General features: G+C 73.3%; 48 protein-coding genes and 1 pseudogene (1 of these 49 cut by a window edge). 18 read left to right on the forward strand and 31 right to left on the reverse strand.

The annotated features are described in order from the left end of the window. Positions 1-93 precede the first annotated feature (93 nt). Together ACZ49B_RS10875 and ACZ49B_RS10880 are read left to right on the forward strand one after the other, a co-directional pair. A complete protein-coding gene (locus tag ACZ49B_RS10875) occupies positions 94-558 on the forward strand; it encodes a hypothetical protein (RefSeq protein ID WP_468303192.1) in 465 nt (154 codons plus the stop codon). A 457-nt stretch (positions 559-1,015) separates the two neighbouring features. Further along, entirely contained in the window at positions 1,016-1,513 is a 498-nt protein-coding gene (locus ACZ49B_RS10880; protein WP_468303419.1) for a GNAT family N-acetyltransferase, read from the forward strand. Positions 1,514-1,591: 78 nt separating this feature from the next. Here ACZ49B_RS10880 and ACZ49B_RS10885 read toward each other — a convergent pair whose 3' ends face one another. Beyond that, entirely contained in the window at positions 1,592-2,572 is a 981-nt protein-coding gene (locus ACZ49B_RS10885; protein ID WP_468303195.1) for a helix-turn-helix transcriptional regulator, read from the reverse strand. 109 nt (positions 2,573-2,681) lie between these two features. Between ACZ49B_RS10885 and ACZ49B_RS10890 the strand changes: the two genes are divergently transcribed. Then, positions 2,682-3,098: a DUF3224 domain-containing protein gene (locus tag ACZ49B_RS10890; RefSeq protein ID WP_468303198.1), complete on the forward strand. Its 417-nt coding sequence runs from the start codon at positions 2,682-2,684 to the stop codon at positions 3,096-3,098. Positions 3,099-3,295: 197 nt separating this feature from the next. Here the strand turns inward: ACZ49B_RS10890 and ACZ49B_RS10895 are convergent, their stop codons facing one another. Continuing rightward, on the reverse strand, positions 3,296-6,028 hold the full coding sequence (locus ACZ49B_RS10895; RefSeq protein WP_468303201.1) for a DNRLRE domain-containing protein: 2,733 nt from the start codon (positions 6,026-6,028) through the stop codon (positions 3,296-3,298). A 173-nt stretch (positions 6,029-6,201) separates the two neighbouring features. On the opposite strand from ACZ49B_RS10895, the gene ACZ49B_RS10900 reads away from it, so the two are divergent. After that, positions 6,202-6,885, forward strand: coding sequence for an HAD family hydrolase (locus ACZ49B_RS10900; RefSeq protein WP_468303204.1), 684 nt, complete (start codon positions 6,202-6,204; stop codon positions 6,883-6,885). Between the two features lie 52 nt (positions 6,886-6,937). Here the strand turns inward: ACZ49B_RS10900 and ACZ49B_RS10905 are convergent, their stop codons facing one another. Beyond that, positions 6,938-8,848, reverse strand: a complete 1,911-nt coding sequence (locus ACZ49B_RS10905; protein ID WP_468303207.1) for a glycoside hydrolase family 5 protein — start codon at positions 8,846-8,848, stop codon at positions 6,938-6,940. Positions 8,849-9,122: 274 nt separating this feature from the next. Between ACZ49B_RS10905 and ACZ49B_RS10910 the strand changes: the two genes are divergently transcribed. From ACZ49B_RS10910 to ACZ49B_RS10920, 3 genes are all read left to right on the forward strand, one after another. Continuing rightward, positions 9,123-9,425: a hypothetical protein gene (locus ACZ49B_RS10910; protein WP_468303210.1), complete on the forward strand. Its 303-nt coding sequence runs from the start codon at positions 9,123-9,125 to the stop codon at positions 9,423-9,425. A gap of 238 nt (positions 9,426-9,663) precedes the next feature. Next, on the forward strand, positions 9,664-10,125 hold the full coding sequence (locus ACZ49B_RS10915) for a cyclic nucleotide-binding domain-containing protein (protein ID WP_468303213.1): 462 nt from the start codon (positions 9,664-9,666) through the stop codon (positions 10,123-10,125). A gap of 237 nt (positions 10,126-10,362) precedes the next feature. Beyond that, entirely contained in the window at positions 10,363-10,806 is a 444-nt protein-coding gene (locus ACZ49B_RS10920) for an SSI family serine proteinase inhibitor (RefSeq protein ID WP_468303216.1), read from the forward strand. Between the two features lie 113 nt (positions 10,807-10,919). On the opposite strand, the gene ACZ49B_RS10925 is transcribed toward ACZ49B_RS10920, so the two are convergent. Both ACZ49B_RS10925 and ACZ49B_RS10930 read right to left on the reverse strand, forming a co-directional pair. Continuing rightward, positions 10,920-11,780 (reverse strand): GNAT family N-acetyltransferase, encoded by an 861-nt coding sequence (locus tag ACZ49B_RS10925; RefSeq protein WP_468303219.1) that lies wholly within the window; start codon positions 11,778-11,780, stop codon positions 10,920-10,922. A gap of 32 nt (positions 11,781-11,812) precedes the next feature. Next, positions 11,813-12,238: a hypothetical protein gene (locus ACZ49B_RS10930; protein WP_468303222.1), complete on the reverse strand. Its 426-nt coding sequence runs from the start codon at positions 12,236-12,238 to the stop codon at positions 11,813-11,815. A gap of 149 nt (positions 12,239-12,387) precedes the next feature. On the opposite strand from ACZ49B_RS10930, the gene ACZ49B_RS10935 reads away from it, so the two are divergent. Beyond that, positions 12,388-13,128 carry an SIR2 family NAD-dependent protein deacylase gene (locus ACZ49B_RS10935; RefSeq protein WP_468303224.1) on the forward strand — a complete coding sequence of 247 codons (741 nt, stop codon included), beginning with the start codon at positions 12,388-12,390 and terminating at the stop codon, positions 13,126-13,128. Between the two features lie 28 nt (positions 13,129-13,156). Here the strand turns inward: ACZ49B_RS10935 and ACZ49B_RS10940 are convergent, their stop codons facing one another. From ACZ49B_RS10940 to ACZ49B_RS10975, 8 genes and pseudogenes are all read right to left on the reverse strand, one after another. Further along, complete coding sequence (locus ACZ49B_RS10940) at positions 13,157-13,639, reverse strand: VOC family protein (RefSeq protein ID WP_468303227.1); 483 nt, start codon at positions 13,637-13,639, stop codon at positions 13,157-13,159. A gap of 137 nt (positions 13,640-13,776) precedes the next feature. Further along, positions 13,777-17,358 carry a bifunctional glycosyltransferase/CDP-glycerol:glycerophosphate glycerophosphotransferase gene (locus tag ACZ49B_RS10945; protein WP_468303229.1) on the reverse strand — a complete coding sequence of 1,194 codons (3,582 nt, stop codon included), beginning with the start codon at positions 17,356-17,358 and terminating at the stop codon, positions 13,777-13,779. A gap of 179 nt (positions 17,359-17,537) precedes the next feature. After that, positions 17,538-17,912, reverse strand: a complete 375-nt coding sequence (locus ACZ49B_RS10950) for a hypothetical protein (RefSeq protein ID WP_030295553.1) — start codon at positions 17,910-17,912, stop codon at positions 17,538-17,540. A gap of 100 nt (positions 17,913-18,012) precedes the next feature. Beyond that, positions 18,013-18,438 carry a roadblock/LC7 domain-containing protein gene (locus ACZ49B_RS10955; RefSeq protein ID WP_468303232.1) on the reverse strand — a complete coding sequence of 142 codons (426 nt, stop codon included), beginning with the start codon at positions 18,436-18,438 and terminating at the stop codon, positions 18,013-18,015. Positions 18,439-18,518: 80 nt separating this feature from the next. Further along, positions 18,519-19,310, reverse strand: coding sequence for a transcriptional regulator (locus tag ACZ49B_RS10960; RefSeq protein WP_468303235.1), 792 nt, complete (start codon positions 19,308-19,310; stop codon positions 18,519-18,521). Continuing rightward, positions 19,307-19,711 carry a roadblock/LC7 domain-containing protein gene (locus tag ACZ49B_RS10965; RefSeq protein ID WP_468303237.1) on the reverse strand — a complete coding sequence of 135 codons (405 nt, stop codon included), beginning with the start codon at positions 19,709-19,711 and terminating at the stop codon, positions 19,307-19,309. The genes ACZ49B_RS10960 and ACZ49B_RS10965 overlap by 4 nt, the downstream gene beginning before the upstream one ends. 228 nt (positions 19,712-19,939) lie before the next feature. Next, positions 19,940-20,161, reverse strand: a pseudogene (locus tag ACZ49B_RS10970) (helix-turn-helix domain-containing protein); the annotation flags it as partial. A gap of 197 nt (positions 20,162-20,358) precedes the next feature. Beyond that, complete coding sequence (locus ACZ49B_RS10975) at positions 20,359-20,970, reverse strand: DUF6461 domain-containing protein (RefSeq protein WP_468303422.1); 612 nt, start codon at positions 20,968-20,970, stop codon at positions 20,359-20,361. A 254-nt stretch (positions 20,971-21,224) separates the two neighbouring features. Here ACZ49B_RS10975 and ACZ49B_RS10980 point away from each other — a divergent pair, with 254 nt between their 5' ends. Continuing rightward, positions 21,225-22,487: a helix-turn-helix domain-containing protein gene (locus ACZ49B_RS10980; RefSeq protein ID WP_468303240.1), complete on the forward strand. Its 1,263-nt coding sequence runs from the start codon at positions 21,225-21,227 to the stop codon at positions 22,485-22,487. 2 nt (positions 22,488-22,489) lie between these two features. Here ACZ49B_RS10980 and ACZ49B_RS10985 read toward each other — a convergent pair whose 3' ends face one another. The 4 genes from ACZ49B_RS10985 to ACZ49B_RS11000 form a co-directional block, all read right to left on the reverse strand. Then, complete coding sequence (locus ACZ49B_RS10985; protein WP_468303242.1) at positions 22,490-24,442, reverse strand: APC family permease; 1,953 nt, start codon at positions 24,440-24,442, stop codon at positions 22,490-22,492. Between the two features lie 21 nt (positions 24,443-24,463). After that, the gene (locus ACZ49B_RS10990; RefSeq protein WP_468303245.1) at positions 24,464-25,882 is read right to left on the reverse strand and encodes a helix-turn-helix domain-containing protein; all 1,419 of its coding nucleotides are present in this window, start codon (positions 25,880-25,882) and stop codon (positions 24,464-24,466) included. Between the two features lie 308 nt (positions 25,883-26,190). Further along, the gene (locus tag ACZ49B_RS10995; RefSeq protein ID WP_468303248.1) at positions 26,191-26,649 is read right to left on the reverse strand and encodes a (2Fe-2S)-binding protein; all 459 of its coding nucleotides are present in this window, start codon (positions 26,647-26,649) and stop codon (positions 26,191-26,193) included. 29 nt (positions 26,650-26,678) lie between these two features. Continuing rightward, positions 26,679-28,889 carry a xanthine dehydrogenase family protein molybdopterin-binding subunit gene (locus ACZ49B_RS11000; RefSeq protein WP_468303251.1) on the reverse strand — a complete coding sequence of 737 codons (2,211 nt, stop codon included), beginning with the start codon at positions 28,887-28,889 and terminating at the stop codon, positions 26,679-26,681. Positions 28,890-29,210: 321 nt separating this feature from the next. Here ACZ49B_RS11000 and ACZ49B_RS11005 point away from each other — a divergent pair, with 321 nt between their 5' ends. Beyond that, the gene (locus ACZ49B_RS11005; RefSeq protein ID WP_468303254.1) at positions 29,211-29,459 is read left to right on the forward strand and encodes an SCO4226 family nickel-binding protein; all 249 of its coding nucleotides are present in this window, start codon (positions 29,211-29,213) and stop codon (positions 29,457-29,459) included. 220 nt (positions 29,460-29,679) lie between these two features. Beyond that, complete coding sequence (locus tag ACZ49B_RS11010) at positions 29,680-31,104, forward strand: PP2C family protein-serine/threonine phosphatase (protein WP_468303257.1); 1,425 nt, start codon at positions 29,680-29,682, stop codon at positions 31,102-31,104. Between the two features lie 127 nt (positions 31,105-31,231). On the opposite strand, the gene ACZ49B_RS11015 is transcribed toward ACZ49B_RS11010, so the two are convergent. Further along, on the reverse strand, positions 31,232-32,710 hold the full coding sequence (locus ACZ49B_RS11015) for a DNA-binding protein NsdB (protein WP_468303260.1): 1,479 nt from the start codon (positions 32,708-32,710) through the stop codon (positions 31,232-31,234). 231 nt (positions 32,711-32,941) lie between these two features. On the opposite strand from ACZ49B_RS11015, the gene ACZ49B_RS11020 reads away from it, so the two are divergent. Together ACZ49B_RS11020 and kstD are read left to right on the forward strand one after the other, a co-directional pair. Then, positions 32,942-34,066 (forward strand): aminoglycoside phosphotransferase family protein, encoded by a 1,125-nt coding sequence (locus ACZ49B_RS11020; protein WP_468303262.1) that lies wholly within the window; start codon positions 32,942-32,944, stop codon positions 34,064-34,066. A 316-nt stretch (positions 34,067-34,382) separates the two neighbouring features. Beyond that, positions 34,383-36,134: a 3-oxosteroid 1-dehydrogenase gene (gene kstD, locus ACZ49B_RS11025; RefSeq protein WP_468303265.1), complete on the forward strand. Its 1,752-nt coding sequence runs from the start codon at positions 34,383-34,385 to the stop codon at positions 36,132-36,134. A 10-nt stretch (positions 36,135-36,144) separates the two neighbouring features. On the opposite strand, the gene ACZ49B_RS11030 is transcribed toward kstD, so the two are convergent. The 4 genes from ACZ49B_RS11030 to ACZ49B_RS11045 all read right to left on the reverse strand — a co-directional run bounded on the left by ACZ49B_RS11030 (position 36,145) and on the right by ACZ49B_RS11045 (position 41,143). Beyond that, entirely contained in the window at positions 36,145-36,645 is a 501-nt protein-coding gene (locus ACZ49B_RS11030) for a hypothetical protein (protein ID WP_053787178.1), read from the reverse strand. Between the two features lie 151 nt (positions 36,646-36,796). Next, positions 36,797-37,648 (reverse strand): maleylpyruvate isomerase family mycothiol-dependent enzyme, encoded by an 852-nt coding sequence (locus ACZ49B_RS11035; RefSeq protein WP_468303267.1) that lies wholly within the window; start codon positions 37,646-37,648, stop codon positions 36,797-36,799. Between the two features lie 32 nt (positions 37,649-37,680). Further along, entirely contained in the window at positions 37,681-40,578 is a 2,898-nt protein-coding gene (locus ACZ49B_RS11040; protein WP_468303270.1) for an ATP-binding protein, read from the reverse strand. Between the two features lie 145 nt (positions 40,579-40,723). Next, positions 40,724-41,143: an ACT domain-containing protein gene (locus ACZ49B_RS11045; protein ID WP_468303273.1), complete on the reverse strand. Its 420-nt coding sequence runs from the start codon at positions 41,141-41,143 to the stop codon at positions 40,724-40,726. Between the two features lie 26 nt (positions 41,144-41,169). Here ACZ49B_RS11045 and ACZ49B_RS11050 point away from each other — a divergent pair, with 26 nt between their 5' ends. After that, entirely contained in the window at positions 41,170-42,369 is a 1,200-nt protein-coding gene (locus ACZ49B_RS11050) for a low temperature requirement protein A (protein ID WP_468303276.1), read from the forward strand. Positions 42,370-42,389: 20 nt separating this feature from the next. Here the strand turns inward: ACZ49B_RS11050 and ACZ49B_RS11055 are convergent, their stop codons facing one another. From ACZ49B_RS11055 to ACZ49B_RS11080, 6 genes are all read right to left on the reverse strand, one after another. After that, positions 42,390-42,899 (reverse strand): hypothetical protein, encoded by a 510-nt coding sequence (locus ACZ49B_RS11055; RefSeq protein WP_468303279.1) that lies wholly within the window; start codon positions 42,897-42,899, stop codon positions 42,390-42,392. Between the two features lie 134 nt (positions 42,900-43,033). Then, positions 43,034-43,273 (reverse strand): DUF397 domain-containing protein, encoded by a 240-nt coding sequence (locus ACZ49B_RS11060; RefSeq protein ID WP_266631936.1) that lies wholly within the window; start codon positions 43,271-43,273, stop codon positions 43,034-43,036. A 130-nt stretch (positions 43,274-43,403) separates the two neighbouring features. Then, a complete protein-coding gene (locus ACZ49B_RS11065; protein ID WP_468303282.1) occupies positions 43,404-44,579 on the reverse strand; it encodes a thiolase domain-containing protein in 1,176 nt (391 codons plus the stop codon). Further along, positions 44,576-45,643, reverse strand: coding sequence for a thiolase domain-containing protein (locus tag ACZ49B_RS11070; RefSeq protein ID WP_468303285.1), 1,068 nt, complete (start codon positions 45,641-45,643; stop codon positions 44,576-44,578). The genes ACZ49B_RS11065 and ACZ49B_RS11070 overlap by 4 nt, the downstream gene beginning before the upstream one ends. Next, complete coding sequence (locus ACZ49B_RS11075) at positions 45,643-46,605, reverse strand: Zn-ribbon domain-containing OB-fold protein (protein ID WP_468303288.1); 963 nt, start codon at positions 46,603-46,605, stop codon at positions 45,643-45,645. Before ACZ49B_RS11075 ends, ACZ49B_RS11070 begins: the two co-directional genes overlap by 1 nt. A gap of 60 nt (positions 46,606-46,665) precedes the next feature. Then, positions 46,666-47,466, reverse strand: coding sequence for a crotonase/enoyl-CoA hydratase family protein (locus ACZ49B_RS11080; protein ID WP_468303291.1), 801 nt, complete (start codon positions 47,464-47,466; stop codon positions 46,666-46,668). A 190-nt stretch (positions 47,467-47,656) separates the two neighbouring features. On the opposite strand from ACZ49B_RS11080, the gene ACZ49B_RS11085 reads away from it, so the two are divergent. Then, positions 47,657-49,306: an acyl-CoA synthetase gene (locus ACZ49B_RS11085; protein WP_468303294.1), complete on the forward strand. Its 1,650-nt coding sequence runs from the start codon at positions 47,657-47,659 to the stop codon at positions 49,304-49,306. Between the two features lie 65 nt (positions 49,307-49,371). On the opposite strand, the gene ACZ49B_RS11090 is transcribed toward ACZ49B_RS11085, so the two are convergent. Both ACZ49B_RS11090 and ACZ49B_RS11095 read right to left on the reverse strand, forming a co-directional pair. After that, positions 49,372-49,587, reverse strand: a complete 216-nt coding sequence (locus ACZ49B_RS11090; RefSeq protein ID WP_468303297.1) for a hypothetical protein — start codon at positions 49,585-49,587, stop codon at positions 49,372-49,374. Positions 49,588-49,778: 191 nt separating this feature from the next. Beyond that, on the reverse strand, positions 49,779-50,642 hold the full coding sequence (locus ACZ49B_RS11095; protein ID WP_468303300.1) for an alpha/beta fold hydrolase: 864 nt from the start codon (positions 50,640-50,642) through the stop codon (positions 49,779-49,781). A gap of 110 nt (positions 50,643-50,752) precedes the next feature. On the opposite strand from ACZ49B_RS11095, the gene paaK reads away from it, so the two are divergent. Both paaK and ACZ49B_RS11105 read left to right on the forward strand, forming a co-directional pair. Then, the gene (gene paaK / locus ACZ49B_RS11100) at positions 50,753-52,054 is read left to right on the forward strand and encodes a phenylacetate--CoA ligase PaaK (protein WP_468303303.1); all 1,302 of its coding nucleotides are present in this window, start codon (positions 50,753-50,755) and stop codon (positions 52,052-52,054) included. 119 nt (positions 52,055-52,173) lie between these two features. Then, positions 52,174-52,995, forward strand: a complete 822-nt coding sequence (locus tag ACZ49B_RS11105; RefSeq protein WP_468303306.1) for a YhjD/YihY/BrkB family envelope integrity protein — start codon at positions 52,174-52,176, stop codon at positions 52,993-52,995. 51 nt (positions 52,996-53,046) lie between these two features. On the opposite strand, the gene ACZ49B_RS11110 is transcribed toward ACZ49B_RS11105, so the two are convergent. Next, positions 53,047-54,606, reverse strand: coding sequence for a fatty acyl-CoA synthetase (locus tag ACZ49B_RS11110; RefSeq protein ID WP_468303309.1), 1,560 nt, complete (start codon positions 54,604-54,606; stop codon positions 53,047-53,049). 167 nt (positions 54,607-54,773) lie between these two features. Here ACZ49B_RS11110 and ACZ49B_RS11115 point away from each other — a divergent pair, with 167 nt between their 5' ends. Continuing rightward, a protein-coding gene (locus ACZ49B_RS11115) for a penicillin acylase family protein (RefSeq protein ID WP_468303312.1) crosses the window boundary here: on the forward strand, positions 54,774-56,091 show its 5' portion. The gene runs 1,178 nt beyond the window's last position; 1,318 of the gene's 2,496 nt are visible here — the first part of the coding sequence; its start codon is at positions 54,774-54,776; its stop codon lies off the right edge, out of view.

The raw sequence follows: 56,091 nt of genomic DNA on the forward strand, positions 1-56,091 counted from the left end.
CCCTATTCGATCAGCGGCGGGGCCTCGGGGAATCGGGGCGGATACTCAGGTCGTTGGGTGTGGGGTACTCAGACCGAGGGAGGGCGGTGGGTCATGACGGCATCCGGGCAGGGCTTCGAGCCCGCGACCGGCGACGGACCGGAACGGCCTGCCACGGCAGCGCGGGAGGCCGGCGTCCGTACGGCGTTCGAGGGCCTGCTGCAGATCCGCCGCCTGGTGAACGGCCCGGCGGGGACGGCGGTTCCCGCGCCGTGGGAGCTGCGGCAGATGCCGCGCGCGGTGGCCCTCGTACTGGAGGCGGCGGGCATCACGCCCTCGGCGGTGGACGCGGAGGGCCGGCGGACGCGGACGGGGTACCGGGTCGCGCCCGGCCCGCCGGAGTCCGGGGACGGGCGGGTCGAGGTGACCTGGGTCGGCCCGCCGGGCGGCGGCGCGGCCGCGGCGGAGCAGGAACGCCTGACGGCCTGCGCGGCCGCGCTGGAGCCCCTGGGCTGGGGCTGCCTGCTCTACCGGGGCCCGCGCCGCCGCCGCTTCCTGGAGGTCGAACCCCCGCGCTGACCGGCACGGCGCGTACCGCGCCCGAGAAAAGCGGTGTCCCGTACCCCGTCACGGCAGGCACACTCGCCCGATGGGCATGCTCGACGCGTTGGCGGACCGCATCAGCCGGGGCGAGACCGTGGAGTTCCGGCCGACCGGCGACTCGATGGTGCCGCTGATCCACAGCCGTGGGCGGGTCCGGGTCGCCCCGGTCGACCCGGCGCTCGTCGAACCCGGCGACATCGTCCTGGCCCGGGTCGCCGGGACGGTGTACCTGCACCTGGTCTCGGCCGTGGACGCCGCGCGGCGGCGCGTGCAGATCAGCAACAACCGGGGCCGTGTCAACGGCTGGGCCGGCCACGACCGGGTCTTCGGGATCTGCCTCGCCGTGGACGGCGTAACCCGCCCGGGCGCGGCAACAAAGGTCCGGCGGCCGCCGAACCGTACCGTCCGGGCCGGTCCACTCACCACGAGCCGGCTGGACCTGCTCCCCCTGCGCGTCGAGCACGCCGCGGAGATGGCCCGCGTACTGGGCGATCCCGCACTGCACGAGTTCATCGGCGGTGCCCCGCTCGCGGCCGATGCGCTGCGCGAACGCTACGCCCGGCTGGCGGCCGGGTCTCCCGACCCCGCGGTCGTGTGGTGCAACTGGGTACTGGGGCTGCGCGGGGACGAGCCGCTCGTGGGGACCGTCCAGGCCACCGTCACGCCCGGGCGGGACACGGCCGAACTGGCCTGGGTGATCGGAACCCCCTGGCAGGGCCGCGGCTTCGCGACCGAGGCGGCCCGCGCCGTCACCGCGTGGCTGGTGGACCTTCCCGTCGGGCGCCTGAGCGCCCACATCCACCCGGACCACCACGCCTCGGCGGCGGTCGCCGCGGCCTGCGGCTTGACCCCGACCCCCCACCGCGAGGACGGCGAGATCCGCTGGGAACACTGCCCGGCGCCCGGGCCGTCCCTGCCGGATCGCGCCTGACGCAGTCTCGCCCGATGCGCTCTCCGCTCTCGACGGACACGACGACGTCCGGATCTTTCCGTGCCCGTGCTGGCGCCGTCAGCCGTACCGCTCGGCGAGGGCGGCGACGGTGGCCGCCAGGGCCTGGCGGAGCTCCGGCGGGCCGAGGACCTCGGCCTCGGTGCCGAGCCTGAGCAGGTCGCCGACGGCGACGGCCGGGGATTCGACGTCGAGGTCGACGCGGACCCAGCCGTCCGGGTCTGCGGGGTCGGCCGGGACGGCGCCGGCCAGCGCCCGTACACCGGCGGCGCCGAACTGCATCGGCAGCAGCCGGCGGCCGCGCGGGGACAGCAGCAGCCGGGCGGTCCCCTGCCGGGTCGCCTCCTCCATCCGGCGGGCGGACTCCGCCCAGTACGCGGCGAGTTCGAAGCCCGCCGGACGCTCGAAACCCTCCTCCGTGGTGTCCACGGCGAGGAACCGCGAGACCCGGTAGCTGCGGACGCGCCCGTCGGCGGCCTGCGCCACCAGGTACCAGATGCCGCCCTTGAGGACGAGGCCGAGGGGGTGCAGCGGGCGCCCGGCCCGCTCCTCGCCGCTCCAGCGGCGGTAGTGCGTGAGCAGTACGCGCTGGTCCCAGACCGCCTGGGCGATCTGCGCGAGGTGCGGGACGGGGTCGGCGTCGCGGAACCAGGCCGGGGCGTCCAGGTGGAAGCGGTCCTGGAGCCGGCGGGCCCGTTCGGCGAGTGCGGCGGGCAGCGCGGCCTGGAGCTTGAGCTGGGCGGCGGCCAGATCGGCGCCGAGGCCCAGCTCCTGCGCGGGGCCGGGCGCACCGGCGAGGAAGAGGGAGCCGGCCTGGGCGTCGGTGAGGCCGGTGAGTCGGGTGCGGTATCCGTCCATGAGCCGGTAGCCGCCGGCGGGTCCGCGGTCGGCGTGGACGGGGACGCCGGAGGCGCCGAGGGCTTCGACGTCCCGGTAGACGGTGCGGACCGACACCTCGAGCTCGGCGGCCAGTTCGGGTGCGGTCATCCCGCCGCGGTTCTGCAGCAGGAGGAGCAGGGAGAGGAGCCGGTCGGCGCGCATGGGGACATTGTGTCGGGGATACCTGACAGAGGATGTCAGGTATCCCCGACAGGCTGTTCTCACGCCGGAGGGACCGAGCCCGCCCGGCCGTGAACCAGGAGGTCCGCCCATGTCCGCCCGTACCACCGCTCGTACCACCGGCCGTTTCACGTTCGCCGACTGGGAGGAGCAGTCGATCGGTTCGGCCGACTCCACCCCGCGGCTCGCCCGCTCCACGGTCGTCAACTCCTTCGCGGGCGGCATCGAGGCCGCGGCGACCAACGCCGGCTACACGTTCACGTACATCGAAGAGGGCTGCGGCTCCTACACCGGCATGGAGCTGCTGTCGGGCACCGTCGACGGCCTCAAGGGCACGTTCGTCATGGAGCAGCGCGGCACGTTCGACGCCGCCGGCACCCGGTGCACGTTCGAGGTGGTCCCGGGCTCCGCGACGGGCGAGCTGGCCGGGCTGTCGGGCTCCGGCTCGTTCACGTACCGCAAGGGCGACGCCTCCGTCCCGTACGAGTTCACCTACACGGTGGCCTAGCCGACGCGGGGCAGGGCCCGAACCACAGAGGGGGGGGGGGGGGGGGAAAACCCCCCCCCCCCCCCCCCCGCGAGGTCCCCCCCCCGCCCCCCCCCTGGCCCCGCCCCCCGACCCCCCCCCCCCCCCCCCCCCCCCCCCCCCCCCCCCCCCCCCCCCCCCCCCCCCCCCCTCTGCAGCGGGCGTCCCCGCCGGATCCCCTATGGCGCGCCGAAGGTCAGCGTCAGCTGCGGCGTCCCTTCGTTCGCCGTCGCCTCGGAGGACCACAGCCACAGCGCGTCCGTACCGGGGCTGGTCAGGGCCAGGCTGTAGCTGGTGCCGAGGGCGCCCGCGAGGGCGGCCGTGGACAGCCCGGTGGTGTGCACCGCCGAGCCGTCCGGGACGCCGGCGAAGCTGCCGAGGGCCGGAGTGCCGGTGGCGGGGCGGTTGTTGTAGGTGGTCCCGGCTTCGCTCCAGCTGCCGGTGACCGGGACCACCGAGACGGTGTCCGCCGTACCGGCACCGCTCATCGTGCTGGTCTTCACGCTGAGGGTGGCCGACTTGAGCACGGTGCCCGCGGGAGCGGCGGGCAGGTTGAAGCGGAGGTAGCTCGTGTACAGCGAGGTGCCCCGTACGGCGAGCGAGGAGGAGGTCCCGTAATTGCCGTCCGGGGCGCCCACGTTGGCGTACGTGTCCTCGGCGGCGGTCACCTGGACGACCGAGTCGGCCGGGGCGGTGGCCAGCGCGTAGTGGTTCTGGACCTGCGCCGCGCTCAGGACGCTCGGGTAAACGGCGGTCTCGTCGAGCTGGCCCGCCCAGAACTCGCTGGTCGGGCGGTCGGGCCAGCCGCCGAGGCTGTCGCCGCCGGCGTGCCAGTAGCCGGCGTAGTTCTCGTGCGTGGTGACCGCGAGAGCGCCCTTCTGGGCGCCGTCCACGTAGAGGACCATGCCGCCCGGCCCCTGGGTGGCGACGACGTGGTGCCACTTGTCGTCGTTGTACGCGGCGCCGGTGGTGACGGTGCGGGTGGCGCCGGTGTAGACGCCGAAGACGAGGCGCCCGTCATTGGTCATGTAGACGTGCTTGTCGTACTGGTTGCTGCCGCGCACCTGGTTGTTGCCGAAGCCGAGGAGCTTGCCGCCCCGGGTGGTGTTCGTCCTGAACCAGGTCTCGATGGTGTAGCTGCTGCCGATGTTCTGGCGCAGGTCCCCGTACACCCGGGTGTCCGTGCCGTTGAAGCCGATCGCCGTGCTCGCGCCCGAGACCGCGCCGGGCGTCCGGCGCAGGGCGGGGGAGTTGAGGTGGACGCCGTTCTGGTTGCCGCTGCCCGAGGAGTCGGCGACGTTCGGCAGGGCCGACTCGTCGTAGCGCCAGAACAGCTGGGCGCCGTCCGTGCGGACCTGGTTCGGGTACGCGTCGACCGACGTCGGGACGGTCACGCTCGCGGTCGCCGACAGGGCGCTGGTGTTGCCGGCCGCGTCGGTGGCCGTCACCCGGTACGTGTACGACTGGCCCGCGGTGACGGTGGTGTCGGTCCAGGAGGCCTGCGGGCGTTTGAAGAACAGCGAGTCCGCCGTGACGGTGGCGATCGGCGCGGCCGCGCCGTTGCGGTAGACCCGGTACGTCAGCGCGCTGTCGTCCAGGTCGAGGCTGGTGCGCCAGCGCACCTGCACCTCACCGGGTTTGAAGCTCGCCGCGGTCGCGACGGGGACGGTGGGCGCGCCCGTGTCCCCGGTGGACGCGAACCGGGTCAGGCTCTGCTGCGCGGACCCGTTGACGGTGGTGAACTCGCCGCCGACCCACAGGTACCGGACGCCGCCCTTGGAGCCGACCGCCATCACCCGCGGGCCGATGCCCTCGCCGATGCCGTCGTTGGTGTCGGGGGCCCAGCCCAGTTTGCCGACGCTGGTGGTCGGCTGCGCGAGCAGGTGGTGGCGCTGGCCGTCCGGGTACTCGCCCACGCTCGAGCAGTCGTGCGCGTGCGAGGCGCTGTACAGCACGTTCTGGTACGGGAGCACGGCCTGGGTGGCGCCGAGGCAGGTGTCGCGCCATCGCTGGTTGAAATCGCCCAGGTTGAGCGCGATCCGGCCGTCGAAGACGCCACCACCGGTGCCTTCGTTGGCGGTGTAGAAGCCGGTCGCGTCGGTCGCGATGTCCTTGACCACGGAGTTGGTGTCGATGAAGCCGGGGTACGTCTTGGTGAGCGCGCCGCTGGTCGCGTCGACGACGGCCAGCGCGTGCGTGTTCGTACCGTTGACGGTGAAGAAGTCGCCGCCGAGCACGACGTTGTTGCCGTCGGGGGTGACCTCGACGGCGCGGCCCGGCTCGTCGGCGTCGGCCGTGAAGGGCCGCAGCGCGCCGTCGGCCGCGTCGACGGCGGCGAAGCGCTCGCGCGGCTGGCCGGCGACGGTGAGGAAGTCGCCGCCGGCGTAGACGGTGTCGTCCGTGACGGCCAGGGCGCGCACGGTGGCCGCGAAGGCCGGCCGGAAAGAGGGCTTGATGGTGCAGGTCGCCACGTCGACGGCGGCGAGGCTGGAGACCGGGGTGCCGTTGACGGCCCCGAAGTAGCCCCCCGCGTACAGGGTCTTCTTGTCCGGCGAGAGGGTGAGGGCGCGGACGGTGGCGGTGCCCCCGCCGACCGTGAAGGAGAGGGTGCAGGAGGTCGGGGCGCCGGTCGCGGCGTCGAGCGCGGCGAAGTTCACCGCCGGCTGCTCGCTGCCGCCGGCGCCGTCGGGAGGTCGTACGGCGGAGAACGTGCCGCCGACGAACACCGTGCCGCCCGCCTCGGCGAGGGCCCAGACGACGCCGTTGGGCTGCCAGGTGGACAGCGCGTCGGCGGTGAAGGCCACGGGCGGGGTGATGGCCGCCGCCTGCGGGACGAGGCCGAGGCCGATCCCTGCGGCGGTGCCGGCCAGGGACAGGGCGAGAGCGCCCGCCAGCCCTCTGGTTCTACGCATGAGCCCCCCAGTTCGGTTCACTGTGCGGTGGTGGCCGAAAACAGCCGTACAGCCGTTCGCGACCGTGCGTACGGGCGCACCCTAGGCCCCTTTGGGCACCCGTTCAGCACACTTGACGCATCGGATGCCAAATTCCCGGATCCGGGGTCTGACGGCCCGCCTATCCTTCCTCCATGATCACTTCCACCGAGCCGTTCGAGCTCGTCATATTCGACTGCGACGGGGTCCTCGTCGACACCGAGCGGATCGCGACCCGAGTGAACGTCGCCCTCGGCGCGGAATTCGGCTGGCCGCTCACCGAGGACGAGGCGATCAGCCTGTTCATCGGCCGCTCCAGCGCCTCGAACCGGGAGTTGGTCGCCGACCGTCTGGGCGCGGAGGCCGCCCGGGAGTGGGAGGAGCGCTTCGCGCAGATGCACACGGAAGCGGTGGACGCCGGGCTCACCCCGGTCGACGGCCTGCCCGAGGCGCTCGCCGCGATCACCCTGCCGACCTGCGTGGCCTCCAGCGGAAGCCACGAGAAGATGCGGCACACCCTCGGCCGCACCGGCCTCTACGAGCGCTTCGCCGGCCGCATCCACAGCGCCACCGAGGTCGCCCGCGGCAAGCCCGCCCCGGACGTCTTCCTGTACGCCGCGCAGCGCATGGGCGTCGCCCCCTCGGCCTGCGCGGTGGTCGAGGACAGCCGCCCGGGCGTCGAGGCGGCGCGCGCGGCGGGCATGCGCTCGTTCGGCTACGCGGGCGGCCTGACGCCGGCGTCCCACCTCGCCGGCCCGGGCACGGTCGTCTTCACCGACATGCGCGACCTCCCGGGCCTGCTCGCCGGCGCCGAGGTCGCCGCCGACGCCGCTCGCTGACGCCGGTCGCCGACTGGGGACGCCGACGTCGCCGACCTCGTGGACGGACGGGTCAGGCGGACGGCAGGGGGCGGCACAGGAGCGCCGCCGGGCCCGGGCGGGAGGCCGCACGGGTGGTGAAGGCGATGCCCGCCGCGTACTCGGTGGGCAGGCACTGGCCCTTGTAGTCGCCGTACGCGAACTCGCCTCCGGGGGCGCCCGGCGGACGGTTGTCGCCGCGGTCGAACCAGAGCGTGCGCCCGCCCGCGGGCAGGGCCGTCCGGGACGGCGCGCACAGGGCGGCCGAGACCCGCTCGCCGCGCAGGCTGTACCCGATCAGGAACTGGCCGCCCGGACACTGGAACTTCGTGTATCCGCTCGCCCAGTCACCGCCCGCCGGGACGTACGACTCGTCGCGGACCACGGTGTGCCCGCCCGTCGCGGCCCGCAGGTCGGAGGTGGTGCACAGGCCGCGGCCGCCCGTGTGCCCGAGTCCGGCCAGGCGGGCGCCGTCGGGGCACACCGCCTTGCGGGCCCCGCTGTCCCAGTCGCCGGTGGCCCGCGTGCGCAGCGAGGCGTTGTGGTCGCGGTGGTCCGTGTTCAGCTGGTACCAGGAGGGGGCGGCGGGGACCTGCCCGGTGCGCCCGGGCGTGGCGGCGAGGGCGTTCCACGGCTGCGTACGCCAGTCGGCCGCGTCCAGCACACCGGACCGGCGGCCGGAGGAGTCGTAGCGGAGCATCGCCCACGTGTCGCCGCCGGGGGCGCCCTGGGCCGTCGTGCTCCAGCCGACGAGCGGCCAGTACGCGAAGTCGGCGTCGGCGGCGGTCAGATGGCCGGTGAGGTTCTGGAACCAGGCGCGCGGAAGGGCGCCCGTCTCGTCGGCGCCCGTGCCGAACTCGCTGATCCAGACGGGGGCGGTGAAGTGGGTGCCGGTCTCGGCGGATACGTAGAAGGCCTGGTCGTAGAGGGTCTGTTCGAGCTGGGCCCGGCTCATGTCCTGGTAGCGCAGGTCGTGGGTCTCGCCCATGCCGGTCGCGCCGCTGTGCCGGGGGCCGGTGTACCCGTAGAAGTGGGCGGAGTACACGAGCTTGTCGGACACGACGAGCGTGTGGGACAGGGTGCGTACGGGGGTGAGGGTGGGGCGGCCGTGCGGGAGGCCGTCCAGGGGGATGCCGGTCCAGTTGATGCCCTCGACCACGATGAGTAGGTTCGGGTTGGCCTCGGCGAGGATCCGGTCGCCGGCCTCCTGGGCGGCCGCCTGCCAGTCGTGGCCGTCGCCGAGGCCCCAGTTGGGGTCGTCGAGGAAGTCGCGGCGGACCTCGTTGTAGAGGTCGGCGCCGACCACGCGCGGGTTGTCGCGGTAGCGGCGGGCCAGGAACACCCAGTCGTCGGCCCACTGGGCGGTGGACCGGCCGCTGTTCCAGCGTTCGTTGCCGTCGAGTCCGCAGCACCAGCGGGTGGTGACGGTGTGGTTGTTGAGGATGACGGCGAAGCCGGCCTCGGTGAGCGCCGTGACGACGGCGTCGTAGACCTGCAGCGGGGTACGGCCGCGCAGCGCCGGGTTGGCGGCGACGGCCGCGTCCGGGACGGGGGCGGTGGTGCGGAGCATCTCGTTGGAGAAGGGCAGCCGGATGCTGTTGAGGCCGAGCGCGCGGAAGTCGGCCAGCAGGGTGGGCAGCGGTACCCGGTCGAGTCCGATCGGGATCCCGTGGGAGTCCTGGCCGCTGTGGTGGGTGGCGGGGTCGTTCCGGTCGCCGGAGCCGCCCCAGGAGCCCTGGGCTCCGTCCCAGTTGCCGGAGCGGAGGCGGAACCGGTTGCCGTTCGCGTCGACGATGTAGCGGCCGCGGGTGGACAGCGGCGGGGTCCACGCCTCCCCCGCGGGCGCGGCCGGCGCGGCCGCGGCGGGCACCGGAGCGGCCACCGCCGGCAGGGCTCCCACCAGCAGCAGGAGGGCTGCGAACAGCGGGCGGACGAGGCTCTTCATGTCGCTCCTGCCGGGGTCGGGCCGTCCGGGCCGGTCGGGCAACGGACGGATGCCGCGGCCAAGTTACCGGCCGGTCGCCGAGCAGGGAACCCGAACGGGGGCCGACTTTCCGGCCGACGCCCTATCGACTCCGACGCCGGTCGCAAGGCCGGGGCGGGCGGTGGTGCGAGGCGGCCCCTTCCGTGCGGTCACCCTGGCGAAACCGCCCCGCGCGGCGTCCTCAGCGCCTACCGTGCCCCTGAGGGGGACGGGAACGCACGGGAGGGTGGGGCAGATGGACGATGAAGAGGACCTGCGGCTGGCGAGGATGACGCCGGAGATCTCCCGCCGCACCCTCACCATGCTGCGCGGTCTCGCCGGGCTCGAGCCACCCGAACAGGTTCCCGAGGACGCGATGATCGTCGCCGACGCGATCCTGGCCGAGCACGGCACGGACGGGCTGCGCGTCCTGGTCATGACACTGGCGGCCTGGGCCACGGCGCAGATCGAGAACGTGGCGGAGCTGAGCCAGCGCAGCCACGAGGCGGTCCTCGACGCAATGGAGCTGGCCTGCCTGGAGGCCAACGCCGAGGACTGACCCTGCTCGGGAACCGGCCCGGGAACCGGCGCAGGGACTGCGCGCCGGGCCGGCCGGCCGGTCCGCGCCCCCAGTCCTGCCCCGGTGGGACTTCGGGGGGGCGTCGGCGCCGCCCCGCGTCCGGCGTGTGCAGGACCGCCTGTGGGGCACCCGGACAACCGGGTGATGCGCCGGGGCCCTCATTCGTACGGGTGTCGGCGACACTGGGGGTAGCGGGGGGCCCTGATCGGAGGCCGTCGTGAGCACACCTTCCCCCATCCGAATCGCCGCCGTCCTCTCCGCCGAGCACCGCGGACGGCTGATGTCACAGGCCCGCGAGGTCAACTTCCCCGAAGGCGCGACGATCTTCGAGGAGGGCGGTCGCACCGAGGCCTTCTGGATCGTGCGATCCGGCACGGTGACGCTCCAGATCCCCCTGGCCGGCCGCCGGCCCGCCCCCGTCGAGAACCTCGGCCCCGGCGAACTGGTGGGCTGGTCCTGGCTCTTCCCGCCGTACGTGTGGCAGCTGAGCGCGGAGGCGATGACCCCCGTGCGCTCGTACGAGTTCGACGCGACCGCCGTACGGATGCTGATGGACGCCGACCCCGCCTTCGGCTCCGCCATCGGCCACTGGGTCGGACGCGTGCTCGCGCTCCGGCTCCAGCAGACCCGCACCCGGCTCATCGACCTCTACGCCCCGCGCATCGCGACGGGCCGCTAGGACGCCGAAACCGCCCCCCGGGGGCCGGTCCCGACCCGCCCCCGGAATGTTTCAGCGCGTGTGTTCGGCCGATTCGGCGGCCCGCTCCCCCACAGGTCAGCGCCTCCCCCGTGGCTGCGGTCTGCATACATTCGCTTACGATCGGTGACGAGAAATGGCCATACGAACGGGCGTTCACGGTCCGTGTCGGCAAGACTCCTGTCCGCTATCCGAAGCAACCACTCAAGGGAGTTCGAAATGCGGTCCATCGCAAAGGGTCTCGGCCTCGGTTCCGCCGCCATGGCGCTCACCGCTCTCACGGCCCTGGCCTGGCCCGGAGCTGCCGACGCCGCCCCGTCCGGTGCGGAGAGCCTGTACGCGCCGTCCGCCCTCGTCCTGAGCATCACGGCCGGGGAGGACACCGCGCACGGCACGGTGCTGCGCGCGGTGACGCTCGTCTGTGCGCCGACGCCGGGCGGGACGCACCCGGCCCCTGCCGCCGCGTGTGCCGAACTGCGGGCGAACTCGCACGAGTTGGACGCGGTCGCGGCACCGGGCGCCGGCGTCGACTGCACCAGGGAGTGGAACCCGATGACGGTCACCGCCGTCGGGGTGTGGCAGGGCCGGCGGCTGAACTACTCGTACACCTTCGGCAACCCCTGCGGCCTGCGGCACACCAGCGGCGCCCTGTTCGGATTCTGACCCGGCACGACGCGACCGGCCGGGCGGCGTCGTGCGACCGCCGTCCGGCATCCCGCTTCGCGCCCGCCCTCATGTCCACCCCACCCCCGGCGCCCCATCGGTCCGTCGGCCCGTCAGCCCAGTTCGAGGCTCGCCACCCCGTACATCCCGGCCACCTCGACCTCCGGGGCCGGGCCGGTGTACATCCGGGCGGCCTCGAAGGAGGGAGCCAGCCCCAGCCCGGACAACAGGGCGGTGGCCGCCGGATTGGCGTCGGGCACGTCCACGGCGACCGCCCCGTCGGGGGTGTGCTCCGCGAGCCGGTACAGCAGCGCGGCCGCGATCGCCGGGGTGGAGGCGTACAGCGGGCCGATCCGGGCGGCCCCGCTGCACGGGCGGATCACGCCGAGACCCTCGATCCGCCCCTCGCGGACGGCGGCGAGGGCGGTACGGCCGGGCAGGCCGGTCCAGGCGGACAGGAAGGCGTCGCGGGACGCGGGGAAGAACCGGCGGTCGTAGGCGGCCAGCTGCCCGAAGGGGAGCGAGGCGGCGTCGACCACCTCGACCCCGACCCCCTCGGCGCCCGGGCCCGAACCGTTCGCTCGGGGGACGCCCTCGTACCGGACGTTGTTCCAGGCCGAACGGAACCCGGACTTGCGGTAGTTGTCCTGCTGGTCGACCACCCCGTCCAGGCCGATGAGCCGCCCGTCGAGCCGCTCCATCCCGGCGTGCCACAGCCGGATCCCGTAACCCTGCCCGCGGACGGCAGGGCGGGCCATGTAGAAGCCGATGAACCCGAAGGCGGACCCGTACCGCACGGCCGAGATGCAGGCCACCGGTTCACCGTCGATCCGGCCGACGAGGAAGCCGGCCGGATCGGCGACCGCGAACGCGAACCGGTCGGAGTCGCCCGGGTTCCACCCTTCCTCGTCGGCCCAGGTACGGATCATTTCCATGTCGGCGGCGCTCGCGCCGGTGATCTCGAATCCCGTCATGTCCGGTGTTGTACCAGACGGCGTACGGGCGGTCAGCCCGCGCAGATCACGTCGTCGAGCTTGATCGGCCGGGAGTCGAGCCGCACGTACGCGGTGAACGTGTCGGTGCTGTCCGCGCCCCAGTGGGTGGTGACGGTGGCCCAGCCGACACCGGCCGACTGGGCGACGGTGACCGCGCCGATGGCGATGTCCCAGGGCTCGTTCTGGGCGCAGAGCAGCACGTCGGAGTACGGGTGGTGCGCCTGCTTGTCCTTCAGCTGCTGAGAGACGCGCTGCTCGCGGTCGTGCGGGGAGGGGCCGTGGTGGCCGTAGAAGGAGGCGAGGAAGGTGCTGATCTCGGCGGCATTGTGCCGCTGGCGGGCGACGACCGGGGCGGGGTCGGCGACGGCGGGGGTCGGGGCCGGCAGCGCGAGCAAGGGCAGCAGCAGGGCACCGAGGCTGAACGGCATGGTCTTCATGCGGGATGTGTAACCACCGGGGGTCTCCGCGGCCAGGGGTGGACCGCGGATCTCACTCCTGTGGCGGGAGGGATTCACCGCAGAAACGACCCTCTCGGAGGAAGCTAATCCAGTCGCACGCCCGTACCGGACGTACGTAGGGTCGGGGCATGGGGAAGCCGCTTGTCGCAGTGTTCAGTGGGGCCGGGATGTCCACCGACTCCGGGATTCCGGACTACCGGGGGCCGCAGGGGTTGTGGCGCCGGGATCCGGAGGCCGAGAAGGTCGTGACGTACGAGTACTACATGGCGGATCCGGAGATCCGGCGCCGCTCCTGGCGGATGCGAGCCGAGGTCGGCGCCCTCGGGGCGCGGCCGAATGCCGCGCATCTGGCCGTGGCCGCGCTGGAGCGCGGCGGGACCCCGGTACGGGTGATCACGCAGAACGTGGACGGGCTGCACCAGCTCGCCGGAATGCCGCCGCGCAAGGTGTTCGAGTTGCACGGCACCGCGCGGGCGGTGGTCTGCACGGCCTGCGGTGCCCGGTCGGGGATGGACGAGGCGCTGGCCCGGGTCGCCGCCGGGGAGCCGGATCCGGCCTGTCTGGTCTGCGGCGGGATCCTCAAGTCGGCGACCGTGATGTTCGGCGAGCGGCTCGACCCCGAGGTGCTGCGGCAGGCCGTGGCCGTGGCCCAGGGCTGTCAGGTCTTCATCGCCGTCGGGAGCACGCTCCAGGTGCAGCCCGCCGCCTCGCTGGCCGGCATGGCCGCCGAGGCGGGGGCCCGCCTGATCATCGTGAACGCCGAGGAGACCCCGTACGATCCGCTCGCCGACGAGGTGATCCGCGAGCCGATCGGGACGGCCCTGCCGGCACTGCTGGCCCGGATCGGCGACCTCGGCCCGGCAGCCTAGACCTCGCATCGAGCACGCCGGAAGCCTGTTACGCCGCGTCGGCTGCCCGGCGGAGCTCGGCGAGGTCCAGCCTCTTCATCTTCATCATGGCCGCCATGGCGCGGGCCGCCCGCTCCGGGTCGGGGTCGGCGACCAGTTCGGTGAACCCGGCCGGGATGACCTGCCAGGACACCCCGAACTTGTCCTTGACCCAGCCGCAGGCGGATTCCTCGCCGCCGTCCTTCGTCAGTGCGTCGTAGTAGTGGTCGGCCTCGGCCTGGTCGTCGCAGTCGATCTGGAAGGAGATCGCCTCGCTGAAGGTGAACTGGGGGCCTCCGTTGAGGCCGACGAACCTCTGGCCGTTGATCTCGAACTCGACGGTCATCACCGCACCCGTCTGGCCCGGCCCGGTCTCGGGGTAGCGGGCGACCCGGCCGAGCTTGCCGTCCTTGAACAGCGACACGTAGTAGTCGGCGGCGGCCTCCGCCGCGCCGTCGAACCACAGGCACGTGGTGAAACCGTTGCTCGTCATGACTGCCTCCAGGCGTGTGCCGGTCGAAGCGGGAAGGCGGTTCACCCTCCCGCTCCCATACAGACCGGCCCCGGGCCCGAAATTCATCGGTGGGCCCGGGGCCGGTCTGCAACGCGTCCTGAATGCACCCGAACGGCTTACACCGCGGGCTTGGCCGCCATCCCGAGCATCCGGTCGACGACGCGCTCGGCGGCGCCGCCGTCGTCCAGGTCGCAGAACTCGGCGCGGAACGCGGCCCGCGCCTCCTTGTACTCCGCACCGACCGCGTCCACGTTGCGCACGGCCTCGATCAGGCTCGCCGAGTCCGCCAGCAGCGGGCCGGGGGCCTTCTCCACCAGGTCGAAGTTGAAGCCGCGCAGCGTGGTCCGGTAGTGCTCCAGGTCGTACGTGAAGAGCAGGATCGGCCGGTCGGTGAGCGCGAAGTCGAACAGCGCCGAGGAGTAGTCCGAGATCAGCACGTCCGCGACGAGCAGCAGGTCCGTCGCGTCGGGCCAGCGGGACACGTCCACGACGAAGCCGTCGCGCGCGTTGTCGCGGACCTGCTCGGTCACGTGGTGGTGGCCGCGGACCAGCAGGACGTGGTCCTCGCCGAGCTCGCGCCGCGCGGCGTCCAGGTCGATCTGCAGGTCGAGCTTGTAGCCGCCCGACCAGCCCTCGCGGTTCTCGCGCCAGGTCGGCATGTAGAGGACGACCTTCTTGCCCTCGGGCAGGCCGAGCCGGCGGCGGACCTCGGCGATCCGCTGCGCGTCGGGCTTGACGAGCGCGTCCGTACGCGGGCTGCCGGACTCGATGACCTCGCCCTGGTAGCCGAGGGCGCGCTTGAGCAGGGGCGTCGCGTACGAGCTCGGGGAGGCGAGCAGCGACCACTGGGCGCTGTCGTGCTCCAGCGCCTCGAGGATCTCGGGGCTCGTGTAGTAGTCGTGGATGAAGTCGTGGCCGATCTCCTTGATCGGCGTCCCGTGCCAGGTCTGGACGACGATCTGGCCGGCGCGGCGCTGGAAGCGGTGCGGCACGCTGTCGTTCACGACGTAGTAGCGGGCCCGGGCCAGGACCTCCCACGCCTCGACGCTGTCGTACTGGACGGCGCGGGCGGTCGCGGGAACCTCGGCGCGACCGTCGCGGACGAGCCAGACGTGGTCCAGCTTCTCGCCGCGCCGCACCAACTCCTCGTGGATGGCGCGGGGCGAGTCGCCCGCGCCGTTCCCCTGGTGGGTGTCGTAGACGACCATGTCCTTGACCGGCAGGGCGCGCTGCGCCGGGTAGGTCTCGTACCGGGTGACGCGCTGGGCGTACCGGGAGCGGTCGTGCGGGCTGAGCAGCGGGTCGGCGACGAGCACCATGCGGTCGTAGAAGCGGGCCTCGACCCGCATCCGGCGGCCCTGCACGGTGAGGGCGTGCGGTCCCGCGTGCAGGGCGGTGGGCGCGAACTGCACCGGGGCGCCGCGGTCGACGCCGAGCAGGCCCGCGGTGGTGCCGCCCTGGGCGAGCGGGCGCAGGGTGGGCCACCAGCGGCCCTCCGGCAGCGTGGTGCGGCCGGCGTAGGCCTCGGGGAGCATGGGCTCGAAGGTGGACTCGAAGCGGTCGCCGTCCCGGGTGACGGGGTAGCTGAACTCGGTGCCGTGCGCGTTGTGCAGGACCAGCTCGTACGGCTCGTCGGTGGGCGCGACGAACCGGCCCTTCACGGTGAGGGTGCCGTTCTGCACGGAGACCGAGTCGACCAGCGGCGGCGAGGGCTGCACCGAGAGGGTCAGGTGTCCGGTGTTGCCGCGCTTGGCGAAGAGTGCGCGGCCGGCGTCCCCGCCGGTCAGGGGCACGACGAGGCCGGCGAAGCCGCCGCGCTCGTCGTGCACGAGGCGGTGCTCGGAGCCGTCGGCGCCGACCACGGTCAGGCCCCACGGCTCGGGGGTCCACTCGCCGGGCTCGCATTCCGCGTCCGGTACGGCGGCCAGCTCGGCCAGCGGCACGCGCACGGTGAACGGGATCCGCCCGGCGACGCCGGCCGCGGCGGCCTCGATCGGGAAGGTGAGGACGGTGGCGGTGGAGACGTGCTCGGCGCGCAGGGTCGCGCCGGCGCCGATCTCGGCGGCGAGCTCGCCGACGACCTCGACGGCGTCTTCACCGGACGGGCGGACGTCGAGGGCGCGGGCCCGGACGGTCTCGATCTGGATGGTGAGGGCGCCGGTGGCATTGGGGATGATGCGCACGTCCGGTGCGACCCAGTGGGCGGGCGGGTTCTGGCCGCTGTCGGACTCGCCGCCCTTGAGGCGGGCGCGGTGCAGGCCGCCGGCGCCGGTGACGGCGACGGACGTGGTCCATGTGCCGTCGATCCACTTGCCGCCCGACTGGAAGGCGGTGGGGTCGACGACGGCGGTGAAGCCGGCCCAGTCGGCGTGCCGCAGGGCCAGGTGCGGGGCGTTCACGGTGGCCATCGGGGAGGCGACCGTACGGGTCCCGGCGACGGTGCGGCGGCCCTTGCCCCCCTCACGGAAGACGAGCACCTTGCGCGAGCCGAGGCGGCTCTCCGCGCCGAGGTGGCCGGGCAGCGCGTAGCCGCGCAGCAGCAGCTTGCCGTCGCTCCAGACGGCCTGCTCGAGGCGGCTGACGACGCGGCGCTCGCGCGGGCCGAGGGTGAGGATCTTGGCGGGGACCGGCGGGCGGCCGTGCAGGAAGGGGTAGTCGGCCTGCAGGCGGGCCAGTCCCTTGACGGGGACGCTGTAGGAGTAGTCGCTCTGGTGCTGCGTGAGGGCGATGAAGTCCTCGACGCGGCCCTCGCGGGCCAGGTACGCCTTGAGGCGGTCGGCGACGGTCAGGGCGGACCAGGGGCCGGTGCCGATCTCGCGGACGAGCCCGCCGACCTCCTTGACGAAGGCGGCTCGGAAGTCGGCGCCGCCCTCTCCGACGTACTTGTAGATGAGCGGGAGCTCCTCGCTCAGCACGTTGTAGTCGTAGTCGCGCAGGTAGCGGACGTACTTGGCGCCCTCCTTGGCCTTGAGGGCCTCGCGGACCAGGCGGACGGAGGTGACGCGGTCGATCAGGGAGACCGGGTCGGTGGAGCGCTGGGTGATGGAGCGCTCGCCGGTCTCGCGGACGCGCCAGTGGTAGACGCAGTCGCTGATGATGTCGACGCTGGAGGCGAAGTAGTGCGCGGGGATGCTGACGGGGGCGTCCTCGTAGAGGATGCCCTCCGGGTACTGGAAGCCGTGCTCGTCCCAGAAGCTGCGCCGGTAGACCTTGTTCCACGCGGTGCGGTCGGTGACCAGCGCCGGGAACTTGGAGATGTGGGTCTTCAGCTGGGTCTTGGCGAACGCGGCCCGGTGGCCCCAGGACTGCTGCATGCCCACGGAGCGGAAACGCTTCACGTTGCCGCCGGCGAAGTCCGAGCCGGTCTCGTCGAGGGCCGCGATCATGCGCTCGTACGCGTAGTCCGGCATCGTGTCGTCACTGTCGACGAAGGCCAGGTACTCGCTGTCCTTGGAGGCGTGGCGGGCACCCACGTTGCGGGCGGCACCGAGTCCGGCGTTCTCCTGCATGACGACACGGAAGCGCTTGTCCCGCGCGGCGAAGGCCTTGGCGATGACGGCACTGGTGTCGGTGGAGCCGTCGTCGACGAGGATGCACTCGAAGTCGTCGAACGTCTGGGCGGCTATGGACTCCAGGCACTCGTCGAGATAGAGCTCGACGTTGTAGACGGGGACGACGATGCTCAGGCGCGGGGGCATAGGTGGCGGGTTCTCCAGCGTTTTAAGCTTTTTCGATGATCAGGTGATGACAGCATCCTACTCGGTAACAGGATGATAAAGTCCCCCCATCCTGGACATAAGGCCCCTGTCCCCCTTGGCGGACGGCAAAGAATTCAGCCGCCCGCCACCTCGGCGTCGAGGTCGGACCGAACGTCTGCTCAGACTTCGAGCTCGGCTTCGATCTTCTTGAGCTGGTGCCGGGCCATCGCGAGGTTGGCCCGGCCGCGGTCGAGCGCGAGGTAGAGGAAGAAGCCCTTGCTCCCCCGCCCCTTCAGCAACCGGATCAGGTGGTACTGGCTGCCGAGGGTGATGAGGATGTCCTCGATCTCCTCCTTGAGGCCGAGCATGTCCATGGTGCGGACCTTGGCGCGGACCACGTCGGTGTTGCCCGCGGCGGCCACCTGGAGGTCGAGCTCCTTGCCGCCGCCGATGGTGCCGAGGGCCATGCCGCTGTCGTAGTCGACCAGGGCGGCGCCGATCGCGCCGTCGATGGTCGCGGTGCATTCCTTGAGTGCGGTCTCCACGTTGGCCATGAGGGGCCCTCCTTCTTCTTCTACCGTTTCTACGGTGTCTGCGGTTTCTGCGGTCTGGCGGTGGTTGGTACGGGGGTGGTGCGGCAGCGCGCGGGACGGCTCAGGGCGACGGGATCTCGGGGCCGCGGCGCCCGAGGACGTGGTCGATGAGCTCCGCTATCCGGACGCTGGAGCGGCGGGCCTCCAGATGGAGCCGGCCGACGTTGACGCGGGGTTCCGCGATCAGGGTGAGGACGGCCGCGTCCCCGGCCGCGTAGGTGGCCACGTATCCGTGTTCGCCGCGAATCAGCAGCTCGCGGAATCCGCCCTGGCCCGTGCTGTCGCTGAGCCGCTGGGCCACGCCGAGGGCGGCCGCGGTCAGTGCCGCGACGGACTCCACCTCGGTGGCGGCGCTGTCCTGCGCGAGAACCAGGCCGTCGGCGCTGCCGGCGAGGGCGCCGGTGAGCTGGGGGACCCGGGCGCGCAGCCTGCGGAGCTCGGCGAGTATGTCGGCCTCGGCCTCGGGGGGCACCATCGCCGTGCTCATGTCGGCCTTTCTCCTTTCGGGCTGCCTCCGCTCGGAGCGGTCGGCGCGCTCGGAGCGCAGAGCCGGTCGCAGCGGGAGCCTCACAGGCTTGCCTCCAGTGCGTCGCGTAACCGGCGAAGCAGCGCCACGTCCGGGGATTGGGTCTGGGTCATCCAGTCGGGCAGGGGTGTTTCGACCGGTGTCAGGACCGGCGCGTGCGGGGTCTCGACCAGTCCGGCCGCCGCGAGGCGCCGTACGTCGAGCAGCGTGTGGAACGCCGGCCGGCCCAGCACCCACGCGAGGTCCGCGGGGGTCCGTACGCCGTCCGCCTGGGCCAGCAGGATCCGCTGGCGCGCGGTGACGGTCTGGCCGGGGGCGGCGGCCCGCGGCACCACGGGGGAGGTGTCCAGCAGGGGGTACGGCCACACGGCGTCGAGCAGCTCCCGCCGGCGCCGGGTCTCCCGCTCGACGGCGGCGGCCGCGACCGAGCGGACGGACCCGATCCAGTGGGTGGCTCCGCGGCGGAACCGGGAGGGGCCGGTGCCCGGGGACAGGGCGAAGAAGGCGGCGTCGAATATCGCGGCGAGATGGCAGATCTCCAGTTCGCCGCCGGCGAGGCCCCCGCTGTCGACGAGGAAGCGGGCGACCTGGCGGCGGGCGCCGGCCCGGTCCACCGCCTCGCGCCAGCGCTCGGGGGCGAGGCCGCCGCCGGTGGTGAGGAGGACGTCGAGGCCGGGGGTGGCCGGGCTCTCGGCGTGCACGATGCGGCCCTCCTCCAGGAAGAGGGTGCCGCGGTCGCGGAGCAGGGCGCCGGTGGCGCGCTCGGCGGCGAGCCGGGTGAGCAGCGGGGAGACGGCGACGGCGGCGAGGCCGCCCACCTGCGTGCCGGTCATCTGAGGACCAGCCCCTCGGCGAGGACGCGGAGTCTGTGCCGGGCGAGGGCGAGGTTGCCGTCGGTCCGGTCCAGCCACAGGTGGAGGAAGACGCTGCTGTCGAAGCTCGTCTCGACGAAGCGCAGGACGTGGTAGCCGGTCCGGGTGGTGACGATCAGGTCCTCCACGGGCTGGCCCGCGGCCTCACCCTGCGCGGAGTCCGGTGCCGGCTGGGCAAAGGACTCGTACTCGGCGGCCGCCCGGGCCAGCTCGGCGGTCTCGGCGGCGGTGGTCTCGTGGTCGCCGACCGGCGAGTCCCCGGCGGTGCCGAGGGCCAGTCCGCTGCTCCAGTCGACCAGCGCGGCCCCCCGCGCACCAGGCAGGGCCATGGCTTCGAGCAGGCATTCGTCGATCCCGGGCACGCGGGCTCCCCTCCCGGCCAGACGTGCGAAGTGCACGGTCTACGGCGCGACAGGAGGGAACTTACTCACGTTCCACAGCGCGGAAGGGGCTTCTGGCATTTTCCGCGGGAACATGCACAGAACCACGCGACAGCTTGGCCGGAACCCATCGACTTCTGATCACGAATGTTGATCACCGCCGACGTTCGCGCAAGGGCGCACGGGGGCTCACGAAGCAAGCGGAAGATGCTCCGCGAGCCGGAACGCGCCGCCCTCGCGCTCCACGTATCCCTCGTGGGTGAGGGTGCGCAGCAGGTGGTACACGGTGGGCAGCGGAATGCCGGTGACCCGGGCGAGCCGTTTCGCCGTCGCCCCGCCCTCGGCGTACATCGCCTCGACGAGGCGCAGCGCGCGCTGCACGGAACCGATCAGGGTGGGTGCGCTTTCCTTCTGGCTGCCGTCAGTGCCCATGAATACTCCCCCTGCTCCGGTACGAGTCCTGGCACCCCCATAAAAGTCTCTTACCGCCCGCAATCCCAGCTGACTCGCGCACTTCCGGGCATAAGATCACCACGCTTCGGGTCCGCTCCCCCCACACTCGCGCAAAACACCGCACTCCGTCCCCGGTTCGGGCCAGTTCCCGCCGCCCCCGTCCCGGCGGCCGCGGGCTACCGGGTGCACGTCACGAAGGCCGGGAGGGGGGTGTCCTCGATCAGGTGGCGGGGCAGGGACAGGGCGAAGCGGTGTTCGAGGACGGCGAGGGTGCGGCGGTCCCGGTCCGCGCAGGGGTCGTCCTCGGGGCGGGCGTGGGTGCCGTCCGGGGCGAGGATCCCCGCCGCGACCAGTTCCGGGAGCAGGAAGTCCGGCCGGTGGCCGCCGCGCCAGCCCTCCTCGCCGAGGCCGAAGCAGCACACGATCTCGCCGTCCCGGGCGTACGCGAACTGTTTGGGCGGGTGGTCCGGCTGCGGGTCGAGGTGGACGGCCTCGACGCCGGACCGGGAGACCTCGGCCAGCCGCTCCGCGCCGGCCGGCATGCCGTGTTCGACGGCGAAGGACCAGCCGCCCCAGCTGCCGACGCGGGCCACGCCGTCGCCGTCCATCGTCTCGGTCACCATGCTCCAGGCGTCCGTCGCGCCCAGCGGGCCGGGCCGGATGCCCGGCAGCGCGCCGAGGCGCAGCGCGAGTTCGCCGGGCGCCATGCCGCGGGCGAAGGTGAGGCCGGCGTACCAGCCGTCCCAGTCCGCCAGCCACCGGATGCCGCCGCCCGAGCCCCCGGTCATCTCCACGGTCCCCTCCGCGCGTCGTGCCGGTTCCCCCACCGGCACGATAGTCAGTGCGCGCGGCACTCCGGGAGGAGGCGCTCGACCATCGTCTCGATGTGAGCCCCTGCTCCGGATACGGCTCGAGCAGCGCTGCGCGGCGTGCGGATCACGGCCCCGTGGCCACTGCGCATGCAGTGATTCGGACACGCAGGCGAACGCGGCACGGTCCCGGCCCTCCCCTCCGACCCCTCCCACGTGTCACTCTGCCGGTCATGGAGCGGATCATCGAGGAGATACGAGAGGACCTGTCGCGCCGGATAGCGGTGACGGCGGACCGGCTCGCCGACCGGACGCTGGCCGAGGACCCCGCGTACGCCGCCCTGCTCGGCCGGGCCGAGCTGCGCGAGCGCATCCACCACAACCTGCGGCAGTCCGTCGAGGGGTTGGTCCTCGGCATCCGCGGGCTGCCCGTGGAACTCGCCGACGCGCGCGCCACCGGTACGCTCCGCGCCGAACTGGGCCTGCCGCTCGCCTCGCTGCTGCGCACCTACCGGCGCGGCGGCCGACTGGTGTGGCAGGCCCTCACCGAGGCCGTGGCCGCGCACGACCCGGAGGCGCTGCCCCGGCTGCTGCCGGCCGCGGCCGTGCTGTGGGACGTGCTGGACCAGCTGACGGACGCGGTGGCCGACGCGTACCGCCGTACGGAGGCCGCGCGCAGCGATCGCGACCGGGAGCGCCGGGCGGCCCTCCTGGACGCGCTGCTCGACGGCGCGGGTCCGTCCGACGGGCCCGCGGTCTCGGAGGCGGCGGCCCAGCTGGGGCTTCCCGAGCGCGGCCGGTTCGCGGTCGTCGTGCTCGGCTCGGGCGACTCCGGCGGCTCCGCCGCCTTCGGCAGCTCGAGCAGCTCAGGCACCTTGAGCAGCTCCGCCGATCCGGGCGCGAGCGGTCTGCGCGTGCTGTGGCGGATCCGCGCCGACGGGGAGACCGGCCTGGTGGAGCTGGGCCACCATCCGCTGGAGTCCGTACGGGAGCTGCTCGGCCCGTTCAGGACCCGGGCCGGGGTCAGTCCGGTCGTGGAGACCCCCGGCGACCTGGCCCGGGCGCGCTGGCTGGCCGCGCTGGCGCTGCGCACGGTCCCGGCGTCCGGTGGTCCGTGCACCGCCCTGCTGGACGAGCGGCTGCCGACGGCGCTGGTCGCCTCCCAGGCCGAACTCGCGGGCCGGCTGCGGCAGGTGGTGCTGGGGCCGGTGCTGGCGCTGCCCGCGGAGGACCGCCGGGTGCTGCTGACCACGCTGGGCACCTGGCTGACCTGCCAGGGCTCGACGACGTACGCCGCCCAGCGGCTGTACTGCCACCGCAACACGGTCTCGAACCGGCTGCGGCGCCTCGAGCAGCTGACCGGCCGCACGCTCTCCGACCCGGCGCACGTGGTGGAGCTGGCGCTGGCCCATGCGGCGGTGCTCCAGCGGGCCGCGGGCGAGCCGGCCGCGGCGGGCCCGAAGCCGGCCGGCCGCACGCCGCGCCGCGGCAACTGACCTCAGGCCCTCGTCGACTCCGCCGGCTCGTGCGGTGCGGCCGGCCGGGCCGACTCGAGCAGGTACGGTACGTCGATCACCGCGACGCCCGGGGTGAACAGCAGCCTCGCCTTCAGCCGGAACGCGTTCTGGTTGTGCAGGGGCTGCTCCCACCAGTGCCCCACCACGTACTCGGGGATCACCACGGACAGGATGTCCGTCCCCTCGGCGGCGGCCAGCTCCTGGATGTGCGCGAGCACCGGCCCGACGACCTCGCGGTACGGGGAGTGCAGGATCTTCAGCGCGACGCCCGGGTCGTGCTCCGCCCATGCCTCGCGCAGCCGGCGCGCGTCCTCCTCGTCGGCGGCGACGGTGACGGCCGTCAGGGTGTCCGGCCGCAGCGCCTGTGCGTAGCCGAGCGCCTTCAGCGTCGGGGCGTGCACGTTGGCGACCAGCACCAGCACGTGGTGGCGGGAGGGTTTGCGCGGTTTGACCCCGGGGGCGACGGCGACCTGCGCCGAGACCCGGTCGTAGTGCCGGCGGACCCCCTTCATGCCCAGGAACAGCAGCGGCATCGCGATGACGACCAGCCAGGCGCCGTGCGTGAACTTGGTGACCAGGACGATGACCAGGACCACGGCGGTCAGCGTGGCGCCGACCGCGTTGATCGCCCGTCGGCGGTGGATGTGGATCCGCTGCTCCCGGGGCGTGGCCGGGGAGGCGAGCTCCCGCCGCCAGTGCCGGACCATGCCCGCCTGGGAGAGGGTGAAGGAGACGAAGACGCCGATGATGTAGAGCTGGATCAGGCGGGTCAGCTGGGCGTCGAAGGCGACGATGAGGACGACTGCGGCGAGCGCGAGCAGCACGATGCCGTTGGAGTAGACGAGCCGGTCGCCGCGGTTGAAGAGCTGGCGCGGTGCGTACCGGTCCTTGGCCAGGATCGAGGCGAGCATCGGGAAGCCGTTGAAGGCGGTGTTGGCCGCGAGGATCAGTACGCCCGCGGTGACGGCCTGGAGCAGGTAGAAGAGGAAGTGCCAGCTCCCGAAGGTGGCACGGCCGATCTGGGCGAGCGCGGTGGACATCGGCGTGCCGGGCGGCAGGCCCAGTTCCGTCGGGTCGGCGGCGACGTGCACGTCGTACACCATGGCCAGGATGGTGATGCCGACGAACATGGTCACCGACAGGGCGCCCATCGCGGCCAGCGTGTTGGCGGCGTTGCGGCTCTTGGGCCTCTGGAAGGCGGGTACGCCGTTGCTGATCGCCTCGACACCGGTGAGGGCCGTACAGCCGGAGGCGAAGGCCCGCATCGCGAGGAGCACCAGGCCCAGTCCGGTGAACGTGCCCTCGGCGGTGATCGGGAGGTCGGCCGACTCGGCGCGAATGGTCGCGCCGGTCGCGATCCGCACCGCCGCCACGGCGAACATGGCGTAGATGACGAGGACGAACCCGTACGTCGGGATGGCGAAGATGCGTCCCGACTCCCGTACGCCGCGCAGGTTCATCAGCATCAGCAGCACCACGAACCCCACCGACAGGCCGACTTCGTGGTCGCTGAGCGAGGGGATCGCGGAGGTGATGGCGTCGACGCCGGAGACCACGGAGACGGCGACGGTCATGACGTAGTCGACGAGCAGCGCGCTGGCGGCCGTCAGGGCAGCGGTCTGGCCGAGGTTCTCCGAGCTGACGATGTACGCACCGCCGCCGCCGGGATAGGCGTAGCAGGTCTGCCGGTAGGAGGCGACGACCACGATCATCAGGAAGACGATGGCGGCGGCCGCGTACCAGGCGAGGTGCAGCAGGGCGACACCGCCGAGGGCGAGGATGAGCAGGATCTCCTCGGTGGCGTAGGCCACGGAGGAGAGCGGGTCGCTGCAGAAGATCGGCAGCGCGAGCCGTTTCGGCAGCAGGGTCTCGCCCAGTCGCGCGGTGTCGAGCGGTTCACCCACCAGCACGCGCTTCAGATTGATACGCCTCATCTCGGCATGATCGTGCATATTTCATGCGCTATGCCCCTTATTGGGGCTGTGTCCTGCCCCGAACCCGGCCAGTTCCTCGGCCCGGTGAGCCAGCCACAGGTCGTAGCGGGCGCTGGGCGACCGCAGCAGCGAGCGCTCCAGGAGCGCCTCGATCCGGGTCAGCCGTTTGCGCGTCCCCGGTACCGAGATGCCGAGCGCGGCGGCGGCCGGAACCAGGTGCGCGTCGTGCCGCAGCCAGGCCCGTACGGTCTCCCGGGCGCCGGGCGGGGCGTCCCGTCCGGTCAGGGGCGCCAGGTGCGCGCGGGCCCAGGCCGCCAGGTCGGGGTGGCGCAGGACGCCGTCCAGATCGGCGGGAGCTCCGGCCATGCCGCCTGGGGCAGCCCCCGCGTCGCCTCCCGGGGCAACCCCCGCCCCGCCCGGGGTCAGCCGCAGGGCGAGCGAGAGCGCCGCCTGCTCGGGGAGCTGCGCGAGCTCCACGCCGAGCACCGACTCGATCAGGCGCAGCCGGGTGGCCAGGGTGTTGCGGTGGATCTTCAGCAGCCGCGTCGCGTGCGAGCAGAAGTTCAGCCAGGCGTGGGCCGTGGCCCGCAGCTCCTGCGCGCCGGGGTCCTGGGGGCGCCGGGGCACGTACGTGTGCAGGGGCGCGAGCAGGGCCTCGGCCCAGCCGGTCCCGGCCGCGTGGGCGGCCAGCTCCAGTTCGGGCCCGGGGCCGAAGCGGGCGTGCCGTCCGCCGCGGCCGCGGGCGACGGCCAGCGCGTGGAAGGCCTGGGTGTAGGCGGCCGGGGCGTCGCGCAGCCGCAGTTCCGCGCTCACCCCGACCGTGCAGTCGCGGGCCACTGCCGCCAGCGCCTCGGCGAGCGGATCGTGCTCGGCCGAGCGCGCCGCGAGGTCGCCGGGGACCAGGACGATGAGGTGGCGCACGTACACCGGGCAGCGCACGATCCAGGCCCGGCCGCCCGTCAGCTCCTCGCAGAGCCGGGCCACCTCGCCGCGCTCCCCGGCCCGGCACTCCACGACGTACATCCGCATCGGCTCGGGCAGCGAGGGGCAGAGCGCCTCGGCGATCTGGTGGGCGGTGGAGAGCCGGCCGTTCATCAGCAGGTGCAGGACGGCCTCGCGGGCCCGTGATTCGGCGAGTTCGGCCCGTTCCTCGCGCCGCTCGGCCTCCTCGGCGCGCAGGACGAGGGCCAGTACGGCGGCGGCGTCCGCGAGCAGCGCGGAGGCTCCCGGGCGGTGCGGCAGGTCCAGTACGGCGGCCAGCGCGCGGCTCCCGTCCAGCGCGAACAGCAGCGCGGCCGAACGCTCGCCGTGCAGGACGGCCGAGCGCACGCCCCGGGCCCGTAACTCCGCGGCCCCGCGGACGGCGAGCTCCGGACCGGCGGCTCCGTCGGCGTCCACCACCCCGGTCCAGCCGCCCAGTCGGGCGGCGAGCCACTCCAACAGGGCGGCCGAGCCGCCGGAACGGGCGAGCCGGTGCAGCTTGAGGATGTCCTCGGACCGGCTGCGGGACCGGTCCGCGGGCGTTTGCGGGAGGGGCGGGTGCGAAATGAGGGGTTCCCTTCGGTCCGGGTCGCGCTGTCGCCGTCGACCACCCGGCGTATCACTGTGCTCAGTGATACCCGCCCCGGCCGCTCACTGTGCAGGGCGGACCCTGCGAACCGGCCACCGGCGGCCTAGGTTTGACCCCGAGCGGTCGGGCCCCGGGATCGACGGGGGAGTCCCCGGGGCCCTCTCGCTCGCCTCTGTACCTAAGGCATCCGGGCGGCCGCGCTGCGGATGGCCTCCCGGATGCGGAAGTAGGTGCCGCAGCGGCAGATGTTGGCGATGGCGTCGATGTCCTCGTCCGTGGGCGTCCCGGTCCGCTTCAGCAGCGCGACGGCGGCCATGATCTGACCGGGCTGGCAGAAACCGCACTGGGAGACGTCCTGTTCGAGCCAGGCCTCCTGCACCGGGTGCAGCTCGTCCCCGTTCGCCAGCCCCTCGATGGTGGTCACCGTCTTCCCGGCGCACGCCGAGACCGGCACCACGCACGGGCGGATGTCCGCCCCGTCGAGATGGCTGGTGCAGGCCTTGCAGACGTCCACGCCGCAGCCGTACTTCGGGCCGCGTACGCCCAGCATGTCGCGGAGCACCCACAGCAGGGGCAGATCGTCGGGCGCGTCCACGGTGACGCTCCGCCCGTTGACGGTGAAGGTGTGCGAGGGCACGGCGGACTCTCCTGAACTGACGGGCTGTGCTAGCGGGGGTACGGGGTGAAGTCGACGTCGAAGTCGAGGGGGAAGCTGCGCGGCTTGTTGCCGGTGGCCCGGGCCCAGGCGTTGGCGATGGCCCCCACCGCGGCGGGTACGCCGAGCTCGCCCGCGCCGCCCGGCTCCTCCCCGGTGGCCGGCAGCACGAAGACCCGTACGTCCTGCGGGGTGTCGCGCTGCCGGGCCCAGTGGAACTGACTGTAACTGCCCTCCAGCGGCAGCCCCTTGTCCAGGTGCAGCCCGGCCTTCAGGGTGGTGGAGATCGCGTCGGTGAGGCCGCCGATCATCTGGGCCTCCAGTCCGCGCGGGTTGACGGGCAGGCCCACGTCGACCGCGATGACGGCCTTGGTGACGCGGACGCGCTCCGGGTCGCGGGCGTCGATCTCGACCAGGCAGGCGGTACGGGACTTGTACTCGTCGTGGAAGGCGATGCCCTGCGCGCAGCCCGCCGGCATGGGCCGTCCCCACTCCCCCTCCGTCGCCGCCTTGTCGAGCACCGCGCGCTGGGCCGCGGTCTTCAGGAAGGTGCGCCGGAACTGGTACGGGTCCTTGCCGGTCCGCGCCGCGAGCTCGTCGACGACGATCTCCTCGGCGCCCCGGGTGTTGGCGGAGTACACCGAGCGCCAGGAGCCGGTCGGGATGCCGGTGGGCACCTCGCTGAGCCCGTGCGTGGTGAGCCCGAAGTGGTACGGGGACTTGATCGTGGTGTGGAACAGGGTCTGCGCCAGGGTCGCGTTGCCGATGCCGAGCGGCAGGCTGGCTGCGGTGGCGGTGATGATCTCGCCGAGCCCGTGCCGGAAGTCGGTCTCGGCGGCGGCCACCCGGTGCTCGAAGCTGAGCACCTCGCCCAGCAGGTGGGTGGCGCGGATCTTGTGGTGGGTGGCGGGGCGCATCCGGCCGTGCCGGGTGTCGTCGACGCGGGTCCACATCAGCCGGACGGGACGGCGGCAGGCCTTGGAGACGCGGGCGGCCTCCAGGGCGGCGTCGAAGAAGAGCCGCCGCCCGAAGGAGCCGCCGGCCTGGACCACGTGCACGGTGACCTTGTCGAGCGGAAGGCCGAGGTCTGCGGCGATGGTCTCGCGGGCCACGATCGGGGACTTCAGCCCGGACCAGATCTCGGCGCGGTCGTCCCGCACGTCGGCCACGGCGGAGTTGGTCTCCATGGCCGCGTGGCTGACGAAGGCGAAGTCGAACTCGGCGTCCACGTACGGGGTGAGCAGCGGCGGCACCAGCAGCGGCGGGGTGGCGGCGCGCAGCTTGGCGCGGATCTGCGCGTCCGAGAGCTGGTCGGCGGGGCCGGGACCCCAGGTGACCTGGAGGGCGGCCTTGGCGTCGAGGGCCTGGCCGAAGGTCTCGGCGACGACGGCGACCCCGGTCGGGACGGTGACCACGTGCAGCACGCCGGGCATGGCGCGGACGGCGGCGAGGTTGGCGACGGCCTTGACGCTGCCGCCGAGGGAGGGCGGGCGGCGCACGACGCAGGGCTTGGCGCCGGGCACGTCGAGGTCGAGGGTGTACTGCTGGGCGCCGGTCACCATCGCGCGGGCGTCGATCCGGCCGGTGGGTCTGCCGACGAGGGAGTGCTTCGCCGCGTTCTTCGGGGTGGCGCCGAGGACGATCAGGGCGGGGTCGGCGGCCGCCGCGGAGAGGCTGCCGTAGTCGGCGGTGCGTCCGTCGGGGGCCCGTACGGCGCCGTTCGCGGTGGTCAGCGAGGACGCGGCGAGGCCCCACCGGCGGGCGGCCGCGGCGACCAGGCGGGCCCGGGCGGTGGCGGCGGCCTGCCGGACCGGCCCGTAGAGCGAGCGGATGGAGTTGGAGCTGCCGGTGAGCTGGTTGAACAGCAGCTCGGGACGCGCGTCGTCCAGTTCCACGCGGACGGCGGCCAGCGGCGCGTCGAGCTCCTCCGCGACGAGCATGGCCACGGCGGTGGTGAGCCCCTGCCCGACCTCCTCGCGCGGCAGCCGGAAGCGGATGGTCCCGTCCGCCTCCACGGAGAGCGCCAGCAGGGCGGAGGTGGGGGCGCCGGCCAGGATGAACAGGTCGCCGAGGTCCACCAGATCGGCCGGGGCGGGCAGGCTCGGGACCACGGCGTGGGCGGGCTGCGGGGCGAGCACGTCGGCCCCGGCGCGGGTGACGAGGGCGAGCGTCGGCGCCGCCACGAGGTACGTGAGGAAGGAGCGGCGGCTCTGCCCGGTCATGTCGCTGTGTCCCCAACCCCTGCGCGGGCCCGCGTTCGCGGACCTCCCCCGGCTCGTTACCGACACGTAGGGTAGCGATCACCGGGTGGGCAGGGAAGCCGGGCGACAGGATGGGCCGCTCGGGGAGGGGGTCCTTCGTTCGGGGGGTACTCCCGCGGAGGCGTTGATCCCGCTCGGGTACGGGTTCTACCGCACCGAGGCCTCGCACATCTCGTCCGTACGATCGATCCGCCTCTCCCGGAGGGCCGGTTTCCGGCCGCGGGGGGACGATGGAAGGAGATAGGGCTGCACTCGCAAAGACACGTGAGGAGGTGTGCGGCGGTGGCGATGTACATGGATGTCCACCACGGCATGAAGGGCATCACGGAAGCCGAGCTGATGGCCGCCCACAAGGCGGACCTGGCGATCGAGGGCGACGAGAAGGTGCACTTCGAGCGCGCCTGGGCCGACCCGGAATCCGGCACGGTGTACTGCCTGTCCGAGGCGCCGTCCGCGGAGGCCGTGCAGCGGATCCACGAGCGCACGGGGCACCCGGCCAACGAGATCCACCCGGTGCCGCTCGTCGTGTGAGACCCGAGGCGGCCCGGAACCGCCGACGGGGTGCCGGCAGGGGCTGACCGGAAACGTTCGTACACGCGAAGGGGGGGCCGGGAGGCCCTTGGCATATGCCAGAAGCAACGACATTACGGATGTTGCCAAACGCCTTACGGGCCGTCGCCGCCTGTGCAACAGTCGTAACCGGTCCTTCCTTCAGACTTGGCCGTGCCGCGCCGCCTGTATCGGAGTTCTCATGCCGTCCCACCTCTTCGCGGACCGTCCCGCGCAGCCGCCCGAGCCCGGTTCGGTGGACGCCCTGATCTCTCAGACCCGGCGGCTGCGCGGCGAAGTGGCCGCGGTGCGCCGCGACACCGTCGTCGACGACGACGACGCCCAGGGCCGCTGGCAGCGCGCCCTGTGCGACCTCGCCGTCCACCACCTCGACGACCTGCGCGAGCACCTGGGACAGCTCAAGGAAGGCCTGCCGCCCGCCCCCGAACTCGGTGAACTCCCCGAAGGGGCGCCCTCGCCCGGGACCGAGCCCCAGCAGACCCGCGTGGGCAGCGCCGAGTGGAACCTGCTCACCGACGAGGTCAACTGGTCCGAGGAGCTGTTCCAGATCTTCGGGCGCTCGCCCGAGGCGGGCCCGCTCCCCCTCGACGAACTCGGCTCCACCCTCTTCTCCGAGGACCAGCCGCTGCTCACCTCGATGGTGACGGCCTGTCTGGTCGACGGCAAACCGATCGACGGCGAGTTCCGCATCGTCCGGGCCGACGGCCGCGTCCGGACGCTGCACATGCGAGGCGAGCCGGTACTCGACTCCGACGGCTGCACCGCCTCCATGTGGGCCGTGCTCCGGGACGTGAGTGAGCTGCGCCGAAGCCAGCGCGCCGTGCGCGAGTCCCGTGACTCGCTGCAGCGCCGGCGGGAGATCGCGCAGACCGAGCACCGGCTTGCGGTCGAGCTGCAGGAAGCCGTGCTCCCCCCGTGGCGCGGCTCCCTGCGGTTCCCGCACCACACCACCGGCGCGCTCGACGTCGCCGCGCACTACCTGCCCTCCGCGACGAGCGCCCTGATCGGCGGCGACTGGTACGACGCACTCGAACTACCGGACGGGCGCTCACTGTTGACGGTCGGCGACCTGACCGGGCACGGGGTGACCGCCACCTCCGGGATGGCGATGATGCTGGGCGCCCTGCGCGGCATGGCCATGGCAGGGATCGAGCCGGGCCCGCTGATGGGCTGGCTCAACCAGCTCCTGGAGACCTCCGTACAGCCGGCGCTCGGCTCGGCCGTCTGCTGCCGCTACGATCCCGCGCGCCGCGTGCTCTCCTGGGCTCAGGCCGGCCATCCCGCGCCGCTGTTGTTCCGCGGCAGCTCGGGCCGTGCCCTGCAGCCGCCGGAGGGCGTACTGCTGGGCGCGACCTCCGGGGCGGCGTACGGGCAGGCCGAGGAACGGCTGCAGGTCGGCGACGTACTCGTCCTGCACACGGACGGACTGACGCCGCGCAGCATCGAGTTCAGCCGGGCGGACGGCACCGAGCGGCTGCTGGCGCTCGCGCCGCGGTTCACGGCGGCGCGGTCGGCGCAGGACTGCGTGCGGATGGTGGTCGAGGAATTCGGCGAGAGCGAACGCGAGGACGACGCCTGCGTCCTGGTGGCCAGGGTAGGGGGCTGAGCGCCGACGACGGGCCGACGGGTACGACGTCTCAGGGCCGCGCCGGAAGGCGCGGCCTTTCTCGTCTCCGTACGGGTACCGCCGGCGGTGCCGGTGCACGCACCGGCGCGGGATGCCCGCGCAAGGCCTAGACGGTGCGCTGCGTCGGGCTGTTCGGCAGGGCCATTTCGATCTCCGCGCGCAGGTCCTCGATGCGCGCGTACCCCGCGTACTGGCCGGTGAGCCGGTACATCTCGCGCAGCCGGTCCCAGGTCCGGTGCGAGGAGGTCTCGTTCATCGAGACCAGCGCGAGCCGGGCGTAGCGGTCGGCCTGCTCCGGGTCGTCGGCGATGAAGCAGGCCGAGGCCATGGAGATGTAGTCGAAGATCTGCGAGCGCTGGTGGCCGCCGGACCGCAGTCGCAGCGCCTCGCGGGCGTGCCGCTGGGCGATCGGCGCGACGGAAGGGTCGTGTTCGGCGAGGGTGCGGAACGCCAGGGCCTGCATGCCGTGCAGGTCCGCCTCGTCGAAGTTCTGCATCCACGACGGCGGCGGCACGTCGCCCTTGTCCGACACGAACAGGTCCTCGGCCTCGCCGAGGGTGCGGCGCATGGCCTGGCCCTTGCCCATGGCGGCCTGGGCCCAGGCCTCGATGGTGTGCAGCATGGCGCGGGTACGGGGCAGGGTCTGCTCGCCGGAGCCCGACTGCGCCAGCTTCATGAGGTCGAGGGCCTCGTGCGGCTTGCCCAGGTGGACCATCTGGCGCGCGGCCCGGGACAGCGCTTCGCCGGCCCGCGGCCGGTCCCCGCCCTCCCGGGCGGCGTGCGCGGCGATGACGAAGTACTTCTGCGCGGTGGGTTCGAGGCCCACGTCGTGGGACATCCAGCCCGCCAGGACGGCGAGGTTGGCCGCCACGCCCCACAGCCGCCGCTGCAGGTGGTCGGGGTGGTGGTACGCGAGCATGCCGCCGACCTCGTTGAGCTGGCCGACCACGGCTTTGCGCTGCAGTCCGCCCCCTCGGGAGGCGTCCCAGGCGCGGAAGACCTCCACGGAGCGCTCCAGGGCCTCGATCTCCTGGGAGCCGATGGGGGCGGCCTCGTAGCGGTCGTAGCCGGCCGGGTCGGCCTGGAAGGAGTCGCCGAAGGTCTGTGGGGTCTTGGCGGGGACGGGATCGGTGTGGAGCCAGTCGTTCATGGCGTGGGTGAGGGCGGAGCCTGCGGTGAGCGCGACACCCGCGCCCATCAGACCGCGTCGGTTGAGCATGAGGTCCATTCCCGTGAATTCGGTGAGGACCGCGGCTGTGCGTTCGGGCGCCCAGGGCATTCCGTCGGGGTCCTTCGCCCCGTCCGGCTGCCGTTTGGAGGTGCGCCGCTGCCGTACGAACCCGAGGTCCTCGATGGTCACGACACGACCGAGCCGCTCGGTGAACAGGGCTGCCAGTACGGTGGGCACCGGTTCGCGCGGGGTCTCCCCCATGTCGATCCAGCGCCGTACCCGCGAGGTGTCGGTGGCCAGTTGGTGGTGGCCCATGGCCGCCGCCTGCCGGTTGACCATCCTCGCCAGCTCACCCTTCGACCAGCCGGCCAGGCCGAACAAGTCGTTCAGGCGGGTGTTTGGTCCTTTGCTCACGTCAAGCCCCCAGGTTCTCGGCTGATTTGACAGTAGCCCGCCGTCAGATGCCCAGCGACTATTCGCCAGGCTTCGCCAGGGCACGCAAGATGGTCCGCCACCCACGGCCGGGTGTCAGGTAGGAATGCGCCTCCCCGACCCGGTCTCCGGGCGGAACTCCCCAGGGTGAAGTACGGGACCGGCGGGGTGGCGTACGCAACTCGTCGGCGCACGAAGGGATCCGTAAACGCCATGTACGCAGCAACGTCCTCCGTGTCCGCCCCGGTCCGGCCGCACCGCACGCTCCAGGCGGGCGGCGGCCCCTACCTCGATCCCAGCCGTCAGGCGTCGCCGGTACAGGGCGCCGTACGGGCGCGGCGGATGCCGGGGGCCGGATCGCAGCCGCTCAGCGGAAGAATCGACCTCTCGGGGCCGCAGGGTGCGCAGCTGCGCACCGCGCTCGCCTCGGTGCAGCGCATCTGTCCCGAGTTCGCTCCCGTGCAGGTGCTGCGGCGCAGCGGCCGGTCGGTCCTCCTGGTCGGGACGACGGGCCGGATGACCGCCGTCGCCAAGGTTTTACTGGACCACTCGCCGGAATGGCGCGAGCGGTACCGGCACGAAATAGCGACGTACCGGGCGTTCGTCCGACACCGCCCGCCGGTCCGGGTGCCGCGGCTGATCGCCGCGGACCCCGAGAACTGCACGCTGGTGGTCGAACGGATGGCGGGCCGGGTCGCAGCATTGCAGCGGCACCCCGTGGAGGCCCCGCCGCGGGCCGACGTACGGGCCGCCCTGGGCGCGGTCTGCCGGGTGAACCAGTGGCGCCCGCCGACCGATCTGTTCGGGGACCCGCTGAACTACCCGCAGCGGGTGGCGCGGTACCACGAACTGGGACTGCTCACCGACCGGGACCTGGGTGATCTGCAGAAGCTGCTGTGCGGGCTGAAACTGGCCGGCGTGCAGCGGCAGTTCAACCACGGTGACGCGCTCCTGTCGAACCTGCTGCTGTCCCCGGCCGGGCCGGTGCTGCTCGACTGGGAGCACGCGGGCTGGTACCTGCCCGGCTACGACCTGGCCACGCTGTGGACGGTGCTGGGCGACGCCCCGGCCGCCCGCAGCCAGATCAGCCGGCTCGCCCAGTCGGCCGGTCCGGCCTCGCGGGACGCCTTCCTGGTCAACCTGATGCTGGTGCTGACCCGGGAGATCCGGATGTGCGAGACGGCGGTCCAGCGCTCCATGCTGGCGACCGCCCCCACCCAGCCCCTGCCGGCGGGCGCCCTGTCCTCAGGCGAGGAGCAGCGGCTGCTGCTGCGCCGTCTGCACGACGACTGCGGCATGGCCCGCAGGGCGGTACGCGCGGCGGTCGGAACCCGCTGATCCCGGCGGCCCGCACCCCGTACGAAAATCCCGTGGTGTACGCACTCGATGTGCGTACCACGGGATTTCGTGCGTTCGGGGACGTCTCGGCCCGTCTCGCCACCCCTGCGCATGTCTTGACATCACATGATCCCCCGAACACCTTTTCTGACTCAGCATCAGACGTGCTGGAGCCGCCTTCCCGCCCTCCCCACTCCGCTGGAGCCCGCCCATGTCCGCAAGCGCCGGTCCCGTACGCCCTGGTCCCGTACGCCCTGATCCCGCGAGCCCCGGTCCCGCGAGCCCCGGTCCCGTGCCGGCCGGTCCCGCGAGCCCTGTGCTCCCCTCCCGCCGGACGGTCCTCGCCGGGGCCGGGGCGGGGGTGGTCGCGGCCGCCGTGCTGCCGTCGGCGCTCGCGCGGGCCGCCGACGGGGTTCCGCTCGGCGAGTACGACGTCGTCGTGGTCGGGTCCGGGGCCTCCGGGATGACCGCCGCGCTCACCGCCGCCAAGCGGGGTCTGAGCGTGCTGGTGATCGAGAAGGCGCCGACCTTCGGCGGTTCGGCGGCGCGCTCGGGGGCCGGGATCTGGCTGCCGAACAATTCGGTGATCCTGGCCGCGGGGGTGCCGGACACCCCGCAGAAGGCGGCCGCGTACCTGGCGGCGGTCGTCGGCGACGGCTCGCCGGCGGACCGGCAGGCGGCCTTCCTCGCCGCCGGTCCGCGGATGCTGGACTTCGTGATGGCCAACAGCCCGCTGCGCTTCCGGTACATGGAGGGGTACAGCGACTACTACCCGAACCTCCCGGGCGGGCTGCCGAACGGCCGGTCCATCGAGCCCGACCAGATCGACGGCCATCTCCTGGGCGACGAACTGGCCCGGCTGAACCCGGCGTACATGCCGGTCCCCGCCGGGATGGTGGTGTTCAGCCAGGACTACAAGTGGCTGAACCTGGCGGCCGTGAACGCCAAGGGCCTGGCGGTGTCCACCGAGTGCCTGGCGCGGGGCACCAAGGCCGCGCTGTGCGGGCAGAAGCCGCTCACGATGGGCCAGGCACTGGCGGCCGGCCTGCGGATCGGGCTGATGCAGGCGGGGGTGCCGGTCTGGCTGAACAGCCCGCTGGTCGACCTGGTGCAGGAGGCGGGCGCGGTCACCGGTGTGGTGGTGGAGAAGGAGGGCGTACGGGGGGTCGTACGGGCCCGCAAGGGCGTGGTCGTCGGCTCCGGCGGGTTCGAGCACCACGCGCAGATGCGGGCGCAGTACCAGCAGCAGCCGATCGGCACCCAGTGGTCGGTGGGCGCCAAGGAGAACACGGGCGACGGGATCCGGGCCGGGCAGCGGGCGGGTGCGGCGCTGGCGCTGATGGAGGACGCGTGGTGGGGTCCGTCGATCCCGCTGCCGGGCGAGCCGTACTTCTGTCTCGCCGAACGGACCCTGCCGGGCGGGCTGATGGTGAACGGGGCGGGGGCGCGGTTCGTCAACGAGGCGGCGCCGTACAGCGACGTGGTGCACGTGATGTACGAGAAGGACCGGGGCGCGGTCGGCTCCCACATCCCGGCGTGGCTGATCGTGGATCAGAACTACCGCAGCAAGTACCTGTTCAAGGACATCCTGCCGACGATCGTCTTCCCGGATTCGTGGTACCAGGCGGGCGCGGCGAAGAAGGCGTGGACCTGGGACGCGCTGGCCGGGCAGATCGGGGTCCCGGCGGGAGCGCTCCGGGCGACCCTCAACCGGTTCAACGCGCAGGCGTGGAACGGGACCGACCCCGACTTCCACCGCGGCGACACGGCGTACGACCACTACTACACGGACCCGGGGGTCCAGCCGAACTCGTGCCTGGCCCCGATCTGGGCACCGCCGTTCTACGCCTTCAAGATCGTGCCGGGTGACCTGGGCACGAAGGGCGGCATCGTCACGGACGCGCGGGCGCGGGCGCTGCGCCCGGACGGCTCGGTGATCCGGGGCCTGTGGGCGGCGGGCAACGCGAGCGCGGCGGTGATGGGGCACAGCTACGCGGGGGCGGGGTCGACGATCGGCCCCGCGATGACGTTCGGCTATGTGGCGGCGAACGACATCGCGGACGCGTAGGGGGTGACCGTCATCCCTGCTGGAAGAGCTCGGCGGGGAGCGGCTTCAGGAGGGCGTACAGGTCGTCGGTGATGGGCCGGTCCCAGCTCGCGATGGTGACGAGCACGTTGTCGCTGCGGTCGAACTGCACGCAGCTGATCCGGCCCTCGGAGAGCTTGATCTTCCGGACGATGAGGAGGTTGTCGCCCTGCATGACGGGGCAGTCCTCGGTGCCGGTGACCTCGACGTCCTCGTCGTTCTCGAGGGCGTCGAGGAGCTGGGCCACCTCGAAGGGGACCTGGCCCTCGGTGAGCTCCCGGGCCGGGGAGCCCTCGGGGAGGTTGCCGATGATCATTGCGGGGCCGCGTCCGCCGAACAGGTCGTAGCGGAGAAAGACGCCCTGGCAGCTGCCGTCGGGCGCGGGCAGCAGCCCGGCCCCGAGATTGCCCGGCCAGTCCCCCGGATCCATGGCCAGGACGTCGAAGTCCGGGCCGGCGGGTGTGGCGGCGCGGTTGCGGCGGAGGAAGGACATGCCGCCATGGTACGTGCCCGCCCACGTTTTCCGGCCCCGGGCCCCGCCCGTCCGCCGGAGGGCGCGCCTCCGGACCGTCCCCCGTCGCGGGGTCCGGGGCGGAGCCCCGGTTTCGGGAAGGCGCGGGGTGGGGACGGGCTCCGCGCAGCAGTCAGACCGGGGGGACCAGGGTGAAGTAGTGCGGCAGCAGGTCCGCGTCCCCGGTGACCGCCAGGCCGGTGGAAGGGATCCGCCGCCAGAGGAACAGCATCAGGTCCGACGCCGTTCCCGCGGCCTCGACGTCCACCGGGTCCGTGACCCCGTACTCCACCAGGACCCGCTCCCCCGAGAACGTGACCGTCCAGGACTCGGGCCCGTCCGTCCGCCGGAAGCGGTACCGCTCCCCCGCCCCGGCCGGGGCCCCGGCCATGGCCCGCCGGAACGGGGCCATCGTTGCGAAGGTCTGCGGGACCGCGTCCACCGCGATCTCCGCGTCGATCGGCCCCGGCGCCCCGGTCGCGGACTCCGCGTCCCACCGGTGCACCGCCAGCTCGATGGTCTGCATCCGCAGCCAGAAGCCACTCGTGTGCTCCGCGGGCTCCCCGGCATCCGTCGACCACGTCCACACCGGCACGTCCGGGCCCAGCTCCCGGAACAGGCCCGCCAGCTGCCGTGCGCCCTGCGCGAACCACTCCGTCAGCGCCTCCGGCACCGGCCCCCGGTTCGGCTCGGTCTCCGGTTTCGGCCAGGCCGCCCGTACCGCCGGGTCCTGCGGGATCTCGAAGATCGTGAGATCGGTGGGGTCCGGGGCCTCGGCCAGGCGGTCGCTCAGGATGCGGCCCACGAACCGGTGCACCCCGCCCAGGTGCGCGACGAGGTCGGCGACCGACCAGCCGGGGCAGGACGGCACCATCGGGGCCGGTCCGTCGCCGGCTTCGGCGATCGCGCGCCGGATCGCCTTCTCGAAGGCCGACGTCTCGTTGCGGAAGTGGGAGAGCCTCTGACCGTGCTCGATGACGTCCATGACGGCACCCTGCCCCGCCGGCTCCCGCCCTGTCACCTCGGGCTCCGGGCGAACACCTCCAGCGCCTCCGCGAGCCCGGACCGGTCCGTGCCCAGCTTCCGGTAGAGCGGGGACAGGTCCCGGCCCCGCGCCGCCGGGTCGTCCCGTACGGCCATTTCCGCCACGCAGAATTCCTCGTCCGTCAGCCCGACCTCCCGGACCGCACCAGTCGTCGCCGCACCGCCCGTCTCCGCACCCCCGGTCGCCGCACCGCCCGTCTCCGCACGCCCGGTCGCCGCACCGCCCGTCTCCGCACCCCCGGTCGCCGCACCACCCAGGCTCGCCACCAGCCCGTCCGCCCCGCACTCCCGCGCCGTCGCCACCGCCCGCGCCAGCAGTTCCGCGTCCCCGAGCTCCGTGCCCAGCGCAGCCAGCGCGCACGCCAGCTCGTACCCGGCCGGTGAGGCCGACAGCAGCTCGACCGCCTCCGTCAGCAGCCCCGCCCGCTCCTCCGGGGCCGCCACCTCGGCCGCCACCCGCAGTGCCTGCCCCGCACCGGACGGGGCCCCGAAGGCGCGGGCCCGCCGCACCGCATCGGCGGCGAGGGCGCGCGCCCTGGCCGGGTCCTCCGCCGCCACCGCCCGGGCCAGGTGCAGCTGCCACGGGCACCAGGACGGGTTCTGGATCCCGCGCGGGCTCAGCCTGCGGTCCACGGCCTCGAGTTCGGCCGCCGCCGCCTTCGTCCGGCCGCGGGCCAGCAGCAGTTCGGCGTACACGGTCTGCGGGTCGGGGAAGACCACGGCCGCCGGGACGGACTCGCCGAACGCGTGCTCCCGCGCCAGCTCCCAGGCCTCGTCCACCCGTCCCCGCGCGAGCAGGGTCGTGGCGAGGATCGCGATGCTGTACCAGTGCACGGGCGTACCGCGCCCCACGCGCTCGGCGAGCCGCAGCCCGGCCCGGGCCAGTTCCTCGGCCTCCGCGAGGCGCCCGCGCCGGTAGCGGATGTACGCGCGCAGGCTGTACGCGAAGGACAGGTGGGCCCCGCGCCAGCCCTGCCGTTCGAACTCGGCGGTGCCGGCCTCGAACAGCTCCTCCGCCCGGCCGGGCCGGTCGGCGTACATGTGGACCATGGCGGCGAGCACCGGCACCTCGAAGCCGCGGTCCTCGTGGGCCCAGCTGAACTCCGTGCCCAGGGCGCGTACGGCGTGGTGCAGGACCACGTCCACCGGTTCGCCGCGCAGGCAGGCGTCCCAGGCGCGCAGCCCGATGATGTACCGCTCGGTGAGGTCGCGGCCGGGCAGCCGGTCGGCGAGCCGGGCCAGCCGGCGCGAGCGCGCCGGGGAGTCGGGCTCGACGGCGTCGAAGGCGTCCCACATGAACTGCTCGGACTGCAGGCGCAGTCGGGTCCGGGCGTCCGGGGTGTACGGGATCTCCCGCGCGAGCGAGTCCGAGGCCTCGGCGAGGCGGTCGCTGTGGGCGAGGACCTGGGCGAGCCGGATGACGATGCCCTGGCGCAGCGCGGGGTCGTCGAAGGGTTCGGCGAGCGCGGCCCGCAGGTGGTTCACGGTGTTCGCGGGTTCGGTGAGCAGGGAGGCGCAGCCGAGCTCGTACAGCACGGCGGCGCGCTCGCCGAAGTCCGGGGGCTCGCGCAGGGCGCGGGCGAGCTGGCGGCGGGCGGCCTCGGGGGCGCCGGCCCGCAGGTTCTCGGCAGCGGCCTCGCGCAGGGTCCGCACCACCCAGGGGTCGTTCTCGGGGTGGCTCTCCAGCAGGTGGCGGGCGGCGTTGGAGGCGCCGAGTCCGGCGTCGACGGCGGCCACGGCGGCCTGTCCGTGGAGGGCGACCCGCAGGGCGTCGGGGATGGCCCGGTACAGGGCGGTGGCGATGAGCGGGTGCACGAACTCCAGCCCGGCGTCGGGCTCTTCGCCGGGCCCGGACAGGATGCGGGCCTCCCGCAGCCGCCCGGTGGCGTCGGCGGCCTCCTCGGAGCCGAGGCCGGCGACCCGGGCTGCGAGCTCCTGCGGGATGGCGGTGCCCAGGACGGCGCAGGCCCAGCCGAAGCGGACGGTGGACGGCCCGAGGCGTTCGAGGCGGGCGACGAGGCCGCTGCCGCGCTGGGCGGCTGCGAGGTCGCGCAGCAGCGGGGCGCTGGCCGAGGTGGGGGCGAGGCCCTTGTCGCGGACCTTGGCGCTGAGCTCGACGGCTTCGAAGGGGTTGCCGGTGGTGACGGCCCAGGCCTCGCGGCAGAAGGCGTCGTCGGCGTGGTCGCCGACGGTCTCGCGGACCAGGGTGGAGACGGCGGCCTCGGTGAGTGGTGCGAGGGCCAGCGGGCGGTGTCCGGCGCGGCCGGGCAGCGTACGGAAGGCCTCGGCGTGCGCGGGCAGTTCCTCGGGGCGGTACGCGACGACGAGGAGCAGCGGGAGGTGTTCGGCGCGCGGGGCGAAGGCGGCGAGCCAGGAGAGGGATTCGGGGTCGGCCCAGTGGGCGTCGTCGAGGACGAGGGCGACGGGGGCGCGCTGGACGGCGAGGTGGGTGAGGACCCAGTCGAGACCGTCGCGCAGGCCCTGGGGGTCGGGCGGGGCGCCCTGTTCGGGGGCGCACAGGCCGAGCGCGGGGCCGACGATGGCGTACCAGCTGCCGAGGGCGGCGCGCAGTTCCACCTCGGAGCGGCCGGCCAGCTGGGGCTGGATGAGCTGGCGGGCGACGTGGAAGGGCTGGCTCTGCTCCTGTTCGCCGCCGCGGGCGGCCAGCAGGGTGCAGTTGCGGGCGAGGGCGCGGCGGCGCACCTCGGTGAGGAGGGTGGTCTTGCCGAGGCCGGCGGGGCCGGAGAAGGCCAGCAGCGCGCCGCCCGCGCCGGGGCCTGCGCCGGTGTCCGTGCGGCCGTCGGGGCCGGAGCCGGTGAGCTGCTCCAGGGCTTCGTCCACGATGGCGAGTTCCGCCTCGCGTTCGAACATGCTGCGCCGTGTGCGGGACCGGCGTTCCGTCATGGCTGGTACCCCCCGGGCCTGTTCGGGGCATCAGCGTACGCCCGCGCACGCGTGGTGGAAGGCCCTCTGCCGGGAAAGATCGGAATCTTTGGTATCAGGCCGTTGCAGGCCTCTACGGGTGTCCCTCTTGAGCCGAACGGGTTGCCAGTTGCTCCAGTACCGCGACGGCCTCGGCCGCCCGTTCGGCGGGGACGAAGAGGTGGTCGTGGTGGTACCCGGCGATGACGTTGCAGCTGAGTCCGTGCGCGGCGAGCTCGGCGGCGAAGGCGCCGGTGAGACCGACGGCGTCGAGGGCGGAGTGGATGCGCAGGGTGATCCACCCGCAGGTGTAGTCGTAGGCGAGGCCGGCGGCGTCGGCGTCCTCCCGGCGCAGGACCAGGGTGAGCCCCTCGGCCTCCAGCACGGTGGCGACGGGCGTGGTTCCGGCGGGCGGCGCCGTGGCTCCGGGGACGGTGCAGAAGACGTACCGCCCCTCGTGCAGCTCGGGGCGCATGCCGCTCAGCAGTTTCCTCAGGTCGCTCTCGCCGCTCATGCGGCCACCCTACCTATCATCCCGTTATGACCGATTCCGCGCCGGCAGCGTCGGCGCCCGCGGAGGGCGAACGGCACGCCTCCTGGCTGGAGCTGTTCTTCGATCTGACGGCGGTGGCGGGCGTCGCCCAGCTGGCGCACCTGCTGCACGGCAGCCCCGGCGGCGCCGACGTGGCGCTGTACGCGGTGATGTTCCTGGCCTTCTGGACGGGCTGGATGCTGTTCACGGTGTACGGGAACGTCAGCGGCGAGGAGGCCCGCACGTGGACGGTCCTGGCCGGGATGTTCGGCATGGCGGTGATGGCGGCCTCGGTGCACGGCGTGCGGGAGGAGCGGGCGGGGGCGTTCGCGCTGGCCTACATCCTCGTGCGGTCGCTGGCCGGCAAGGCGTGGGAGCGGCGCGGGGAGTACGTGCCGGAGCTGCCGATCACGCAGCTGGGGCTGGGGCTGACGCCGTGGGTCGTGTCGATGTGGTTCGACGGGACGGCGCGGTACGCGCTGTGGGCGCTGGGGCTGGCCATCGACCTGGCGGTGATGTTCTCGGTGTCCGGCACGAGGCTGGCCGCCCGGGTGGACGCGCGGTACGCGCAGGAGGCGGCGCGCAGGAGGCGGGCCGCGCCCAAGCCGGTGGCGGCGCTGATGGACGCGCCGCATCTCGGGGAGCGGCTGGGCCTGTTCCAGCTGATCGTGCTGGGCGAGGCGGTGGCCCAGGTGGTGGCCGCCACCTCGCAGGTGGAGTGGGACGCGGCGCTGTACGGGGTCGGCATCGGCGCGTTCCTGCTGTTGCTCCTGCTGTGGTCGCTGTCGCTGCGCCACGGGGCGGACGGGGTGCCGCTGCTGGCGTGGGACGTCCTTCCGGTACGGCTGGTCCTGCCGCTGCACTGCTTCGTCGCGGGCTCGGTGGCGGCGCTGGCTGCGGCGCTCGGCAACGCGGTGGAGTACACGGACCGCCCGGTTCCGGAGTCGGTGCGGTGGCTGCTGTGCGGGAGCCTCGCGGTGTACCTGGCGATCGCGGGGGTGGCGGCGGGAGCCTCGGGCCGCGGGATGCGGGAGGTCCTGCTGCTGGTGGGGCCGTCGCTGGCCGTCGTGCTGGGGGCGGGGGCCGTGGCCCGGGAAGCCGCGGCCGTACAACTGGTGTGGCTGCTGGTGCCGGCGGCGGCGTGGCCCCGGGTGATCCTGGAACGCCTCCCGCCGAGGCCGGCACCGGCTCGACCGACGATCCCGTAGCCCCTGGGGCGCCGCCCGGGTCAGGTGTGCTCGTAGATCCGGCGGTGCCACCAGGCGTACGGGACGCCACGCCACCCGGCCCAGTCATCGACGTACTCGATCCAGTCGGCCCAGTGGCCGGGTGGCGGATCCGGGTCGGGGAGGGTGCGGCGCCGGAACTCCGCGTCCAGGGCGCGCAGTACGCGGCCCAGCGCCGTGCGGGCCTGCGGCGGCAGCCTCCGGTAGACCTCGCCCAGCTCGTCCCGGACCGCGGCCACGTCGTCGAGCGCGCAGCACGGGCAGGCCGGCACCAGCGAGGCGACCAGCCGCAACCGGCCGCCGGGCCGCTTCAGGAAACCGCGGTACCGGCGCAAGAGGTACGCGAGATCGGCAGAACTCGCGCTCTGCTCGTGCAGGACCCATTGGGCGCCGGCACTCGCGGTCGGCGACAACCGGTCCACGGGGGGCAGTTCCCGCGCCCAGGCGGGCGGGCGGCGCCCTTCGAACGGTCCTTGCAGGGCGCGCAGCGCGCCGGGCCGTCTACGCGGCATCGCCCTTTCGGCGGATGATCGTCATACCGGCCACCCTCGCACATCCGGGCGGCCTCGTCAGGCGGATTTTCGCGGCGGCGCCACCGGCGCGGGCGGGTCCGCGTCCGGTGGTGCGCCGCCTCGGGCCGTACCGACTACGTCAGGTCGAACTCCCCGCCCCGCGCGTTCATGACGAACTTGCGCCACTCGTCCGGCGCGAAGATCAGCGAGGGGCTCTCGGGGCGGTCGCCGTTGCGCATTGCGATGAACCCCTCGACGAAGGCGATCTGGACGTCGCCCGCTCCCCGGCTGCTCGACTGCCAGTCCGCCCCGCTGAGATCGAGGTCCGGCTTGCCCCAGCCGGCCAGAGGCTGCGAAATCATGCTTTCGGCCACGTGCGTGCTCCTCCCGGTACGTCGTCCGGGGGCCAGAGTAACCATCGCAGCGGGTGCCGCACAGGCCACGGTGAGTCACCCGTGGCGTGTGCGGCACCAGCCGCGCGCCTCCCAGGAGGAGCAACTGCGTTCAGGAAGTCGGGGCCTGCGCCCCCACCAGCCACATCGCGAAGAACTGCGCGCCGCCGCCGTACGCATGCCCCAGGGCCCGTCGGGCGCCCGGCACCTGGTGCTCACCGGCCTGCCCGCGGACCTGGAGGGCCGCTTCCGCGAAGCGGATCATGCCGGAGGCGCCGATCGGGTTGGTGGACAGCACCCCGCCCGAGGGGTTCACCGGAAGGTCGCCGTCGAGCTCGGTGACCCCGGCCTCGGTGAGCTTCCAGCCCTCACCCTCCTCGGCGAAGCCGAGGTTCTCCAGCCACATCGGCTCGTACCAGGAGAACGGCACGTACATCTCCACCGCGTCGATCTCCCGGCGCGGATCGGTGATCCCGGCCTGCCGGTAGACGTCGGCCGCGCAGTCCTTGCCGGCCTGCGGCGAGACGAAGTCCTTGCCCGCGAAGAGGGTCGGCTCGCTGCGCATCGCCCCGCCGTGCACCCAGGCGGCGGGCTTCGGCGAACGGGCCGCGCCCGCCCGGTCGGTGAGGATCATCGCGCAGGCGCCGTCGGAGGACGGGCAGGTCTCGGAGTACCTGATCGGGTCCCACAGCATCGGCGAGGCCTGGACCTTCTCCAGGGTGATGTCGTGCTCGTGCAGGTGCGCGTACGGGTTCTTCAGCGCGTTGCGGCGGTCCTTGTACGCGACCAGCGAGCCGACCGAGTCGGGCGCGCCGGTGCGCCGCATGTACGCGCGCACGTGCGGGGCGAAGAACCCGCCGGCGCCCGCCAGCAGCGGCTGCTGGAAGGGGACGGGCAGCGACAGGCCCCACATGGCGTTGGACTCGGACTGCTTCTCGAACGCGAGGGTCAGGACGGTCCGGTGGACCCGCGCCGCGACCAGGTTGGAGGCGACGAGCGCGGTGGATCCGCCGACCGAACCGGCGGTGTGGACGCGGAGCATGGGCTTGCCGACCGCGCCGAGGGCGTCCGCCAGGTACAGCTCCGGCATCATCACGCCCTCGAAGAAGTCGGGGGCCTTGCCGATGACGACCGCGTCGATGTCCGCCCAGCTCAGCTCGGCGTCGGCGAGGGCGCGCGCGGCGGCCTCGCGGACCAGTCCGGCGATGGAGACGTCGTGGCGGGCGGCGACGTGCTTGGTCTGCCCGATCCCGACGATCGCGACCGGCTCCTTGCCCGACGTGCTCATGCGGGGTCCCCTTCCAGGACGGCGACCAGGTTCTGCTGGAGGCAGGGGCCGGAGGTGGCGTGCGCGACGGCCCGGTCGGACTCGCCGCGGTGGATCCGGGCGGCCGCCTCGCCGATCCGGATCAGGCCGGCGGCCATGACCGGATGGGCGGCGAGGGCCCCGCCGGACGGGTTGACGACGACGTCCTCGCCGAGGCCGAGCGCCTTGCGGAGGATCACCTCCTGGGAGGAGAACGGCGCGTGCAGTTCGGCCGTGTCCACCGGGCGTTCGAAGACTCCGGCCTGCTCGGCGGCGATCCGGGTCGACGGGGAGTCGGTGAGGTCGCGCAGCCCCAGTCCGTGCGCCTCGATGCGGTGGTCGATGCCGGTGATCCAGGCGGGCCGTTCGCACAGCCGCCGCGCCACGTCGCCCGCGGCGAGGATGACGGCGGCCACCCCGTCACCGATGGGCGGGCAGTCGCCGGTGCGCAGCGGCCGGACCTGGTAGTCGCCCTGCGGGACGGCGCCGCTGAGCTGGGCGTGCGGGTTGGCCTCGGCGGCGGCCCGGCTGCGGGCGCCGATGGCGGCGAGGGCGGGCTCGTCGGTCTCCCCCGCGTCGATGAGCGCCTGGGCCTGGAGTGCGGCGAGGGCCACCGCGTCGGGCCAGAGCGGAGCCAGGTAGTAGGGGTCGAGCTGGCGGGTGAGGACGTCGCGTACGGATCCCGGGGAGGACTTCCCGTACGAGTAGACGAGCGCGGTGTCGGCCTCGCCGGTCTGGATCTTGACCCAGGCCTCGTAGAGGGCCCAGGCGCCGTCCATCTCGACGTGGGACTCGGAGATCGGCGGCCAGGCGCCGACCCCGTCGAGCGTCATGGTGAAGGAGAAGGCCCGGCCGGCGAGGTAGTCGCTGGAGCCGGAGCAGGTGAAGCCGATCTCGGTGGCCTTCAGGCCGGTCTGCGCCAGCACCTGGTGCAGGACGGGCATGACCATCTCGACTTCGCTGGACTCGTCGGTGCGGCGCAGGTGGTCGCTCTGCGCGAACGCGACGACGGCCACCTCGCGTGCGTGCCTGCTCGTCCTGGGCATCAGATGAGCTCCTTGTACGCGTCGTAGTCCGCGTCCGGCTCGCCGGTGGGGCGGTAGTGGTCGGGGTAGCGGCCGCCCTCGCTCCACACCGGCTCGACGCGCAGTCCCATGCGGACCTGGTCGTACGGGATCCCGCCGATGCGGCCGTGGAGGGCGAGTCCGGCGCCGTCGAGGGCGATGTGGGCGTAGACGTACGGCACTTCGATGTCGAGGTTGCGTGCCTTGATGTTGACGATGCAGAAGGTGGTGACGGTGCCGGCGGGTCCGACCTCGACGTGGTCGGTGGTGGCGACACCGCAGGTGGGGCAGGCGCCGCGCGGGGGGACGTACACCTTGTGGCAGGAGGGGCAGCGCTCGCCGACGGTCTTCTGCTCGGAGAGGGCGTTGATGTACGCGGTCTGGGCGCGGCCGGGGCTGTACGTGTAGTCCAGGCGGGCCTCGGCGACGATGCCGGTGACGGGGTCGGCGAAGGCGCCGTCGTGCGGGGCGGCTTCACCGGCGGCCGGGCCCTCGTACGGTTCGAAGCAGGCGATGTCGGTGATGGCGCCGGTGCGCTGCTCGGCCCAGCGGATCCGGACCCGCATGCCGGTGTGGACGGCCTCGGGGCCGGGCGCGTCGAGGGCGTGCAGGATCGCGGTGTCCGCACCGTCGAGGCGGACGAGGGCCCAGGCGAAGGGGGTGGACAGGGGTTGCTGGGGGCGCGGGGTGCCGTTCCAGGCCCAGGTGGTGACGGTGCCGGTGGCGCCGACCTCGACGAGCTCGCGGATCTCCTCGGCGGTGACGGGGTCGTACTCGACGGGCGGCACCATCACCCTGCCGTCGGTGGTCTTCACGCCGAGGACGACGCCTTCGCGCAGCCCGGTGAGGAAGGCGCTCTGCACCGGCCCGAGGGAGCGGGTGAAGGGGAACTCGACGACGAGGGGCGCGCGAAGCACTTCGGGAGGGGACGCGGCTGCTGTCATGAGCGGCACTCCGATGTTCGAAACGGTCAACAACACGTGCGAGTCGGGGACCAGGACCGGCTACTCCCGCCGGTACACCGCGGGCCGCTTCTCCGCGAACGCCCGCGCCCCCTCCTTGGCGTCCGCGGTGTCGAAGATCGGCCAGCCGCGCAGCAGCTCCGAGGCCAGGCCTTCGGTCTCCGTCAGTTCGGCGGTCTCGTAGACCGAGGCCTTCACGGCCTCGACGGCCAGCGGCCCGCACGCATTGATCTGCTCCGCGATCTCCAGGGCCTTGGCCAGCGCGGTCCCCTCGGGGACGACCGACCCGACCAGCCCGATCCGTTCGGCTTCGGCGGCGGAGTACGGCCGGCCGGTCAGCAGCATCTCCAGCGCGTGCGTCCGCGCGATCTGCCGCGGCAGCCGTACCGTCGAGCCGCCGATCGGGAACAGGCCCCGCTTGACCTCGAACAGCCCGAAGGTGGCGCCCGCGCCGGCGACGCGGATGTCCGTGCCCTGCAGGATCTCGGTCCCGCCCGCCACGCAGTAGCCCTCCACCGCCGCGATCACCGGCTTGCGCGGCCGGTGGTGGCGGAGCATCGCCTTCCAGTGCAGGTCGGGGTCGGCCTTCAGGCGGTCCCGGTAGTGGTCGCCCGCCATCCCCTTCCCGGCCAGCGCCTTGAGGTCCATCCCGGCGCAGAAGTCCCCGCCCGCGCCCGTCAGGACGACCGAGCGGATCGTGTCGTCGGCGTCCGCCTCCAGCCAGCCGTCGTACAGCCCCACCAGCAGCGGCAGCGAGAGCGCGTTCTTCGCCTCGGGCCTGTTCATGGTGAGCACCAGCGTGGCGCCGTGGCGCTCCACGGTCAGGTGTTCGGTCCCACCCATTGCCGTCCTCCCGTCTCAAGACCTAGAACAGGTTGCAGGAGGGCCGGGTGCAGTTCAATAGTTTTCTGACACACAGTCAGATTTCTTGGGCCGCGCCCTTCCCACTTGGGCTGAGCGGCGCTCTAATGACCGCCGCGGGCAGCACAGCCATGGGCCCGGCAACGGGCAACCTCGGGGGTGAGGAGGAACGGTGGAGTACAACCTTGCCGACCTGTTCGAGTCGGTCGTCGACGTGGTCCCGGACCGCGAGGCCCTCGTGTACGTGGACCACCCGGGGACCGGCGCCGAGCGCCGCCTCACGTACGCGGAGCTGGACGCGGCGGCGAACCGCATCGCGCACCACCTGCTGGACAGCGGCTTGACGGCCGGCGAGCACCTGGGCCTGCACCTCTACAACGGCATCGAGTACCTGCAGACCGTCCTGGCCTGCCTCAAGGCCCGCCTCGTGCCGGTGAACGTCAACTACCGGTACGTGGAGGAGGAGCTCGTCTACCTCTACAACGACGCCGACCTCGCCGCGCTCGTCTTCGAGGGCGAGTTCACCGAGCGGGTGGCCGCCGCCCTCCCGCAGACGACGAAGCTGCGCCACCTGATCCGCGTCGGCCCGGTCCCCGAAGGCGCTCCGGAGCCAACGATCGCGCCGGTCCCGTACGAGGCCGCCGAGGCGGCCGGCTCGCCCGCGCGCGGCTTCGCGCCCCGCTCCCCCGACGACCTGTTCATCATCTACACGGGCGGCACCACCGGCATGCCCAAGGGCGTCATGTGGCGCGCGGAGGACCTGTTCTTCGCGGGGCTCTTCGGCGGCGAACCCTCGGGCGAGCCGGTGAAGCGGCCCGAGGAACTCGCCGAACGGGTCGCGTCGAAGGGCGCCGGGCTCACCTTCTTCCCCGCGCCCCCGCTGATGCACGGCACGTCGACGCTGACCTCGTTCATCGCCTTCAACTACGGCCAGCGGGTGGTAATCCACCGCAAGTACGCGCCGGAGGAGGTGCTCCGCACGATCGAGAAGGAGAAGGTGTCGAGCGTCTCACTGGTCGGCGACGCGATGCTCCGGCCTCTCGTCGACGCGCTGAAGGGCCCGCTCGAGGGGACCGACCTGTCCTCGTTGTTCAGCGTCTCCTCGTCCGGGGCGATCATGTCGGAGACGGTACGGGCCGAGTTCCAGCGGCTGGTGCCGAACGTGCTGCTCCTGAACAACTTCGGGTCCTCGGAATCCGGGTCCAACGGCCGGGCGGCCGAAGACTCGAGCCCCGAGAAGGGCTTCCGCCTCGTCGTCAACGACCGTACGCAGGTGGTGGACCCGGTGACGCACGAGCCGGTGCCGGTGGGCGTACCGGGGCGGCTCGCCCAGCGCGGCCACGTCCCGCTCGGCTACTACAACGACGCGGCGAAGACGGCCGAGACCTTCTTCCAGAAGGGTTCCGAGCGGTGGGTGCTGCTCGGGGACATGGCGACGGTGGACGAGGAGGGCATCGTCACGGTCCTCGGGCGCGGCTCGCAGTGCATCAACACGGGCGGCGAGAAGGTCTACCCGGAGGAGGTCGAGCAGGCGCTGAAGTCCCATCCGGACGTGTACGACGCCTTGGTCGCCGGGGTGCCGGACGCGAAGTGGGGCAATCACGTGGCTGCGGTGGTCCAGGTCCGGACGGGCGCCCCGGAGCCGAGCCTGGAGGAGATCCAGAGCCACTGCCGGACCCGGCTCGCGGGGTACAAGATCCCGCGCCAGCTGGTCGTCACGCCGGCCATCCAGCGCTCGCCGAGCGGCAAGGCGGACTACCGCTGGGCGAAGTCGGTGGCGACGGAGGCGGACGCCGGAGCGGGCGCGGACCAGGCGCACTGATCCGGCCCGGCGCCGCGGCGACAGGTGGGCCGACTGGCCCCGCAGGGCGCGCCCGCAGGGCCCGTCTACAGCTGGCTGCGCAGTTCGGCCGCCAGGGCGCGGGTCCAGGCCGCGAGCTCGTCGCGGTCCGTGCCCTGGCCCAGTACGTCGGCCTGCTCGTCGGAGAGCCGCACCGGGCCGGGGTGTTCCAGCAGGAGGGCCACCTCGGCCAGCAGCCCGACCAGGCGGCGGGCGCCGGCGGCGCCGAGCCGTACCGATACCGCGGGGTCGATGACGGACATCGCCGCCGCCTCCCTTCACGCCTCCTCCGGCGGGGGCATCTCCTTCGACCGTACGCCGACGGCCGGGGGGCCGCCTGCCGCCCGGCCCTCCTGTCGGTCCGGCCGTCCGCTCGGTCCGGCCGTCCGCTCGGTCCGGCCGTCCGCTCGGTCCGGCCGTCCGCTCGGTCCGGCCCTCCGCTCGGGCCCGGCGCTCAGGCCCCTTCGGCCAGGAAGCGCTCCACCCGGGCCGCGAACCACTGCGGGTCGTCCAGCCACGGGAAGTGCGCGCCGCCCGCCTGGACGTCGACGGCGCCGCGCGGGAAGAGCCCCGCGAGTTCGGCGGCGAGGGCGGCGGTGGGGTTGCTGTCCAGTGCCCCGGCCAGCACCAGCACCTCGCCGGCGACACGGCGGAGCCCGGCCCGGGTGGCGGGCGGGTCGAAGGCGCCGGGGCCGGCGTAGGCGGCGCCCGCCGCCGCGTTCTTCTCGCGGTCGCTCGCCTCGACGTGGGCGCGCGCCTCCTCGTCCCAGCGCCCGTAGGCGAGCGGCATCGTCCGGCGCCAGTCCGCCGGGGTGGGGGTGCCGCCGGCCGCCAGGATGCCGAGGATGCGCTCATAGGTGGCGATGGCCGCGTCGTAGGGCTCGCCGCCCGCCCGCTTCCGGACCACCTCCAGGCGCTGCTCCGGGGTCGAGTCGAGGCCCACGGCCCAGCAGGTCGGGGTGACCAGGACCAGGCGACGGACCCGCTCGGGGTGCGCGGCCGCGTACAGCTGGGCGAGGTTGCCGCCGGCCGAGTGCGCCAGCACGTCCATGCGTTCCAGGCCGAGGTGGGTGCGGAGCGCCTCGACGTCGGCGACCTGGTGGTCGACCCGGTACGTGGACTCGTCGGCCGGTATCGCCGAGTCGCCCGTGCCCCGCAGGTCGAGGAGGATCAGCCGGCGTCCGGCGGTCAGCCCGCCGAGATCGCCCAGGTAGGCGGAGGCCCGCATGGCGCCGCCCGGCAGGCAGACGAGCGGCTCGCCCTCGCCCAGGACGTGGTAGGCGAGTTCGGTTCCGTCGTAGGTGTTGAAGATCGGCATGGGCCCATCCCATCATGCGATCACTCGTTCGAGTCATTGATTTAGTCGCCGAGCTGGGGCAATCTACCGAATGATCGGTCGGTTGGCTCGGCTCTCGATGAGGTGACGGCATGACGGCGTCTGCGGATGTCCACGACGACAGTGAGCGGCTGAGCAGCGACGAGCTCGCCGCGCTCCAGCTGAAGCGGCTGCGCACCACGCTGAGCCGTGCCTACGAGCGGGTGCCCCACTACCGGCAGGCGTTCGACAAGGCCGGTGTGCACCCCGACGACTGCCGCTCCCTCGCCGATCTCTCCCTCTTCCCCTTCACCACCAAGGCCGACCTGCGCGAGCAGTACCCCTTCGGCATGTTCGCCGTGCCCCGCTCCGAGGTGCGCCGCATCCACGCCTCCAGCGGCACCACCGGCCGCCCCACCGTCGTCGGGTACACCGACGGGGACCTCTCCACCTGGGCGGACGTGGTGGCCCGGTCCATCCGGGCGGCGGGCGGCAGACCGGGCCAGATCGTGCACATCGCGTACGGGTACGGCCTGTTCACCGGCGGCCTCGGCGCGCACTACGGCGCGGAGCGGCTCGGCTGTACGGTCGTCCCGGCGTCCGGCGGGATGACCGACCGCCAGGTCCGGCTGATCCAGGACTTCCGGCCGGAGGTGATCATGGTGACGCCCTCGTACATGCTCACGCTGCTGGACGAGATGGAGCGTCAGGGCATCGATCCGCGCAGCACCTCGCTCCGTACGGGCATCTTCGGCGCGGAGCCGTGGACCGAGGAGATGCGCCGGGAGATCGAGCAGCGGCTCGACATCGACGCGGTGGACATATACGGCCTGTCCGAGGTGATCGGCCCGGGCGTGGCGCAGGAGTGCGTGGAGACCAAGGACGGCCTGCACATCTGGGAGGACCACTTCTACCCGGAGGTCGTCGACCCGTTCACCGGTGAGGTGCTGCCGGAGGGCGAGTCCGGGGAGCTGGTGTTCACCTCCCTCACCAAGGAGGCCATGCCGATCATCCGCTACCGGACCCGCGACCTGACCCGGCTGCTGCCCGGCACGGCGCGGCCGGCCTTCCGTCGGATGGAGAAGATCACGGGCCGCAGCGACGACATGATCATCCTGCGCGGGGTGAACCTCTACCCGACGCAGATCGAGGAGATCCTGCTGCGCACGCCCGGCCTGGCCCCGCACTTCCAGCTGCGGCTGACCCGGGAGGGCCGGATGGACGCGCTGACCGTACGGGTGGAGGCGCGCCGGGAGGCGGATGCCGCCCGGCGGGAGTCCGCGGCCGCCGCCGTGGTCCGGGCGGTCAAGGAGGGCGTCGGGGTCTCCGTGCGGGTCGAGGTGGTCGACCCGGAGACCCTGGAGCGCTCGGTGGGCAAGATCAAGCGGCTGGTGGACCTCCGCGAGGCGCAGTAGGCGGCCCGGGAGGGCCGGGGCGGAGGCCGAGCCCGGCTCGCACCGCGAAACCACCCCTTCGGGCCTACTTCGGGGGAGCCTCCGAGAGCCGGCGGGTCCGCCCGGGTAGTCCATGAGGCGTGACCTCGATCTTCCGACAGCTCCACGACCGGCTCCAGGCCTCCCCGGCCGGGCTGGCGTGGAGCCGGGGGCGGGAGATGGAGCTGATGCACCGGGCCATGGGCTTCGCCGCCCTCGGCTTCCTGACCCTGGTGCCGCTGCTGGTGGTCGTCGCGGCCGCCGCCCCCGGCAGCGGCTCCGGCTTCGGCCGCTGGCTCGGCCAGGCCCTCGGGGTCACCGAGTCCTCGCGGGCCCGGGTCGAGATGCTGTTCGGCGCGGCCGATCTGGCGCTCGAGCGGACCACGGCCTTCGGCCTCGCGGCCCTCGCCGTCTTCGGCCTGACCTTCGGCTCGGCCGTGCAGACCGGGTACGAGAAGGTCTGGGACCTGCCCACCGCCCGCTGGCACACCATGTGGCGGCACGTCGTCTGGCTCGCCCTGCTGGTCTGCTACCTCGGGCTGCTCGTCGGGATCCCCGCGCCGTCGAACGACGCCCCCGGCACGATCCTCGGCACCACCGGCGATCTTCTCGGCACCATCCTCTTCTTCTGGGGCTCGCAGCGGCTGCTGCTCGGCGGCCGCGTCCGCTGGCGGGCCCTGTTCCCGGGGGCGGTGGCGACCAGCCTGGGCCTGCTCGGCCTGCGCGTCTTCTCCCAGCTGGTGTTCTCCCCGCTGATCGCGTCGAACGCCGTCACCTACGGCCCCTTCGGCACCCTGCTGGTCGTGCAGTCCTGGCTGGTCGGCGTCGGCTTCGTCGTCTACGGCGGCGCCCTGGTCGGCCGCCTGGTCCACGAACACCTCACCGTCCGCCGCCTCCAGGACACGGGGCCGGTGCCCGAATGAGGCCCAGGGCGGGCGATGACCACGGCAGGAAACCGTGCCTGCCGAACCACGTCAACGGTCTGACGGGTCCTGCCGGTGCTCCTGTCCGAACCGGTCACGGAGTTCGCGCTTGAGGATCTTGCCGCTGGCGTTGCGCGGGAGGGCGTCCACGAAGAGGACCCGCTTCGGGGCCTTGAAGCCGGCCAGCCTCTCCCGGGCGTACGCGAGCAGCTCCGCCTCCGTCACCTCGCCGCGCGGCACCACGACCGCCGTGACGGCCTCGATCCACCGCTCGTCGGGCAGGCCCACCACGGCCGCCTCGGCCACCCCCGGATGGGTGTACAGCGCGTCCTCGACCTGCCGGGAGGCCACCAGCACGCCGCCGGAGTTGATGACGTCCTTCACCCGGTCGACGACCGTGAAGTAGCCTTCCGCATCCCGTACCGCGAGGTCCCCGGAGCGGAACCAGCCGTCCCGGAAGGCCTTCTTCGTCGCTTCCGGGTCGTTCCAGTAGCCCAGGCACAGCTGGGGCGAGCGGTACACCACCTCACCCGCCGTGCCGTCCGGCACGTCCGCGCCGTGCTCGTCGACGACCTTCGCCTCGACGTGGCGGACCGGCCGGCCGCAGGAGTCCATCCGCCCCTCGTGCTCGTCCGGTCCGAGGACGGTGGCCAGCGGTCCGATCTCGCTCTGCCCGAAGCAGTTGTAGAAGCCGAGCCCGGGCAGCCGAGCCCGCAGCCGCTCCAGTACGGGCACCGGCATGATCGAGGCCCCGTAGTACGCCTTGCGCAGCGCGCCCAGCTCGCGCCGCTCGAACTCCGGGTGGTTGGCGAGGCCGATCCACACCGTGGGCGGCGCGAACAGGCTGTCCGCCCGGCCCGCCTCCACCAGGCCGAAGACCTCCTCGGCGACCGGCGCGTCCAGGATCGTGTTCTGCGCGCCCACCGCCAGGTACGGCAGCAGGAAGACGTGCATCTGCGCCGAATGGTAGAGCGGCAGCGAGTGCACCGGCCGGTCCCCTTCGGCGAGGTCCAGCGCCTCGATCGCGCTCTCGTACTCGTGGACCAGCGCCTTGTGCGTCATCATCGCGCCCTTGGGCAGCGCCGTGGTCCCCGAGGTGTAGAGCAGCTGCACCACCTTGTCCGGGTCGCGGTCCGCCGCGAAGGGCAGCGGAGCGGCGAGCTCCGCCAGGAAGGAGCCGGGAGCGTCGCGCAGCGGCCGTACGGCGTGGCCCCCGGGGATCCGCGCGGCGAGGTCCGGGTCGGCGAGGACCAGCGCGCTCGTGCAGTCGTCCAGGATGTGGGCGAGGTCCTCGCCGGTGAGGTTCTGGTTGACCGGGACGTGGGTGAGCCCGGCCCGGGCGCAGGCGAGGAAGGCGAGCAGGTAGGCGTCGGAGTTGTGGGCGAAGGTCGCGACCCGGTCGCCGGCGGCCAGCCCGTACCGCTCCCGCAGGACCGCGGCGCCGGTGGAGACGGCGGCGTCGAGCTCCGCGTACGTCCAGGTCCGCTCGCGGTAGCGGACGGCCACCCGGTCGGGGGCCCGCAGCGCGCTGTCGCGCACCAGCCCGTCGACCGTGTTCTGCCGTACCGGCTCCCCGGCCTGCCCTGCCTGCACCGTCTGCGCTGCCGTCATGGCGTGATCCTCGTCTCCGCCGACGGCCAAGGTCAAGAACCGGCGCAACCGGGATACCAAACGGGATGTTGACAGATCATCAGGCCGCCTGCATGAGTGTGGGGGCACGCAAGCACCGCCTGTTCCACGGGCAACCACGCCCATCCGCAGGCTACTTGGGAGGCACGTTGCGCTTTCTTGATGGATACGGCCGCACCCGCCCGCTGCTCCGGCGCGCCGCGCTTACCGGCGCCGCCCTGCTCGCCGTCACGGCCTCGGGGCCGCAGGCCTCGGCCGCGACGGCCGCCGCCGACCGCGGGCCGTCCGGCGGCGGCCTGTCCGCCGTCATCCGGTACACCGAGAACGGGGTCCCGCACATCCTGGCCCAGGACTACGCGCACCTCGGCTTCGGCACCGGCTGGGCCCAGGCCGCCGACCAGGTCTGTGTCCTGGCAGACGGGTTCGTGACCGTGGCCGGCGAACGCTCGCGCTGGTTCGGCGCCGACGCGGCGCCCGACGGCTCGCTCTCCTCCGCGGCCCGGAACCTGTCCAGCGACTTGTACTTCAAGGGGGTGCGGGAGTCCGGCACCGTCGAGAAGCTGCTCGCCGCGCCCGCCCCGGCCGGCCCCACCCGGGACCTCAAGGAGCTGATGCGCGGCTGGGCCGCCGGGTACAACGCCTGGCTCGCCCAGAACAAGATCACCGACCCGGCCTGCAAGGGCGCCGCCTGGGTGCGCCCGGTCACCGTCCTCGACGTGGCCTCCCGGGGCTTCGCCGTCTCCGTGCTCGGCGGCCAGGGGCGAGCCGTCGACGACATCGCCGCGGCGCAGCCGCCGGGCCGGCCGGCGTCCGGCGGCGCCGCGGCGCGTACGGAGCCCGCGGCCGGCGGGGTCGCCCGTACGGATCCTGCGGCCGACACCGACCCTGCGGCAGCCGCCGAGGCCGCGCGGGCCTTCTTCGACACGGGCCGCTACGACATGGGCTCCAACGCGGTGGCCTTCAGCGGCTCCACCACCGCGAGCGGCCGCGGCCTGCTGCTCGGGAACCCGCACTACCCCTGGCAGGGCGGCCGCCGGTTCTGGCAGTCGCAGCAGACCATACCCGGCGAGCTGAACGTCTCCGGCGGCTCCCTGCTGGGCACCGCCGTGGTCAACATCGGCTTCAACGAGAAGGTGGCCTGGAGCCACACCGTGGCCACCGGCACCCCCGTCAACCTGCACCAGCTGACCCTGGACCCGGCCGACCCGACAGCCTATCTGGTCGACGGCAAGCCGGAGAAGATGACGCAGCGGACGGTCAGCGTCCAGGTGGCGGGCGGCGAACCCGTCACCCGCACCCAGTGGTGGACCCGCTACGGGCCCGTGCTCACCGGCCTCGGCCCGGGCCTGCCGCTGCCCTGGACGGCCGGCACGGCGTACGCCCTGAACGACCCGAACGCCGCGAACCTGCGCGGCTCCGACACCGCCCTCGCCATGGGCAAGGCCCGCACGGTCGCCGGGATCCAGG

The sequence above is a fragment of the Streptomyces sp. NPDC031132 genome, from assembly GCF_055570595.1.

Bases quoted from the DNA above. Each gene is read 5' to 3' on its own strand.
- ACZ49B_RS10875 (WP_468303192.1), top strand. From the start codon at position 94: ATGACGGCATCCGGGCAGGGCTTCGAGCCCGCGACCGGCGACGGACCG.
- ACZ49B_RS10885 (WP_468303195.1), bottom strand. From the start codon at position 2,572: ATGCGCGCCGACCGGCTCCTCTCCCTGCTCCTCCTGCTGCAGAACCGC.
- ACZ49B_RS10890 (WP_468303198.1), top strand. From the start codon at position 2,682: ATGTCCGCCCGTACCACCGCTCGTACCACCGGCCGTTTCACGTTCGCC.
- ACZ49B_RS10895 (WP_468303201.1), bottom strand. From the start codon at position 6,028: ATGCGTAGAACCAGAGGGCTGGCGGGCGCTCTCGCCCTGTCCCTGGCC.
- ACZ49B_RS10900 (WP_468303204.1), top strand. From the start codon at position 6,202: ATGATCACTTCCACCGAGCCGTTCGAGCTCGTCATATTCGACTGCGAC.
- ACZ49B_RS10905 (WP_468303207.1), bottom strand. From the start codon at position 8,848: ATGAAGAGCCTCGTCCGCCCGCTGTTCGCAGCCCTCCTGCTGCTGGTG.
- ACZ49B_RS10910 (WP_468303210.1), top strand. From the start codon at position 9,123: ATGGACGATGAAGAGGACCTGCGGCTGGCGAGGATGACGCCGGAGATC.
- ACZ49B_RS10920 (WP_468303216.1), top strand. From the start codon at position 10,363: ATGCGGTCCATCGCAAAGGGTCTCGGCCTCGGTTCCGCCGCCATGGCG.
- ACZ49B_RS10925 (WP_468303219.1), bottom strand. From the start codon at position 11,780: ATGACGGGATTCGAGATCACCGGCGCGAGCGCCGCCGACATGGAAATG.
- ACZ49B_RS10930 (WP_468303222.1), bottom strand. From the start codon at position 12,238: ATGAAGACCATGCCGTTCAGCCTCGGTGCCCTGCTGCTGCCCTTGCTC.
- ACZ49B_RS10935 (WP_468303224.1), top strand. From the start codon at position 12,388: ATGGGGAAGCCGCTTGTCGCAGTGTTCAGTGGGGCCGGGATGTCCACC.
- ACZ49B_RS10940 (WP_468303227.1), bottom strand. From the start codon at position 13,639: ATGACGAGCAACGGTTTCACCACGTGCCTGTGGTTCGACGGCGCGGCG.
- ACZ49B_RS10945 (WP_468303229.1), bottom strand. From the start codon at position 17,358: ATGCCCCCGCGCCTGAGCATCGTCGTCCCCGTCTACAACGTCGAGCTC.
- ACZ49B_RS10950 (WP_030295553.1), bottom strand. From the start codon at position 17,912: ATGGCCAACGTGGAGACCGCACTCAAGGAATGCACCGCGACCATCGAC.
- ACZ49B_RS10955 (WP_468303232.1), bottom strand. From the start codon at position 18,438: ATGAGCACGGCGATGGTGCCCCCCGAGGCCGAGGCCGACATACTCGCC.
- ACZ49B_RS10960 (WP_468303235.1), bottom strand. From the start codon at position 19,310: ATGACCGGCACGCAGGTGGGCGGCCTCGCCGCCGTCGCCGTCTCCCCG.
- ACZ49B_RS10975 (WP_468303422.1), bottom strand. From the start codon at position 20,970: ATGACCGGGGGCTCGGGCGGCGGCATCCGGTGGCTGGCGGACTGGGAC.
- ACZ49B_RS10980 (WP_468303240.1), top strand. From the start codon at position 21,225: ATGGAGCGGATCATCGAGGAGATACGAGAGGACCTGTCGCGCCGGATA.
- ACZ49B_RS10985 (WP_468303242.1), bottom strand. From the start codon at position 24,442: ATGAGGCGTATCAATCTGAAGCGCGTGCTGGTGGGTGAACCGCTCGAC.
- ACZ49B_RS11000 (WP_468303251.1), bottom strand. From the start codon at position 28,889: ATGACCGGGCAGAGCCGCCGCTCCTTCCTCACGTACCTCGTGGCGGCG.
- ACZ49B_RS11010 (WP_468303257.1), top strand. From the start codon at position 29,680: ATGCCGTCCCACCTCTTCGCGGACCGTCCCGCGCAGCCGCCCGAGCCC.
- ACZ49B_RS11020 (WP_468303262.1), top strand. From the start codon at position 32,942: ATGTACGCAGCAACGTCCTCCGTGTCCGCCCCGGTCCGGCCGCACCGC.
- ACZ49B_RS11030 (WP_053787178.1), bottom strand. From the start codon at position 36,645: ATGTCCTTCCTCCGCCGCAACCGCGCCGCCACACCCGCCGGCCCGGAC.
- ACZ49B_RS11035 (WP_468303267.1), bottom strand. From the start codon at position 37,648: ATGGACGTCATCGAGCACGGTCAGAGGCTCTCCCACTTCCGCAACGAG.
- ACZ49B_RS11040 (WP_468303270.1), bottom strand. From the start codon at position 40,578: ATGTTCGAACGCGAGGCGGAACTCGCCATCGTGGACGAAGCCCTGGAG.
- ACZ49B_RS11045 (WP_468303273.1), bottom strand. From the start codon at position 41,143: ATGAGCGGCGAGAGCGACCTGAGGAAACTGCTGAGCGGCATGCGCCCC.
- ACZ49B_RS11050 (WP_468303276.1), top strand. From the start codon at position 41,170: ATGACCGATTCCGCGCCGGCAGCGTCGGCGCCCGCGGAGGGCGAACGG.
- ACZ49B_RS11055 (WP_468303279.1), bottom strand. From the start codon at position 42,899: ATGCCGCGTAGACGGCCCGGCGCGCTGCGCGCCCTGCAAGGACCGTTC.
- ACZ49B_RS11065 (WP_468303282.1), bottom strand. From the start codon at position 44,579: ATGAGCACGTCGGGCAAGGAGCCGGTCGCGATCGTCGGGATCGGGCAG.
- ACZ49B_RS11070 (WP_468303285.1), bottom strand. From the start codon at position 45,643: ATGCCCAGGACGAGCAGGCACGCACGCGAGGTGGCCGTCGTCGCGTTC.
- ACZ49B_RS11075 (WP_468303288.1), bottom strand. From the start codon at position 46,605: ATGACAGCAGCCGCGTCCCCTCCCGAAGTGCTTCGCGCGCCCCTCGTC.
- ACZ49B_RS11080 (WP_468303291.1), bottom strand. From the start codon at position 47,466: ATGGGTGGGACCGAACACCTGACCGTGGAGCGCCACGGCGCCACGCTG.
- ACZ49B_RS11090 (WP_468303297.1), bottom strand. From the start codon at position 49,587: ATGTCCGTCATCGACCCCGCGGTATCGGTACGGCTCGGCGCCGCCGGC.
- ACZ49B_RS11095 (WP_468303300.1), bottom strand. From the start codon at position 50,642: ATGCCGATCTTCAACACCTACGACGGAACCGAACTCGCCTACCACGTC.
- paaK (WP_468303303.1), top strand. From the start codon at position 50,753: ATGACGGCGTCTGCGGATGTCCACGACGACAGTGAGCGGCTGAGCAGC.
- ACZ49B_RS11110 (WP_468303309.1), bottom strand. From the start codon at position 54,606: ATGACGGCAGCGCAGACGGTGCAGGCAGGGCAGGCCGGGGAGCCGGTA.